This is a genomic window from Spiroplasma endosymbiont of Dilophus febrilis (assembly GCF_964030685.1).
Taxonomy (GTDB): Bacteria; Bacillota_I; Bacilli_A; order Mycoplasmatales; family Nriv7; genus Nriv7.
Genome location: NZ_OZ034912.1, coordinates 57,672 through 115,342, shown reverse-complemented (window position 1 = coordinate 115,342; position 57,671 = coordinate 57,672). Strand labels below are relative to the sequence as shown.

Sequence of the window (57,671 nt, the reverse complement as noted above, 5' to 3'; positions counted from 1 at the left end):
ATATTTTATTAATCTTTGAGATTATTCTTTTAATTGTTGGTTTTGCAATGATTGTTATTGGACTATTACAGCCAAAGAAAACGCAAGCAGGGTTAGGAGCATTAAGTGGTGGTAATCAAGAGCTTTTTGCACAAACTAAAGAGCGAGGACTTTCACGAACTTTATCATTTATGATGTTAGGTTGTGGATCTTGTTTATTTGTTCTTTCAATGATTATTAGAATTTTAGAAAATTCTTTATAATTTTTATTTAAACTATTAGTTCTTGAAAGTTCTAATAGTTTAATGACTGATGGAGAGTATATGAAGCAAAAAATTTTAAATATTTTAAAAAATGAAAAGCGAACCCTTTCAAAGTTAGAAATTAGTAATTATCTTGAAATTACTAATAAAGAACAATATGAATTAATGGTGTTGGAACTTAAGGAATTAGTAATTAATGATGTTTTAAAAGTTAATAGTAATAATGAATATTCCTTAAATTTACAAAATCAATTACTTACTGGTATTATTCAACTGCATTCTAAGGGTTTTGGTTTTATTAAAACTAAAGATAATCAAGAGTATTTTGTTAAATCACAAGACTTAAATGGTTGTTTAGATATGGATGAGGTTTTATTTGCTACTAAAAATATTAAGCAAAATGATGCCCGACATTTTGAGGCTCGAGTAATTGAAGTATTAAAAAGGCCTTTAACGACGGTTGTCGCTACTGTTTGTTTTAATGAAGTAAATAAAACAAAATTTTTAAAAATTAATAATATTAAATTGCAACATTTAGTCCTTGTAGTTACTAATTTAAATATGGCAATTATTGATACAATTGTTATTGCTAAAATAGTGTCTGTTAGTAAAAATCAATTGGTCTCATTAGAAATTCAGGATATTATTGGTAATATTAATACTCCGGGAATTGATGTCATCGCTGTTGTTCACGAGTTTTTTGTTAAGACAAAATTTGATGATGCGACATTAAATGAAGTAAAAAAAATCTCGCCATTGGTAATGGCTGTAGAATTAATTGGTCGGAGAGATTTACAAAATAATTTATTTATTACTATTGATGGTAGTGATGCTAAAGATTTAGATGATGCTATTAGTGTTGTTAAGTTGGATAATGGAAATTATAAATTATTTGTTGCGATTGCTGATGTGGCACATTATGTTGCTGAGAATAGTGCTTTAGATAAAGAAGCTTTTATTCGTGGGACTTCTGTTTATTTAGTTGATCGTGTTATTGCGATGTTACCACCACAATTATCAAATGGTATTTGTTCTTTAAATGAAAATGAGATGCGGTTAACGATAGTTTGTGAAATGGAAATTAATGCTGTTGGTGAAACTATTAGTAATGAAATATATTCAGCAGTTATTAAAACTAAGCGAAGAATGTCGTATGATGAAGTAAATTTAGCTTTTAGTAATCAAAATCCAGATTTTATTAAAACTCATCCTGAAATTTATCAAATGCTTTTAATTGCTCGTGATTTACATCATATTTTAAGAAAATATAAAGAGCAAGCGGGGGTTATTGATTTTAATTTAAATGAAGCTAAATTAATTATTAATCAAAATGGTAAAATTAGTGATATTACTTTGAGAAATCGGGCAACAGCAGAAATGTTAATTGAAGATTTTATGATTCGTGCTAATGAAACTGTTGCTAGCACTATTTATTGAATGAATTTGCCATTTATTTATCGCATTCATGATAAACCAAAAATTAAAAAATTAAGAGAAGTGTATAATGTATTAAAAATAATGGGTTATAACATTAAGGGTAAAGTTGAGAATGTTTATGCTAAAGATTTACAATTAACTTTGGAAAATATTAAAGATAAACCTTGATTTCAAGTTGTTGCTACTTTGTTTTTACGAAGTATGGAAAAAGCGCGTTATGATATTAATAATATTGGGCATTTTGGTTTAGCAAGTGACTGTTATACTCATTTTACATCACCAATTCGTCGCTATCCAGATTTAATTGTTCATCGGATGTTAAGAAAATATCTTTTTGAAAAACAAATTAATAATGTTATTGTTGATAAGTATACAGCGATTTTACAAAATCAAGCCGAACAGTCTAGTATTTCTGAGATGAAAGCATTAGAGTGTGAAAGAGCAGTAGAACAAATGAAAAAAGCTGAGTATATGGAAACACAAATTGGAAAAAGATTTTCGGGAATTGTTAGTTCAGTTACTAATTTTGGGATTTTTGTAGAATTAGAAAATACTATTGAAGGATTGGTTCGTGTTAGTGATATGCGAAATGATTATTATAACTATAATGAAAAAACAATGCGCTTAGTTGGTGAAAGAACAAGAAAAGAATATTATCTTGGACAAATTGTTAATATTGAGGTTAAGCACGCTAGTAAGTTAGAAAGAAAAATTGATTTTATCCTTAAAGATCCTAAAAATGGTAATGGTAGGGTTAAACAATGAAAATAATTGCTTCAAATCGTAAAGCACGATTTAATTATGAATTAATAGATAGTTATGAAGCTGGAATTGCATTGCAAGGTTCTGAGGTTAAATCTTTAAGGGAATCTAATGTATCATTACAAGAAAGTTATGTTTTGATTAGAAATCAAGAAGCACTAATTTTAAATTTACATATTAGTACTTATGCTTATGCATTAAGTGCTAAACTGGATCCTAATCGTTCAAGAAAGTTATTATTACACAAAAAAGAGATTTTAAAGTTGGAAGCGAAAATAAAATTGCAAAATTTACAATTAGTTCCTACTAAAATATATTTTAATAGTAAGGGTTTAGTTAAAATTGAAATTGCGTTAGCAAAAGCTAAGAAACTTTATGATAAAAGAGAGACTATTAAAAAACGCGATATGGAACGAAAAATTCAAAAGATTTCATAAATTTGATATAATATACTTATGGGGGTGCACTGGATTCGACAGAAATAACAAACAATTAACTGCAGTGGTGTGGTAAACCTTATCTACTTCGAGGTGTTATAACCGGAAATAAAAAAGAACATCAAGCTATTCCAACATATATGTTAAATCATAACTTTGTTGGGGCAACATTAGTTGCTTAATTCAACCTTTTAAAGGATATAAATAGCACATTATTTTAGCGTAAGTTTATCTAGGCTAGTTTAATGTTGATACTTGATAAACTAGATATTGTGATGTTAATAAGCAATGTTGAAATTCTATTAACTAGTTAGAGATATTACTTGTTTATTCATATTTTTCTTTAATGAACTTTTCTTGAATAAAATAAACTGTAGATGTTAATTGGGACTTATTTTTGGACGTGGGTTCAATTCCCACCATCTCCACCATAAATGTAAATATAAAATAAAAAGTAAACTTATTGTTTACTTTTTATTTTATTGTTAAATAACAAAAGACTTTTATGTTAGGACGCATAAAGTTTTGTTAGGTAGGTAAAGATTTGAATAAGTATTAAGACAATCAGCAATGATTGTCGGTCGCGTTTAGTTTTCTTAGGTATTTTTTAAAAAAGAAAAAATAGTCATTTACTATAAATTATTTCAATATGCAAATTAAGTATATATTTCTTATGTATGATTTTTGTTGTAAAAAATTATTTTAATGTTGTTTTTATAAGCATTTTACTTAGTTTTTATAACCTTTTATTAAGAATATGTTTGTTAATATTAAATATTTTGTTTTATTAATTATTTTTCAAGTAAAAAGGTAATAAATTTTTAGTTGCTTTTCTTTCAAAATTATTCAAATCTTTACCTACCTAACAAAACTTTATGCGCCCACTCTATATATAAAACTGATGATAAAACTGATAATAATTACTTAGCGTATAAATTCAAATAACACTAGCGGGGAACATATTTCCTATCGTAACGCTAATTGTTCATTTCAAGAAATTCAATTTCGACTGTGCAAATATTCTAAAGTTTGATGATAATATTTTAGTTTAGAAATATGAGGAATAAGATTTTGCAACTCATAATTAGTAACTTTTTTATTATTTACAGTTTTAATATTCTTTAATATGAAATAAAACCCTCAATGAACTAAAGGTGCTTTTTGTTCTTCGCGTCACAATGTTTGAGGATTAATTTCAAGAACAAATTGCTTTGGTAATTGTTTCTTAATTTGAAATGCTCCCGAAAGAACTAAAGAAAGCGGAATTTTCATAAAATCATTTCTTTGTGATAAATTTTCATTAAAAGCTTCAAAAATGATTTTCTGCTTTGAAGTATCTAAAATATTTCCAAATTCATTAGTAGGGTCCCATCAAATTTTACTATTATATGCTTTATTGTTAGCACATTTGTTCTGTTCTTTTCAATCTTGAATTCACAACTCATAACTTGCTTTGCTTTTTGACTCTTGATATAAAATTTCTCCTAAAGGATTAAAAACATTACTATGACATAAAATATCATCTCATCTTGTCTTATTAGTTGTTGGATAATTATTAATTCAAGAATCCTGCGTTAAAAATGATGCTGATTGATAAAGGTCACCAGATTTTTCCCATAATATTTTTTCAATAACTTCATTAACAATTGCTCCTTCAAAACCAGAAACCCTAGCACTATCATTAATCTCAATATTTTTAACAAATTCATCTAAAGTAATATCCTTATCCACCTTAATGACAATTTTATTTCCTTTTTCTAAATTAATTCAATGATTTTGTTCATAATTATCACCAACGGGTAGCAATTTATCTTGATAAAGATAAAATACGCAAAAATCATATTGTTGATTTTTAAATGGCATTTGTAAAGCATTACATCCATCTAAAAATAGCGGATTTAAAATTAACAAAAGCGAGAAAGTTTTAATTAAACAAAATTTTTTCATTATTTAGAATTTCCTTATTAAATATATTTATCAAATATAAAAGTAATTGTTGTAATATTAAACATTAACATAAATGTTGATTTGAAAAATAAAAATATTATTAAGATAACAATTAAAGTTAACACGATTAAAAATAAACTTATATCTCATCACCGAATTTTATATTGATAATATCTTGTTCTTTTAATAGTAGTTTTATACCCACGAGTATACATTGCTGTTCCTAAATTATCAGCACGGATAAAACTACTATTAAACATTGGAATAATAAAAGCTTTAATTATGGTTAACTTTTGTCATCAAGAACCGCTAATATCACTGCCTCGACAAGCTTGGGCTAATAAATTAGTTTTAGCCTCTCTCATTAGCAATGGTAAAGCATTAAGCGTAATAGTCAAGCCAATAGCGAGAGCATTAACTTTAATTTTACAATATTTTAACGGTTTTAAAAGGTCTTCTAAACTATTAAGTAATACTTCTAATTTAGTCGCTCTGATTAACAATAATGACCAATTCATAACTAAATAAAGTTTACTAACAATATATAGTGATTTAAAAATTGTCTGATAAGAAAAAGCAAAAATGTTTCAACGAAATATTAAACCTAATCGCATATCATTTACTGTTTCTAACATTTCACTATGAATTCGTTCTCTTCGTAATGTTGCTTGAATTCATTGTAATTGTTCTTCTTTATTTAATTCCGTTAAAAAGTCATATTCACTAATAATATTTAAGGACTTTATTGAAAAATAATTATTTTGATGACCTCACTTTAATAAGTTAAACTGCTCATTAGCATCATTAGCATCCGGTAAAGATATTTGAATAACAAAACTAGAAATGATTAATATTAATAAAAAAAGTAAAGCCATTTTTCATAATGGTTTAATTAAGAAAAATAATGGTAATTGCGAACTAATAAATAATATTAAAAATATTATCATTAATACTAGTAACCCACTAAACTTAATTTTAAATAACGAAATAATCATTAAAAGTAAAATAGCAATTAATTTAACTCGGGGATCTCAGTTATGAATTAAAGAATTTTTTGGATAATAATTAATGCTATTAATCATTAGTAATGACATTTCCCTTCCAAAAACTTTTCTTCGTTATTATAGTTATATGATAATTGATAAATTTCCTTATTTTTAAGTTTAGTATCCATAACTCCATAGGCACTTTTAATATCCTTAGTAAAAATAAAAGGGCAAGTATTCCCAGAATTAATTTTTTGTCATTTTCCATCTTTTAAAGCTCATAAGTCACTAACAAAACGACCATAATGTTTATTGGATTTAGAACTAACATCATTAAAATAAAACTGATTTGGTGTTGTCATTATATTTTTATCAAAAATAATATTTTGTAATGTCTTATAATTTTCACTACAATTATTGATTCGTGCCTTAAAAATATTATTTTTATCATAAATGGCAACAATCCCACACTGATGAGATGCTAAACTGTGATAAAAAGTAAAATAATCTTCACTAGTTAATAATCCTTGCTTAAACGCATAGTCATAACTATTATTTAACGATTTATCATTAGTTAAAATATTCTTAACATTTTGCGATCATTTTATAAATTGATGATTATTAAGCATTATTAACGATATGATTACAAAAATACTTACTGAAAATGTTACTGTTAAAAAAGCACTAATAACATTAATATTATCTTTAATGTTAACTGATAAATAGTTTTGCGACATTAAACGCATATTAACATTAAATAACTTATTTAAAGGATTAAACAGTCATAATGACACTAAGAAATTAGTAACAAATCCCATTAATGCCATAGGTAATGCTGATATTAAACCGACAACGGCATATGTTAAATCAAAAAATAACAAATCGCTAAGAAAATATCAGAACATAATTAAAAAACTTAATGTTCCAACAATAACACCAAAACTATAACGATTATTAATTTGTTTTTTCAAAATTTTAATAACTAAAATATCAAAAGGAAATATTAATCAATATACTAAATTTCAAGCACTAAAACCATATAATAACATTATTGACAAGTTAAAAATAGTAACAATAAAAATACTATCTCGTAAAGAAAAATAAAGGGTATACAAGCACAGCAAAAATGATACTAATTCTACACCCGCAATATTACCTAATAAAAATTTTATACAAATAACCATTGCTGTTAAAAATGATAATAAAACCAGTTTTTTAACACAATAACTATCTTCTTCAATGCTAACTACTGTTGATTTAAAAATATTTAATTTCATCATTGCCTCCTGACTATAAACAAAAACCACCACTAGGTGATGGTTTAAGATTAAAAAATAAATTTTAAAAGTAGTTAAATTAAAATCATTTTTTAATAACCCATCCCCAGGAGAATTAAATAATTTTTTCTAAGGTAGGTCTCCTGACTTAATTTCAACCACTAATTATGCCTTCTCAAAAATAACTTTTCAATGACTTATATAATTAATGTCAATATTACAGTTGCTGGGACAGTTTTAGAATCACACTAAATTCCCTTTTAATAATTACATTAAATGCAATTAACCTTATAAAAAATATTTTTATTTATTTATAAAGTAATCTTACAATAAAAATAACTAACTCACATTTATTTTTAAAATATTTTTTAAAAATAATCAGAATATAAAAAAATACTATAAAGAATTTCTTCATAGTATTAATTATCTTCATAATTAAGCAGCAACTGCTACAGCATCAGTAATAACATCAGTGGATGTTATTGTTGAATTAGAATTAAAAATAAAGTCATATACTTCTTCATAATGTTTAATCGGAATAATTTTTAATTCATTTAACACCTCGTTAGGAATATCATCTAAATCTTTCATATTTTTATCAGGTATTAAAATTGTACTAATCCCACTGCGATGAGCAGAAATTGATTTTTCTTTTAAACCACCAATCGGTAAAACATTCCCTCGTAAAGTTATTTCCCCAGTCATTCCAACATCACTAGATACAGGTCTTTTAGTTAAAGCAGAAATTATTGCTGTTGTTATTGTAATCCCTGCTGAAGGTCCATCTTTAGGTACTGCCCCTTCAGGAACATGAATATGAATATCATTATTACTAAAAAACTTGGAATCAATATTAAACTTCTTACTATTAGCTTTTAAATAATCCAAAGCAATATTTGCTGATTCCTTCATAACATCACCTAAAGTTCCTGTTAAAACTAACTGTCCTTTACCTGAAAAGAAATTTACTTCCATTGAAAGAATATCGCCACCAAAAGCAGTATATGCTAAACCAGTAGCAACACCAATTTGGGCTGTTCCTTCTTTTTCAGTATATTCAAACTTATGTTTACCTAGATATTGCTTAACCTTTTCAATATTCACTAATTCATCACTTAAATGTTTAGCTAAATAACGAACAATAAACTTTCTCGCAATTTGATGCAAATATCGCTCTAACTGTCGTACACCAGCTTCACGAGTATAATATTTAATAATTTCTTTAATTGCACCATCTTCAAATTTTAATAACTGCTCATTTAAACCATTACCTTGCAATACTTTAGCAATTAAATGATTTTTAGCAATTTCCATTTTTTCAATTTCTGTGTAAGATGATAATTGAATAATTTCCATTCGGTCTAATAATGGTTCGGGAATATCTTCCATATAGTTAGCCGTAGCAATAAACATTACTTTTGATAAATCATAATTTTCTTCTAAGTAATGATCAGAAAACTCAAAATTTTGTTCTGGGTCTAATACTTCCAACATCGCACTAGCAGGGTCACCACGATAATCATTAGCCATCTTATCAATTTCATCAAGCAAAAATAAAGGATTAATACTTTTAGCTCGTTTCATTGATTGGATTATTCTTCCTGGCATTGAACCAATATATGTTTTTCGATGACCACGAATTTCTGATTCATCACGAACACCACCTAATGATAACTTCACAAAACTTCTTCCTGTTGCTTCAGCAATTGACTTAGCAAGTGAAGTTTTTCCTACTCCGGGAGGACCTACTAAACAAATAATTTGCCCTTTTAATGATTTAGTCATTTGTTTAACAGCTAAATGTTCAATAATTCGTTCTTTAACTTTTTCCAAACCATAATGATATTTATCTAAAGTTTGTAAAGCAAATGGTAAATCCTCAATTTCTTCCTTTTCTTCATGTCAAGGAATCGCCATTACCCAATCAATGTATGTTCTAATAATATTAGCTTCACTTGATGCTTGTGGCATCATTTCATAACGATTAATTTCTTCCTTAACACGAACTTTAATATTCTCAGGAAATGGTTCTTTTTGAAGACGATCTAAATATTTCTTCATCTCATTACTATCGTCATCAATTTCACCTAATTCTTCTTTAATTGCTTCAAGTTTTTCTCGTAAATAAAATTTCTTTTGCTGTTCATCAATTCTAACTTTAATTCTTTCAGAAATATTTTGATCAATTTCACCAGTTTGCTTGCGACTATTAACATTATCAACTAAAAGATTCAAGCGTTGTTCAACATTCAACTCTTCTAAAATAGCTTGTTTTTTATCTAACGGTAAAAAAGGTAAAAACTGTGCTAATGTATCAATTACTTCTCCAGGACTACTATTAATATTTACCTTAATCTCTTGTAAGACATCTTCAGGAAGACCTTCTTGCATTTCCAATAATCCTGTTAAATTATTAGTAATTTTTTGAACTAATTCTTCAACACTACCTTCATGATTTGATTCTAAAACCTCAATATCACTTTCATAATAAGTACCATTATCTTTTAAATTCAGTAATTTAACCCGATTAAGTGACTTAAAATTAACCGTAAACGAACCTTCTTCTCAAACTTTTTTTATTTTTAAATTAGCAATAACTCCAACATCAAATATTTCATCAATTGTTGGTTCATCATCTAAAGGTTTTTTTTGTGATACTAAAATAACTTGATTATCAAAATTATCCTTAGCCACTTCAATAGTCTTTAATGATTTATTACGACCAATTTCTAAAACCTGCTCAAATCCGGGATAAATATAACTACCTCGTGTAACCAAAACCGGAATATTTTCCAAAGACTTTATTTGTTCTTTATCTATCATTATGATACCTCCATAAAACAGATTTACTTAATTATATAATAAAAATTTAGCACTTGCAATATTAAAGTGCTAAATCTATTTTATCCATTATTCTCATAAAGAAAATTTAATATCCTACGATGTTTTAAACCTTCTTCAACAATACTAGTATCCATAATTTTTTCTTTAGCTTCTTCTGGTGTCATCTTATAAAACTTAGCCAACTCAATAATTTCTTGTTCTACCTCATCATTACTAACTTGAATATTTTCTTGCTTCATAATTTCTTGTATAATTAAATAATTACTAATTTTTGCTTTAGCCTCGCCTCGGAACTCTTTTTTAATATCTAATTCAGTTAATTTAGTTAACTTTAAATATTGTTTTAAATCAATATTTTGTTCTTTTAACTTCTCCTCAAACTGACCTTGAAGATTTAATACTTCTTTATCAATAATTGATTGAGGAATATGAATCGTTGCTGTTTTAGAAATTTCTAATAATAAATTATTAATAAACTCATCTTTAATTTTTTCTTCATTTTGCTTAATCAAATTTTCTTTAATATAATCTTTTAATTGTGCTAAATCTTCAATACCATCAATATTAGCATCTTTTGCCAAATCATCATTAATTTCTGGAACAATCTTATTTTTAACTTCTTTAATCTTAACTTTAAAAGTTACTTCTTTTCCTGCTAAATCTGGTTGTAAATAATCTTTAGGAAACGATACAAGTAAATCCTTTTCTTCACCAGCCATCAATCCAATCATTTGTTCTTCAAAACCAGGAATAAACTTTTTTGAACCAATTTCTAAACTAAAATTTTCAGCTTTTCCACCAGCAAAAGGTTCGCCATCTTTAAACCCTTCAAAATCAAAAATAACAACATCACCGTTAGTAATCTTATCTTCTTTAATTTCTAAAATAACTGATTTTTCTTGTAACTGACTAAGTGCTTGATTAATATCCTCATCATTAACAATATTTGCCATTTTCTCAATTTTTATATTTGTATATTTTTCAACTTTAACTTCCGGTTTTAAATCAAATTCAAAAGAAATAATATATTTTGCCATTGACAAAGTATCAATATTTCAACTTGGCTGATTAAAAGGTTGCAATGGATCATTTCGTAATAAAGCAAATTGTCACGCTTTATCAGCTGCAATATTATGAGCTTTATTTAAAATTTCTGCTTCACTTAAATATTTTTCTACCATCGCTTCTGGTACTTTGCCTTTACGAAAACCTGGTATTTGTAAACGGGCTTTCAACTTCTTTGTTACCTTTTCAATAATATCTTGTCATTCTTCTGATTCAAATTCAATAATATACTTTCCTTTATTTTCTTCAATATTTTTTTTACTTGTAAATTTCATCAAATATCCTCCTATATTTCAACTATTTAATTATACCCTTGATTAATTACTAAATGCAATTAAACTTTAGCAAAAGGTCGCGTTTAGTTTTCTTAGGTATTTTTTAAAAAAGAAAAAATAGTCATTTACTATAAATTATTTCAATATGCAAATTAAGTATATATTTCTTATGTATGATTTTTGTTGTAAAAAATTATTTTAATGTTGTTTTTATAAGCATTTTACTTAGTTTTTATAACCTTTTATTAAGAATATGTTTGTTAATATTAAATATTTTGTTTTATTAATTATTTTTCAAGTAAAAAGGTAATAAATTTTTAGTTGCTTTTCTTTCAAAATTATTCAAATCTTTACCCACCTAACAAAACTTTATGCACCCATTTCTTTACTTTTGACAAAAAAATGCACCAAGATAATTACAATGCTATTAACAACACCAATAGCATTTATCAAATTGATTTTAATGTCCTTAAATCTTATGATAATAAACTCATTGCCTTGCCAACCAACAAAACCGCTAACAGTATTAATTATCTAAATACCGATATTGATATTCGCTATGGTATTAACATTTTTACCTTAACTTTTCCACTTTATCACAAAGGGAATATCTCTAACTACAATTTTAAAATTTATGACTTTAATGTATTAAATTCAACAGCCTTTATCCCTGATGGCTCAAATAACAGTGAATGAGACGATTTAATTCCACCAGCAAATTGCAAATATTCTGGACGATGAATACCAACCTTTAATGATATTGGTTGTGCCATTCAAAATGCTGGTATCAAAATGATAAACTGAATACTCACAGCTTCACAAATCATCACGATTTTGCGACCGTTAGCAATTATTGCAAAAGCAACAGTTAACTTTTCAACCGCCATTTTTCCAGTTTTTAAAACGGTACCAGCTTTTTACTATACCTTTCAATTTTTAATCGGTTTTGCCATTTTTCTAATGATATTAAGAATTTTTGTATAATTATATATATATATATATATATATTAGACTTGGTACATAACCTTTAATTTTATCTACTATTTTGATAATATTATTTCCTAGGTGAAGCACAAATGTTAGATAAATACAAAGATAAAAATGGGGCGCATAAAGTTTTGTTAGGTGGGTAAAGATTTGAATAATTTTGAAAGAAAAGCAACTAAAAATTTATTACCTTTTTACTTGAAAAATAATTAATAAAACAAAATATTTAATATTAACAAACATATTCTTAATAAAAGGTTATAAAAACTAAGTAAAATGCTTATAAAAACAACATTAAAATAATTTTTTACAACAAAAATCATACATAAGAAATATATACTTAATTTGCATATTGAAATAATTTATAGTAAATGACTATTTTTTCTTTTTTAAAAAATACCTAAGAAAACTAAACGCGACCTAAAGAAATAACTTCTTAGTAATAATTCTGAGTTTCCTATAATATTTACTAAGTATTTTTTGGGATAAAAGGTAATTAATGAACGATAAAAGAAACCGATTTGAATAAAGTAATCCTTCTTATAGTTTTCTACACCCTTAAAATCAATTTCGGTATGAGTTTTTTCGTCCATATCAAAAGTCGCATAAAATAAACTAGCAAAGAAATTGCCAAGAATTTCATAGATTTCGTTAAAAACATTTTTGTAATCGCTATTGTTAATACTAGGAATGTTGTTTTTAAAATATAGGTAAATATCATTTTTTAAATCGGGGTCATAGCGTAGAAAACTAAATCTAACATTGAGGTAATTTAAGGTACCAAAAAGATATTTAATTAGGTAATAATCGTTAGAATTCGTAGTGCCATATTTTCAGATTTCATTTTCACCGTGTAGCAATTGTAAATACTTATTTCCAGCAATTAGAGTTTTGTTAAATGCCTTAATTTTCAAAACATTCTCATTTACTACATTTTTATCACTAGAAGTTTTATGATAAAAATAGCTCTCGTTTTTAAAGCCATAATTTTTAATCGTAAATTCTTTGTAATAACCTTTTTCTAGGGTGTCAATGAAATTAAATACGGGCGTTCAATAGAGATACGAGTAATTAAATTTATCAAAATCACCACGGTGAATCATTAAGTAATCAAGATTATCAACAACATCGTTATAGTTATAGTTGCCATCAAATTTGGTGGTTTTTTCTGGTAAATCAATATCAGTCGAGAGTTTAATTTCTGATTGTGCGTTAAATTCTAATATTTTTCATTTGGCATATCTTTCATTTTTATCTCATTCTTGTACTTTCATTTTTATGTTTTTTAATTTTTTATTTTGATATGATAAAAAATCTTTATTTTCTCAATATCTTGGTTCACTGTTTTTTTCTCAATTTAAATCATATTCTAATGATTTTAATATTGGCAGTGTGATCTTGTCATTTTTGTCAACATAAAATTCTCAATCATTAAGTTTCATTCGTGGAGGCAAGTTTTTGGGAATAAATTCATTTTCTACATTAACTTTTATTTCTCATTTTTGATTTCACTTGCTGTTATCATCTTTTGATGATTTAAGTGTTAATTTTGATTTTTTTAAGTTTAATTCGTATGATTCATTATTTTGCCTTTTACTTCTAATTAGTGATTGTGCTGTTGATTTGTCATTATTAATGTTTTGTGGAATGGTAAAAATGTTATTGAAACTAATAATTAACACGGTAAATATTTTCATAAACATTTTTATCGCTCCTTTTTAAAATATTTTATTTTTCATTATTCTTTTAGCTTTAATCTTTTTTAATATAAAACGAATTAAGCAGTTTGCTATTTCTGTTATGGTTACTCATACTAATGAATAACCTATAATCATTAACTTACCAATTGCTCCAAAATTTTTAATAAATTGTTGCAAATTTTCAATATCTGTATGTAATAATAAAACTATATTTAAAGATATGAATATAATGTAATTAAGTATTATTCATCAATATTTTTTTAAAGAATTAATGAGTTTGTTTGATTTCATTTTTCAAGGCTCTTTTTGCTTTAATTTTCTGAACAATCAAGCGAATTAATTTTTCAAATTTAAGTGCAAAATATATTGCTCCGCCTCATCAAAAAACAAATATTCCTGCGAGCATAATACCACTATTGAACTTGCCAAAGAATTTAACCATTTCTTCACTCATAAAATTATTAAATTCGTCACTTGTTCCAGTTATTCATTTAGCATCGCTTACTGTTAATGCACAAATTAATAAGCTTATAAAGATAAAAATGATACTTAACACTATTTTTAACCACTGCTTTTTAAAAGAATTTTTAATTCTTAATTTTAATGGCATTTTTTCTTTCATTTTTAAACTCCTTTAATTTTCTACAAACAATTTGCTTAGGCAAAACATTATGACAAATATAAGCAGTTTCACTTGGTGGATTTTTGCAAACTATACCATTATAAGTAATAAATTTTATTCTTTTATCAAAAACTAATAACTCACACTGATCTATTTTTTCTCTAATTGGTTTTAATGCAATACTTACTAATGGTATTAACATCGCAAACGGTTTGCCCAAATTAAATAAATGTTCTATTACTTGCTTTCTTTTACTAAACGGAGGGTTAGAAATAATATAATCATATCTATCCACATCACTTTTAATGTAATTAAAGAAATCAATTCCATCATCAATATGACTATTCCAAACTTTATGCCCATTTCTTTCTAAAACACATACAAATTTACTATCAATTTTATCAAAAGGGCATAAAATAGTACTATTAGGTTTTAAAAATTCTAAAATTGGTTTAACAGCATATTCCTGTGTATATCATTCATCATTAACATTAATTTTATTTAATAAATTAGAATTTAACATAATTAACTATTAATTCCTTTCTTTGTCTTTCTAATTTGTCATTCTCTATTTTTTTAATTCTTGTTTTTTAGTTCATTTCTTCATTTTTTACCTACCTTTAATCACAATAAATAAAGCAACAAGTACACAAGTGACGCCAAGAATAGTAAAAATTGGGTGTTGCGAAAATGTTCGTGCCATTGGTTTAAACAGTTCTAAAATTGTTAAATTGCTGGTAATAAATTTTTGGAAATTAGCAAGACCTTCGCTAATATAGTTCGTTAAAGTTTCAAAATGACTACCAGCTAATAACCCAAGCACAGTTATTAAGATAAAAATAATAATTAGTTTAAACATTTTTAGTTACCTTGTTTTGTTTTTATTGGTTTTATTTGTTTTTTAGCTTTTCCTCACACACTTAAACGCCCCTTATTTTTAACAGCATATTGGCGTTGTTTTTCTAAATTAACTTGTTGACTACCAAATCCAAGAATAATTGCCATAAGAAATTCTACAGCCAGTGTTAAGAATAAAGGAAATATTAGTTGAATATTTGTTCCCGGCACTTCAAGACTTCAAATTAAATCAAAAACTTTATAAAGCATTTGGGCGAGAAAGTCGGCCATTTTTGCGAGATTTTCCATTTTTTATTATTCCTTTTCTTTCATTTTTCTTAAAAATTTGCTAAATTTATCCATTTTTAAGTATTCTAAGTCTTCTAAATCAATTGCTGTGTCATTATAGTATTTGTCTTCATAGTCAGGATTTACTTTTGAATTTAAGTAATCTCTTAAAAACGCTAGGTAAAAAGAATTGTAAGTGTTAAGTATTGGTAAAGGAATTTTTAATTTAAAAAAATAAATATCAAGTTCAGGAATATCACGATATTTAATACGGCGACCTTTTTTGCTATTTTTTGCATCAATTAAGGTGTTTCGTCAGCGTTCATATTCTTCAATGCTCGTAAAGGTACCATAGATGACTTTTAAGTAGGGGCGAAAAATATTAACTGGTTTTTTACGAATTCCCACAATCACATTATTGGCAATATCACGAACTTTAACTCAAATATGTTTATCTCTTTGACCGCTAGCAAGCACAATATGACCAAAATGGCGTGCCAGAGCGAAATATTCTTGAATACCGGTTTCTTCGTTTTTGGTATTATTTTTTTCTCAATCGGTTCCTTCTAAAAATAAATTGGTTTCATCTCATAGCAGTAATGTTTTGTCTGGCAATACCGGATAATCAAAGTCTAATAATCCCATATGTCCTAAACTTAATTTTTGGGTTTTTAGTAATGGAAATGTTGAGGCGATGTGATATTTTTTCTTTTTTAGTAATTTTGATGCGTACGCTAGAAAAGCGGTTTTTCCAGTTCCTAATGAACCAATCACAATATTTAATGGTGAGTTTTTTAAGAAATTAATAACTTTGTTAATTTGTGTTAAATTACTTATTTTAAAAAGAAAAATTAAAATACAACCTGCTAAAAATAAATAGCTTACAATGTTTTTAAAATAACCGTTGTAAATATATCAAATTGCTCCCCAATGTCATAAAATTAAAAATGAGGTGCGATTTAATTCAATAAAATGGTTATTTTTTTCTATTATTCATTTGCAAAATTTCATCTTGCACCTCACTTTATTTTTTTATTAGCGTACTGCTCCAAGTAGTTTTTCAAACATTTTAAAGCAAATAAAGAATATTGCCAAAATAAATGGAAAAATGAAGATTCAGTAGTCAGCAAAGAAGTTACCGACTTGTGGCATATTAACAGCAATAATTTCTCACATTTTAGTAAACGCTGTTATAATCGCATTTCACAATTTGGTCATCGCGTCACTAGCTGTTATTTTTGTTACTGCTGGTGTATCGGCCAAGAAAGTTCCAATCATATAATCACCCCCTTTCTTTTTAAAACATTCACATTTATATTTAAAGTTTTTCTTAAATTTGTTAAAACCGCGGTTAACCTTAACATGATTGTATTTTTTCCTAATTAATTTTGAATTTCTTTGTGAATGCATCACAATGTAACTCCGCGACATTACTTTTGTCTCTATCTAAATACTGATATGGTTTTCCAAAGTAGCATTAGAATAAATCACACCATAATCGCTGTTAATAATCAAAAAGCAATGTTTGCTATTAAAAGTCAAAGTGTTTCTTGGGTTAAATCAATTTCTTTACCACCACTAATATGAGCGGGAATAGTTGTAATTTGAATAAATAAATCTCAGAAAGTTTGTTTAATTTGTTCTCAATTAAATTCTTTTAAATTTACTGTCATTTTTTATCTCCCAAAAATCATTTTTATTGGTAAATACATAATTGAAATTAACGCGAAAAGAAAAGTAATGATAATAATTAATCCGGCAATAAAAGCAACTTGTGCAGGCATTTTTTCTATCGGAACAAACAGTTCTAAAAATTCCATAATAATTTTTCAAAACATTATTTTTTATTCTCATTATTTTCTTTTGAATTAGGAGCTTTAACTCATTCTTCAAAGCGGGCAATAAATACTTTTTCGTCTTTTGTAAAATTACCAGTATTATTTTTAATGGCATTTTTATATTTAATTCGCATTTTTATTTTGGCATAAATTTTATAAGCAAAATATGCCAATAGCATTATGCAAATGATAATAAATATTATTCCAATCGCAATATTCATTTTTAATCTCCTTTAAAATAGTTATAATTTATATCTTTTTTGTTGTTTTCTTTTTCGGCAATGAAGAAGCCTAATAATTCTTGTCCCTTAATTAATTTGGTTTCTTTTTCTTTTTGATTAATTGAGATTACTTGATATTTACTATCTTTTATTATTCCAATACAAATTGAATTTTCGTATTTTCCTTTATAAACAAATCGTTTTGGAAACCAAATGCCGATTTGTTCATTAAATCACGGTATTTTTGGTGCTTTAATAAGCATTGCGTTTTGCGTTTCTTTTAAGAGATATTTTTTAGTATTTAAGAAAATGTTTTCAATGTTTTTCATAATAAATTACCTTTCTTATAGATAAACTAAGTTATATTAACTAAGTTAACTAACTTAGTTTTTTAAACACTTATATATCGCAGATTTAAGTGTTTAACAAGCTTTGTTATTAAATTTTGTTTTTTTAATTAGATAAATATTTTAATAATTTTAAACTTAGCATACCCCTATTTAGAAATTTCTACACTTTAACATCCGCATCCTACCCTTGGAACTAATTTAATAGCGTGTATATTTTTAGGAAATCCACCCATTCATTTTTTTATTGCAAAACGAAACAAATTGCTATAGCTAATAGGGTGTTATCTATTAACTGGTAAACTTCTTTTGGTTATGGCGACCACCCACAATTTATCGTGCTTTAATACATACCAACATTATTAATTCACTTGTATTTAATTTTCAAAGAACAAATTTTTAACACCTTATAAAATAAAAAGACAATCATTACTGACTGCCTTAATACTTATTCAAATATTTTCCTACCTAAGAAAACTTTATGCGTCCTTAGCAAATATCTCAACAATAAAATCTTAAAAAATTTGTTCTTTCTCAATTTGTAATAAAAATCTTTGGGTAAGAACAACATCAGTCTTTAAATTTTGACAAATCTGTTCTAACTTACATTCATCATCACCTTGCATAATTTGTGCTTTATAAATAATAGCACTAACTACCGCAGAAAGATCCGCCATTAATGGCAAATTAGGATACTGACTATATCAATAATTTTCTCATAAGTATCAACAAACCTGTTCTAAACTAGGATTATCATTATAAACAAAATTACTTAAAATAGTTTTAACTTTTTTAGTACATTCATCAAGATGAAATTCAGAAATCAATATCGGATTAACAAAATACTGACCATGTGTTTTTTGAACAATAAACACCCCATCAATATCTTGTCTCTTTAAAGCTATTAACAAATGCGTTTTATTTTCATTTTTAAACAAAGAATTTTTTAAATAATCTCGTAATGTTGATAATATTTTCCTAGCATTTTGCTGTTCTAAAAAATTAAATGCTACTAAATGAATTTCCTCATCAAAAGGATTATTAATAATTTCTTTAATTGTCTCTAAATCTCATTGCTTAATATTTGGTTTTTCTTTTGTTAACTGTTGAATTTCATCATAAAATTTAATAATTTGTTGTTCATATTTTTTTGGTATATAAGGTAAATCTAATTCAATTTTTAACTTAACTTTTGCTTGCTCATAGTTTTCATTAGCAATTAACTGTTCAATTTCCTTAATAAAAAAACTATAATATTTATTATTCATTAAAATTATTCACCAACATTTTTATTTTAAATGGCGCCCATGAAGAGACTTGAACTCTTGACCCTGCGCTTAGAAGGCGCATGCTCTATCCAACTGAGCTACATGGGCATATTTTATACTACATAAAAAATAATAACATTATTAGGGTCGCGTTTAGTTTTCTTAGGTATTGCTTCGAAGAAGTAAAACAATCAGCTAATTATATTATTTAATTACTAAACTAACCCCGCCTTTCTTGTTATTGTCATTTTTATTCACGATTATTTTACCATATTATTGAATTTTTACACACTAAAAATTATTAATATTATTAAATTTTCACTAATATATATTAATTTTATATTTTTACTTACTTAAATCTATTATATTTATTTGTTACAGCATTACCTTTATAATTAATTCAACTATCATCATTTTTATTATTATATTTATTTCATAATGAATTTTTATATATTTCTTTTCTGATTTCTATTTCTGAATTAATATTTTCATTAATGTAATGTAATACATTTAAGTTGTTTAAATTTGCCATTCTTAAATGTAATAGATTATTTAAATTCTTATGATTATATATTTTTGCCCCATAGCCTAATTGTTGTTTTACTAAATGCGATACATCACTTTCAATGCTACAACCGATATTTCATTCTAAATTTTGATGATGAATACCTTGCTTATTATTACTGAAATAATTACTCGCCTTTCTTAAATTTGTTTTAATATCTTTATTTAATTCATTTTTAGCAAAATTACGAATGTTTTTGATTAATTCTTGATGATTTTCCATCCTTATATAATTTAATTCAACTATTTAGTGTTACTTTGCGATTTTCAAAAATAATATTAAATACGGTTTGTTTTAATTTTTTAATAGCGTGATAACCATCTAAAATATATCTAACATTACCAAAACTGTTGGCAATTTCTCTAATTCAAGAATCACCATCACCACAAACAATTACTCTGTCATAATTAATATTTACATAATTTTTTTGTACTTCTTTAATTAATAAATCACGATAATCCATCGTATTTATTCGTTTACCAACTTTTAACATTAGAAAATGACCTCGTTTGTTTTCTAATTCTCTACGAGCGTTTTTGTAATTTTTTTCTTTATGTCCGGTATGAAAAGTAACTAAACGAATTCTTTGGTCTTGTTTAACTTTATTATCTAATGTTGCTAAAAATGTCTCATCTAGTTGAATATATAAATCCTTATTTTTGACATCAATTCTAGTTTTAGTTTCTTTTTCTGCTAGTTGAAAATATTCGGCAATATCGTATTTATTTAAAATATTTGAAATACTAGCTTTTGAAATATAACAATGATTTAGAGCATCTAAAACATCACGATACCGTTTACCATCTCCCAAAAGACTTAAAACTTTAAATTGGACATCAAAATAAATGCGTTGTTTAGGCAATAAGCCAATTTCTTTATCTAACAAACATACATATTCAAATTTACCTGATTTTTGATTTCAATATTTATATCGGCGTCGTTTAAAAGTAACATCACCAAAAATTGTAATAATTGTTCTTGGTGCAAAATGAACTACTTTATAACCTTGTTTTAAGCGAAAATGATATAAATATAAGTATTCATCTAATTTTTCATATTCATTAGCTAGTTGTTCACATTTGTTGGTGTACATATTTTTATGGGTTGCGAATAAACCGAATCAATGCCTGTTTTCTACGGTTTTTACATTATTATTAATTTCTAACATAAAAAAATAGCCTTTCTTGGTAGAGTAATTTTAACAAAGTTAAATTTAGTTAACTTATTTTTCTTTTTTAAAGATAAATGTTTTTCTAGAATTAGTATTCAATATTCTGAAAAAATAATATAAATTCTTATTTAATGCTGTATAATTAAATTCCAAAGCAAAGAGACTGTAGATTAATTTTTGGAGAAAGGAAAGGGTGTTGTAAATTTTATTAATTAATAAAATTTACGAAAAGGATTTGATTAATATGAAAAAATTACTCGCTATGTTAACAACAATTACGAGCCTATCAAGCATGACACCAATAATCTTGGCGAATGCCCCAGCAAAAATACCAGAAAATAAAATAGTAAATAACGAAATTAATTATCAACAAACAAATAATTTAGAAAATTTAAGTAGAAATAAAAGAGCAAATCAAAAAAGGAATCTTAGAAATCTTGTTTCTTATACTAATTTAGGTGAAATTAAGGATTTAAATATAGAGACAATTAGAAGAGCTATACATTGCAATAATGGAAATATTCCTTTTTCTGTGATTGAGAGAATAAAAATTAAGATTGAATCAAGTTCTTATGCATCAATATGAATAAGAGATGAATGAGAAGATGATTATTTTGGATCAACATATGTATATTTTAGAGTTAATCCAAATTTACAAGAATGTTCATCATCTGAATCATCATATAATTCTAGTAATGATAGTGAAAAAGATGAATTGTAATTGAAAGGAAATAACGAAATGAAAAAACTTTTAAGTTTATTAAGTATTATGACAATTACAGGAACAGCAATGCCGATGGTCATTGCCGCAGCCCCTTATCAAAAAAAGAACATACAAAATTAAATAGAACAAAAAGAAGAGTTCATCCCAGTCGATTAGATATACAATATGATTGAGGTTCAACATGAAATAAAATGATAGCAACTTTTAGTCCTGCTGTATTTAATGATATAAGAAGACATTATGAATGTGCTAATACTTTTGATGAATTTAAAGCTCTTTTTGATGTGGAAATGTATACTGGCATTTGAAAAGATCATAGGGTTGAAAATAATAAAGATACTTATCTACCCGCTCTTGCTAAATGCATTTGAAATAATTGAGAAACAATAAAAACAACTTTTATTAATGGTTCTATTGCTAATGGTAAAGGTAATTATAGTATAATAATTACATGTTGAGCATCTAATGGTAATTTTATAGAAACAGCAGTAGCGAATTAAATATTTAAAAAAAAAAGAAAAACATTTATGGAAATAAATCAATAATTTATTTCCATTTTTAATTAAAAGAGAAGAATATTTCTTATATGTGTTATGTAGAAATAACCCGATTTTTAATTTTAATATATTTGTTAATTATCTAATTTAAATTAAGATTAAAAATATTTTTATTAAAGCAGTATTTAAATTTAAATACTGCTTTTCTATTTTGACAAAATAAAAAAATGAAAAAGTTGTTTAAGAGTATTGTCACTATAGAAAACTGCCTTTCTTGGTAATGATTTTAACGGTTTTTAAATTTAGTTATTAGGGAGATTTTCATTTTCAATTTCAAAATCATTTGTACATATTAAACTATAATCTGTTGTATTATCATCTTGTTTGTAGTCATTTAAATTTGTGCCTTGTGCTTTGATTGTTATTTTTTTATTGATTACTCATTCTTTCTTTCCTACTTTGGTTCCGTATGTAGTTATTAATTGTCTTATTTCATCTTGTTTATTTTTATTATTAGAGAATTCTGATTGTATAAATTTGAAAGTAAAATCGTTTAACTTTTTAAATTCTGGTAATTTTTCATTTAGATTGATATTATCTTCTTTCTTTATGTTAACTTCTATAAGTCTGGTTGTTGGCCAAGTTTCGCGATCGCCAAAATGAAACCTCACCTTTTGTAAGTTTTTGATTTCAAAATTATAAATTTTATTAACATCTTTATTACTATCTTTATTTTTTTGTTTTACTGGTTCATTTGTTTTTTTGGAACAGCCGATTATTGGTAGTGTTATTAATCCTAAAACAGCGGTTATATTTAAAAATTTCATAAAATTAACTCCTTTATTTTATTTTTTCAATATATATATATATATATTATACAAAAATTCTTAATATCATTAGAAAGATGGCAAAACCGATTAAAAATTGAAAGGTATAGTAAAAAGCTGGTACTGTTTTAAAAACCGGGAAAATTGCGGTTGAAAAGTTAACTGTTGCTTTTGCAATGATTGCTAATGGTCGTAAAATGGTAATGATTTGTGAGGCCGTTAGCATTCAATTAATCATTTTGATACCAGCATTTTGAATGGCACAGCCAATGTCATTAAAAGTAGGTATTCATCGTCCAGAATATTTACAATTTGCTGGCGGGATTATGTCATCTCATTCCGAGTTGGTTGAACCATCAGGTATAAACGCTGTGGAATTAAGGACATTAAAGTCATAAATTTTAAAATTATAATTAGAGGTATTTGTTTTATGGTACAAAGGAAAAGTTAAGGTAAAAATATTAATGCCATAGCGAATATCAATGTCCGTATTGAAGTAATTAATGCTGTTAGCAGTCTTACTGGTTGGCAAGGTAATCAGTTTATTGTCGTAAGATTTAAGAACATTAAATTCAATTTGATAGATACTATTATTATTTTTAATAGCATTAAAATTTTCTTGGTGCGTTTTTTTATCAAAAGTAAAAAAATAACTTCTTAGTAATAATTCTGAGTCTCCTATAATATTTATTAAGTATTTTTTGGGATAAAAAGTAATTAACGAGCGATAAAGGGCGCATAAAGTTTTGTTAGGTGGGTAAAGATTTGAATAATTTTGAAAGAAAAGCAACTAAAAATTTATTACCTTTTTACTTGAAAAATAATTAATAAAACAAAATATTTAATATTAACAAACATATTCTTAATAAAAGGTTATAAAAACTAAGTAAAATGCTTATAAAAACAACATTAAAATAATTTTTTACAACAAAAATCATACATAAGAAATATATACTTAATTTGCATATTGAAATAATTTATAGTAAATGACTATTTTTTCTTTTTTAAAAAATACCTAAGAAAACTAAACGCGACCAGCGATAAAAAAATCCAATTTGAATAAAATAGTTCTTGTTATAATTATCTACGCCTTTAAAATCAATTTCGGTATGAGTTTTTTCGTCCATATCAAAAGTCGCATAAAATAAACTGGAAAAGAAATTGCCAAGAATTTCATAGATTTCGTCAAAAACATTTTTGTACTCGCTGTTGTTAATACTAGGAATGTTGTTTTTAAAATAAAGGTAAATGTCATTTTTTAATTCAGGATCGTATCTCAAAAAACTAAATTTAACATTAAGATAATTTAAGGTACCAAAAAGATACTTAATTAAGTAATAATCGTTATCGTTTGCAGTGTCATATTTTCAGATTTCACTTTCACTGTGTAATAATTGTAAATAGTTATTACCCGCAATTAAGGTTTTATTAAAAGCTTTAATTTTCAAAATATTTGTATTAATTTCATCTTTACTACTAGAAGTTTTGTGATAAAAATAGCTTTCGTTTTTAAAACCGTGATTTTTAATGGTAAATTCTTTGTAATACTCTTTTTCTAAAGTATTAATGAAATTAAATACTGGTGTTCAATAAAGATAAGAGTAATTAAATTTATCAAAATCACCGCGGTGAATCATTAAATAATCAAGGTTATCAATAACATCGCTGTATTTGTGATTACCGTCAAAGTTAATAGTTGTTTCTGGTAAATCAATATCGGTGCTATCTTTTTTAATTTCAATTTCAAAATCATTTGTACATATTAAACTATAATCTGTTGTATTATCATCTTGTTTGTAGTCATTTAAATTTGTGCCTTGTGCTTTGATTGTTATTTTTTTATTGATTACTCATTCTTTCTTTCCTACTTTGGTTCCGTATGTAGTTATTAATTGTCTTATTTCATCTTGTTTATTTTTATTATTAGAGAATTCTGATTGTATAAATTTGAAAGTAAAATCGTTTAAGTTTTTAAATTCTGGTAATTTTTCATTTAGATTGATATTATCTTCTTTCTTTATGTTAACTTCTATAAGTCTAGTTGTTGGCCAAGTTTCGCGATCGCCAAAATGAAACCTCACCTTTTGTAAGTTTTTGATTTCAAAATTATAAATTTTATTATTTTGTCTTTTAGTTCTAATTAGTGATTGTGTTGTTATTTCATCATTGTTAATGTTTTGGGGAATGGTAAAAATGTTATTCAAACTAATAGTTAGCACGGTAAATATTTTCATAAACATTTTTATCACTCCTTTTTAAAATATTTTATTTTTCATTGTTCTTTTTTCTTTAATTTTTTTAATAAGTCACTCAATACCACAGTTTATAATTACCACTATTGTAATGCATATATCTAAATATCCTAGTATCTCATAAGTGAAATTAATAATTAAAATTTTTCATATAATAACTTCAAATCATTAATTTCCAATTTTAAAAATGAAATGAAAAAGATAATAATCATAAAAATGTAAAGTAAAATTCTCCATCAATATTTTTTTAAAGAATTAATGAGTTTGTTTGATTTCATTTTTCAAGGCTCTTTTTCTTTTAATTTTTTGAATAATCAAGCGGATGAATTTTTCAAATTTAATTGCAAAATATATTGCTCCGCCTCATCAAAAAACAAATATTCCCGCTAGCATAATACCACTATTGAACTTGCCAAAGAAATTAACCATTTCTTTATTCATAAAGTCATTAAATTCGTCACTTGTTCCGGTTATTCATTTAGCATCACTTACTGTTAATGCACAAATTAATAAGCTTATAAAGATGAAAACGATACTTAATACGATTTTTAACCACTGCTTTTTAAAAGAATTTTTAATTTTTAATTTTAATGGCATTTTTTCTTTTGAATTATCTTTTTTAAATAATTTTCCTAAAAGTTTTTTCATTTTAATTCTCCTTTCATATTTTTTATCGTCCTTTAATCACAATAAATAAAGCAATCAGCACACAAGTTACACCAAGAATGGTAAAAATTGGGTGTTGCGAAAATGTTCGTGCCATTGGTTTAAACAAATCTAAAATTGTTAAATTGCTAGTAATAAACTTTTGGAAATTGGCAAGCCCTTCGCTAATATAGTTCGTTAAAGTTTCAAAATGACTACCAGCTAATAATCCAAGAACAGTTATTAAGATAAAAATAATAATTAGTTTAAACATTGTTAGTTACCTTGTTTTGTTTTTATTGGTTTTATTTGTTTTTTAGCTTTTCCTCATGCACTTAACCGCCCTTTATTTTTAACGGCATATTGGCGTTGTTTTTCTAAATTAACTTGTTGACTACCAAATCCAAGAATAATTGCCATAAGAAATTCTACAGCCAGCGTTAAGAATAGAGGAAATATTAGTTGAATATTCGTTCCTGGTACTTCCAAACTTCAAATTAAATCAAAAACTTTATAAAGCATTTGGGCGAGAAAGTCGGCCATTTTTGCAAGATTTTCCATTTTTTATTGTTCCTTTTCTTTCATTTTTCTTAAAAATTTACTAAATTTATTCATTTTTAAGTATTCTAAGTCTTCTAAATCAATTGCCGTATCAGTATAGTATTTATCTTCATAATCAGGATTTACTTTTGCATTTAAGTAATCTCTTAAAAATGCTAGGTAAAAAGAATTGTAAGTGTTTAATATTGGTAGCGGGATTTTTAGTTTAAAAAAATAAATATCAAGTTCAGGAATATCACGATATTTAATGCGACGACCCTTTTTGCTATTTTTAGCATCAATTAAGGTGTTTCGTCAGCGTTCATATTCTTCAATGCTTGTAAAGGTGCCATAGATGACTTTTAAGTAGGGGCGAAAAATATTAACGGGTTTTTTGCGAATTCCCACAATCACATTATTGGCAATATCACGAACTTTAACTCAAATATGTTTATCTCTTTGACCGCTAGCCAGCACAATATGACCGAAATGGCGTGCCAGAGCGAAATATTCTTGAATACCAGTTTCTTCGTTTTTGGTATTATTTTTTTCTCAATCAGTTCCTTCTAAAAATAAGTTAGTTTCATCTCATAAAAGTAAGGTTTTGTCTGGCAATACCGGATAATCAAAATCTAATAATCCCATATGTCCTAAACTTAATTTTTGGGTTTCTAGTAATGAAAAGGTTGAGGCGATATGATATTTCTTCTTTTTTAGTAATTTTGATGCGTATACTAGAAAAGCAGTTTTTCCAGTTCCTAATGAACCAATCACAATATTTAATGGTGAATTTTTTAAGAAATTAATAACTTTGTTAATTTGTGTTAAATTACCGATTTTAAAAAGAAAAATTAAAATACAACCTGCTAAAAATAAATAGCTTACAATGTTTTTAAAATAACCGTTGTAAATATATCAAATTGCTCCGCAATGCCATAAAATTAAAAATGAGGTGCGATTCAATTCAATTATTCATTTGCAAAATTTCATCTTGCACCTCACTTTATTTTTTTGTTAGCGTACCGCTCCAAGTAATTTTTCAAACATTTTAAAGCAAATAAAGAATATTGCCAAAATAAATGGAAAAATGAATATTCAGTAGTCAGCAAAGAAGTTACCGACTTGTGGCATATTAACAGCAATAATTTCTCACATTTTAGTAAAAGCCGTTATAATTGCATTTCATAATTTAGTCATCGCGTCACTAGCTGTTATTTTTTCTACTGTTGCAGGTGCATCAGCCAAGAAAGTTCCAAACATATAATCACCCCCTTTCTTTTTAAAACATTCATCATTTATATTCAAAGTTTTTCTTAAATTTGTTAAAGCCACGATTAACCTTAACACGATTATATTTTTTCCTAATTAATTTTGAATTTCTTTGGGAATGCATCACAATGTAACTTCTTGACATTAATTTTTTCCCTATCTAAATACTGATATGGTTTTTCAAAGTAGCATTAGAATAAATCACACCATAATCGCTGTTAATAATCAAAAAGCAATGTTTGCTATTAAAAGTCAAAGTGTTTCTTGAGTTAAATCAATTTCTTTACCACCACTAATATGAGCCGGAATCGTTGTAATTTGAATAAATAAATCTCAGAAAGTTTGTTTGATTTGTTCTCAATTAAATTCTTTTAAATTTACCGTCATTTTTTATCTCCCAAAAATCATTTTTATTGGTAAATACATAATTGAAATTAATGCGAAAAGAAAAGTAATGATAATAATTAATCCGGCAATAAATGCAACTTGTGCAGGCATTTTTTCTATCGGAATAAACAGTTCTAAGAATTCCATGATAATTTTTCAAAACATTATTTTTTATTCGCGTTATTTTCTTTTGAATTAGGAGCTTTAACTCATTCCTCAAAGCGAGCAATAAATACTTTTTCGTCTTTCGTGAAATTACCAGTATTATTTTTAATGGCATTTTTATATTTAATTCGCATTTTTATTTTGGCATAAATTTTATAAGCAAAATATGCCAATAGCATGATGCTGATAATAATAAATATTAATTCAATTGCGATATTCATTTTTAAACTCCTTTAAAATAGTTATAATTTATATCTTTTTTGTTGTTTTCTTTTTCCGCAATGAAGAAGCTTAATAAATTCTTGTCCCTTAATTAATTTGGTTTCATTTTCTTTTTGATTAATTGAAATTATTTGATATTTACTATCTTTTATTATTCCGACACAAATCGAATTTTCATATTTTCCTTTATAAACAAATCGCTTTGGAAACCAAATACCGATTTGTTTATTAAATCACGGAATTTCTGGTGCTTTAATAAGCATTGCGTTTTGTGTTTCTTTTAAAAGATATTTCTTAGTATTTAAGAAAATGTTTTCAATGTTTTTCATAATAAATTACCTTTCTTATAGATAAACTAAGTTATATTAACTAAGTTAATTAACTTAGTTTTTTAAACACTTATATATCGCAGATTTAAGTGTTTAACAGGCTTTGTTAGTGAATTTTGTTTTTTTAATTAGATAAAAAAATATTTTAATAATTTTAAACTTAGCATACCCCTATATAGAAATTTCTACACTTTAACATCCGCATCCTACCCTTGGAACTAATTTAATAGCGTGTATATTTTTAGGAAATCCACCCATTCATTTTTTTATTGCAAAACGAAACAAATTGCTATAGCTAATAGGATGTTATCTATTAACTGGTAAACTTCTTTTGGTTATGGCGACCACCCACAATTTATTAATACATACCAACATTATTAACTCACTTGTATTTAATTTTCAAAGAACGAATTTTTAACATCTTATAAAATAAAAAGACAATCATTGCTGACTGCCTTAATACTTATTCAAATATTTATCTACCTAACAAAACTTTATGCGTCCCATTATTAGCTTTAAACTGCAATTATTTTAAATAAAATTAATAGTCAATAAATCCTTTAAATATAAAAAAATGTTAATAAATAATTTTACAAAAATGTTGATAGAAATTATTTTTTAAATTCTATCAACATTGCTTCTTCATTTGTAAAAAGAATTAAAAATTTATTCCCTTTTACTATTTTAAAATTCCTTCAATTTCTTTAATTTTATTAATTGCTTCTTGAAAATTTTTAACCTTAAAAATTTTCTTTTTACTAATATCATTGTATTGTAAACTACCTGATATCATCTCATTAATACCATATCCAGGAATTTCCTCAACATCAATATTTGATTGATACAACCTAAAATCACTATAAACACATATTAAATATTTTTCTTCCTGCAAACACTGTTCAAAGGCAAAACCATATTCCATATATGTTCCACTATCACGGCCATCAATATCAAATATTACATATTTTGACTTTTTAATCTCTTCATAATCTTTTTTAAATATCTCGTTATTTTTTGGCGTAGCATTTTCACTATTAAAACTAAACTCAATCGGATTTAAAATTTCAAAATTATCACCTAATTGCTTTCTTAAATTTATTCCTTCTGCTTTTCTCTGATTTTGTTCTGCTTCACTAAATAATGGTCCCGCGTTATAAACAAATATTTTTTTCATTATTATTGTTCCTTTCCAAATACTTATCTTTTAATATCACTACGAAAGTAGTATCACTTTCGTAGTGATATTATATTTAAAATATTGCTGGCAAAGTTGCCAATTTATGAACAAAAATCCAAAATTATTATTTAATTTCTAATCCCAAGAAGTAAACTTTTGTAAATATTCTCTAATTGCTTGTTTCATATAAGATGTCCCATGTTGTTCAAAATATTTCTTCTTAAAAGCACTATCTCAGCCACCATACATCGCGTTACCACCAATAAGTGAATAAGATTTATACCAACAAATATTTTCCTTAATAATTTCCTGAATCTGTTTTTTTTCTAAAAGCAAGGTATCAACTGATTGACCACAATTAGCATAATATTTTATTATCTTATCATTTTCCTTACTAAAACGAATTGCCATCGCTGGTTCACCAAAAAGTTTTTGAATATTATTATCTTCCATATAGTTTTCACGATAAGTAATTCCTTTATTATTAGTAAAATTAGAATTAAAGTCATTAATATCATCACCTATTACCATCATTATTCTTACATTAACTTTTTTTCCTAAAATAGATACTTTATTATTATTAATATATTCATAACGGTCTTCTTTTTCTTTAAGAACCTTATCTGCTTTTAATTTCTTACCATCCATTCATCACAAAGCATCATTTAATAATTCTTCAGGAAAACCTTCATTGATTAAATTCTTTTTTGTATCTTCTAAATGCTTATTTTGTAAACGATTAGAAGTAAAAAAAATCATTCCACCATTATGATAAATATGCTTCACAAAATTTAAAACCCCAGCAAAAATTTTTGCTTGTTGGGTTTTAACTCATTTATCTCAATTTAAATGATTAAACTTCCTCTTATCCAAAAGCGATGCAGCTAAAACAGGTGAATTATCAAGAAATGTTTCATCTAAATCAACAGCTACAGCCGGAATAAACTCATCATTACTAGTTTCATTAATGATTAAATTATTTTTCTCTCATTTAACAAGATTTAAACTTAATTTACCTTTATTAATTTTATCTGCAAATTGATTTTGTTTTGCAATAATTTGATTATATAAATGAATGTTTAATTTATATTGAGTTAACAACTGTGCCTTTCTTTCTGGAGAAATCGCTCATAAAACTGAATATAATGCCCCATATTCATTAGTCGTAGCAATTATTTTATTATCAGTTATTTTATTATTTTTACAAGATATTAAAAAATTAAAACTTATTAATAAAACTATTACTAACATCAAAAAACTACGCAACTGTTTCATATTTATCTCCCCTATTCATTTTCAAAAGTGAAATTTTTAAAGTAAAAAGCAAAAATACTTATACATTTTTATATAAGCATTTTACTATTATTTAAATATTTTTCAAAGTTATTAAAGGAATTAATTCCTAATCCCAAGAAGTAAACTTTTGTAAATATTCTCTAATTGCTTGTTTCATATAAGAGGTCTTATGTTGCTCAAAATGTTTCTTCTTAAAAGCACTATCTCAGCCACCATACATCGCGTTACCACCAATTAAACCATAAGTACTATATCAACAAGTTAATTCTTCTTGAATATTATCAGTTATTTTATTATTTTTACAAGATATTAAAAAATTAAAACTTATTAATAAAACTATTACTAACATCAAAAAACTACGCAACTGTTTCATATTTATCTCCCCTATTCATTTTCAAAAGTGAAATTTTTAAAGTAAAAAGCAAAAATACTTATACATTTTTATATAAGCATTTTACTATTATTTAAATATTTTTCAAAGTTATTAAAGGAATTAATTCCTAATCCCAAGAAGTAAACTTTTGTAAATATTCTCTAATTGCTTGTTTCATATAAGAGGTCTTATGTTGCTCAAAATGTTTCTTCTTAAAAGCACTATCTCAGCCACCATACATCGCGTTACCACCAATTAAACCATAAGTACTATATCAACAAGTTAATTCTTCTTGAATATTATCAAGGTATTTTTCATTTTTTAATAACCTATCTGGTTGTTGCCCACAATTAGCATAATATTTTGTAATTTCGTTATTTTTTCTAGTAAAACGAACGGCTGGTGCTACTTGCCCAAAAAGTTGTTGGACATAATTATCCTCTAAATAATAGTTACGATAAATATTATCCTTAGCATTAGTAAAATTAGAATTAAAATCATTAATATCATCACCTAATACCATCATAATGCGAATATTAACAGCAATTCCTTCTTTAATATGCAATTTATTACTGTTTAAGTAATGATAACGATCTTCTTTTTCTTTAATAATATTTTGTTTACTATCTTTGACACCTGACATTCATCAATGAAAATCTTGTAATAATTCTTTTGGATAATTTTCTTTAATTAAATTATTTCTTGTTGTTTCTTTATGAGTATCTTGCAAACGATTAGAAACAAACATTACTAATCCCCCATTTTTATAAACATGTTGAACAAAATCTAAAACCCCTGGGAAAATTGTTGCTTGTTGCGAATTAACCCACTTATCTCATTCAAGAGGATGAAATGGTTTGTTATTTAACAGATTGTATGCTGATGATGGCGTATTATCAATAAATGTTTCATCTAAATCAACAGCTACAACAGGAATAAACTCATTTTCTTGGGTTTGATTAATTGTTAGTTTATTATGTTCTCATTTCACAAGATTATTATTCAATTTACCCTTAGTTAATGCCTTATCAACTTGCTTTTGTTTTGCGATAACTTGACTACATAAGTCTTTTTTTAAGCGATATTGTGTTAATAATTGTGCTTTTCTTTCAGCAGAAATTGCTCATAATACCGACTGTAATGCTCCATATTCATTAAAAATAGTAGTCAAATTGTCTTTACTAGTATGATTACAAGATACTAAAAAGTTAGCACTTATTGTTAATGGGGCAATTGTTAATAACATATTTTTTAATACTTTTTTCATATTTAATACTCCTATATCTAGTTTATAAATTTAATCATTGCATTTTATTTTCAATAAATAATATCCTCCTTCTATTTTATTAAAAATAAAAATGCTTATATAAAAATATAAGCATTTTAGCATCAAATTAGTAATAAATTTTTCGATTTAACGAATAAATTTTCTAAATTAATTATCTTTTAAATAAGCAATTAATTCCTTTGTTGTTGTTTTATTTTTAATAATAGCATTTAATTCAGCAAATGAAACTGCTTTCATTTTTGTTATTGTTTCAAACTGTTGATATAACTTTTTAATAGTTAACTCACCTAATCCTTTAACTTTTTTTAACGAATTAACAAATAAAGAATTAGTTCGTTGTTGACGATGAAATGAAACTGTATAATTATGGACCTCTTCTTGAACTTTAGTTAATCAATGAAATAAAGCACTCTTTTTAGCAATATCCAACCGATAACCTTTATTATCTAATAAACAATCAGTTTTGTGATGACTATTCTTAACAAGACCGACAACTGGTAAACTAATATTTAAATTTTCTAATTGCAACTGCACACTATCAATTTGTAATTTACCACCATCAACAATAATTAACTCTGGCATTGGTTCTTTATTCATTAATTTTTTTCAATAACGACGATAAACTAAATTTTGTAAATAATGATAATCTCCTTGTTGTTCAATTTGAATTTTATAACGACGAAACAGTTTTTTAATTGCTTGACCATTTTGATAAACAATAACCCCACCAATAACATTATCATGTCCTAAATTGGCAATATCCATAATTTCGATATATTGTGGTGTCGCAATTTTTAAAAGCTTTCCTAATTGTTCAACAATCTCATAATAACGATACTTAATTTGATAGGAATCAACAAGTTGTTGCTTTAATAATTCTTGAGCATTCTTAGTAGCTAAAGAAATAATTTCTTGCATTTTTTTAGTAAGCTTAGTAATAATTTTAATATTTAATGCTTCTGCCAAATCATCTAAAACAATATTTGCAACATATAATTCTTGGGGAACAGTATTGTTAGTATATAACTGTTGCAAATAATTTCTCATTGCATCAGTTAAATCATCATTAAATAAAGTAAAAATTTGTTCATCTTTGGAAAGCAATTGTCCATTACGATAAAATAATGCTGTTATTGACAATTTATGATCTTTAATAGCATAACCAATAAAATCACGATTACGAAAATCAGGAAATTGAACAAACTGATGAGAAATAAATAATTGTAACTTATCTAAAACATTTTTTAATCTTTGTGCTTCTTCATATTGTAAATTAATCGCTGCTTGTTGCATTCGCTCAGCAATCTTATTTTTAATATCTTGATTTTTTCCTTGAAAAAAATCATTAATTTTCTTTTTCATCAAGGCATAATATTCCTCAGGAACCTTTTTAAAACAAGCACCTGAACATAATTGCAGATGATAATATAAGCACGGCGTTCCTAAACTTTCTTTACATCTTCGCAAAGGAAATAATTGTTGCAATATCTTTAAAACTTCTCTAGCTCCCGTACCATCAGGAAAAGGACCATAATACTTACCATTATCTTTTTGAACTTTACGAACAAAACGATATTCAGGATTATTTTCATCAGTAATTTTAATATAAGGATAGGTTTTATCATCATTTAATAAAATATTATATCGGGGACGCTTATCTTTAATTAAATTATGTTCTAACAATAATGCTTCTTTTTCATTAATTGTTAAAATATAATCCACATCAGCAATTTCACGAACTAATTTAGTAGTTTTAAAATTATGTACTTTATTAAAATAATTATTTACCCGCTGTTGAATATTTTTTGCTTTACCAACATAAATTAATTGTCGCGCTTCATTATAAAACTGATAACATCCCGAACTTTGTGGTAAATTTTTAATTTTTTCTTGTAAAACAAGGGGTTTAACTCACATCATTATCAAAATTCCTACTCTTTATTCATAATCAAAACTTCACGAGGTTTGGACCCATTTTGCGGTCCAACAATACCATTAGCTTCTAAACTATCAATTAATCTTGCTGCCCGATTATAACCAACACCAAATCTTCGTTGAATTAATGAAGCTGATGCCTTTTTATTGGCAATAACAAAATCACAAATCTCATCATACAATTCATCATCTTCACCTGTAATAATATGACTAGTATTCATCCTTTGTGTAGATTCATGGAATTGTTCATTAAACTGCGGTTTTTGTTGCTGAGAAATAAATTTAATTAACGCACTAATGTCTTCGTCATTAATATATACCCCTTGAGCTCTAGTTTGTGTTATTTGACCATAAGGAGCAAATAACATATCACCACTACCAATTAACTTTTCAGCTCCCATACTATCTAAAATTGTTCTAGAATCAATTGAAGAACTAACAGCAAAAGCAATTCTTGATGGAATATTATTTTTTATAACGCCAGTAATAATATCTGTTGATGGTCTTTGGGTTGCAATAATTAAATGAATTCCTGAAGCTCGTGCCATTTGCGTTATTCGCATAATGCTTTCTTCAACTTCTTTTCCGGCAACAACCATTAAATCAGCAAGCTCGTCAATAATTATCACAATATATGGTAACATTTCTTCAATTGCCACCTTTTGATTATAACTAGCAATATTTCGCACGCCAATATTAGAAAAAATAATATATCTTCGTTCCATTTCACTAATAATTTGTTTTAAAGCACGATTGGCTTTTCTTAAATCAGTAATTACTGGTACTAATAAATGTGGCAAATTATTATATACTGATAATTCAACGCGTTTTGGATCAATTAACAAAAATTTTACTTCATGCGGTTTAACCCGAAGAATTAAAGAAGCAATAATACTATTAATACAAATTGATTTTCCACTACCAGTAGCACCCGCAATTAATAAATGTGGCATCTTATCTAATTCCGCAAATAAAATTTTTCCCATTACATTTTTACCAATGGCCATTAATAATTTACTATCTTTCTTATTAAGGGGAACATTTTCCATCACTTCACGAATCGTAACTAATGCTGGTGAAATATTTGGAATTTCAATTCCCACTGCTGACTTACCATGAATAGGTGCTTCTAAACGAATATCTTTTGACGCTAAAGCTAACTTAATATCATTTTCTAACGAAGTAATTTTACTTACCTTAACGCCCCTTCCTAGTTCAATTTCAAACTTAGTTACTGCTGGTCCAATATTAATATTAGTAACTCGCGCTTCAATATTAAAATGTTTAAAAAGACGATGAATTTTTTCAACATTATTTTTTGCGGTTTTAATATTTAAATCACGATTAACACTAATTATTGGTTTTGTTAAAAGACTAACTGGTGGCAATTGATAATTAGGATTAATTATTGAAGGAAAATAATTACTTGGTATTATTGAAGAAGAAACTTTATTATCCAAAGGATTAATCTCTTCAATAAATTCTGGAGACAAATTGTCACTAATAACAACTGCTTGTTTTGCTTGATTATCGGATTGATCAATAACTGAAAATACCTCATCTAATGCTGATGAGCTAGTTGGATAAGATTTTATCCGTTCTTTTTGAATTGGTGGTTGTTCTTTATTAAAAGGTGTTAAATAACTATTAGCAGCAAAATCTTTACGCACCACATCTAATTCCATTAATGATGTTTGATCATAACCAAAATCATCACGAGAAAATGCTTGTTGATGATACTCTTGTTCTTTAATTACCTTCTCATTAAGATTAATTTTTGGTGTTAACTTCGAATCTCAATTATCAATATGGTGATAATTTTTATTACTATAAATATCATCAAATAATAAATCTTCATTCATTAATGAATGATGTAAATTAACGGATGGTAATTTAATTGTAATATCAGAATTTTTTGTTGTATGTAAAACTTGCCGATCATTACCATTAATATTTTTAACATTAACAGTTTCAAAATATTGCTGATATTTCTTCTCAGCATTTTTCTTATTTTTAACATTCTTTTTAGCCATAAAACTAACAATATGTAAACTATTATGTTCCTTATTAACTTTTCATTGATAAAGATATCAAGGATTTCCTGTTAAAATTCAAAGAATAATTGTCGTTAAAAAAACTAAACTACATATTAAAGAAACAATTGTTGTTAAATAACCAAATACTGCTGAAAACAACATTCCAATAAATCCACCACCAGCAAAAGGAATAAAATATGAGCCATTAATATGAAAAAATTTCTTAATATCTAATCGTTGCATAAAAAGAGAATTTTGTAATCAATTATCCGTATAAGAACTAATAACTTGTGAAAACCAATTTTGTTCTGCATTAATAGAAGAACGATGATAACTAATCAATAATACAATATCATTCACAAATCAACAAATAGCTAAAACAAGTAATATTATCATTACTTGAACTCGTTTCTTAATTTTAATTTGAATACCACCAAAAATTGCAAAACTCACTACTAAAATAACAAAATAGATAATATATTTAAATCATCCAAAAAGAAAATTGAAAAGAACATCATCTAAAAATTGACCAATAACCGTTAAACGAGCAAGAGCCAAAATACTAGCAAAAATAATGAACAAAGCTCATATTTTTCCACCAATTTTATCACTACGCCGAATTTTCTTCTTTAACTGAATAATTTTGGATTTCGCTTGTTGTTCTTGTTCATATTTTGTAGTATTGCGAGGATTATTTTCAAACTCGACAAAATCACTACTTATTTTATCGCTATTCATCCTTTTATCTCCTCATATTTTTTAAGTAATAGTTAATTTATCTCATTAATTATTGCTAAAACCATTGGATTTTTACCCGTTTCTTGACGACATAACTCTTGCAACTCACTACGGATTTGATTTTTAACTGTTGTACCATCAAACTCTGATTTTTTTTGATGTTCTTCAACAATAGTACGAACTTTCGCTTGCATTTTATTAGTTAATTCCTCATCATCTTGAATAAAAACAACCCCACGCATTTGCACATCAACTAAAGAAACAATCTCTTTACTACGACGATTTAATGTAATGCCACTAATTAAAACTCCATCACGAGCTAATTGCTTTCTTTCATTTAAAACAACAGCACCAATATCGCCAACCCCAAGACCATCAACATAAATATTATTATATTTTAAAGAAGATGGTGATGGTCCTAATTTACCATTAATAAACTCTAAAATTTGACCATTATCCTTAATTAAAATATTATTAATTAGAATTCCTGCTTCTTGAGCACTATTTTGCGCACTAACAAAATTTTTATGTAATCCTTTAATTGGCATAAAAAATTTTGGTTTCATAATTCCAATCATCATCTTAATATCTTCATATGAAGCATTCATATCTCACACTTTTTTATCGGATAACGCCATAAAACGAGCATCAGTTCTTGCTAATTCATCCAATATTCTCGCATGTTTTAATTCATAACCAGGAATCGGTAGCGTTGCTAAAATCACAGTATCTGACTTTTCTATTTCTAAATGCTCATCATCGTCACTAATAATTTTATATAATCTTGTATAAAGTCGCTCACCACTACCTGTAACAAAAATTACTGAATTGTCATTAATAGCATCACTAGTTAAATTTCTAAACTTAATTTTATTAAATTGCAAATAAGTTCCTGACTTAAATTCTTCTAAAATTGATTTTAATGTGCCCCCCATAACGATGGCCTCACGATTAGTTTCACTAACCAACTCCAAAATTTCACTTATTTTATATAAATCCTGTTCATGACAAGCAATAATAATTTTAGACTTTGCTGCTTTAAAAGTTGATTCCACTAACTTCTTACATTTATGATTAGGAGCCGTATAATCATTACGACTAGCATAACCAGAACCACTCATCAATAATAAAATTTTATTATTAGCAATTTTTGCTAAGTGTGCCATATCTGTAGCAAAATTAGTTCGTTCTTCACTATCAAAAATATAATCACTCGTATAAACAATAGTTCCATCAACAGTCTTTAAAGCAAAACCAAAACTTCCCGGAATACAAGTTGTCGTATTAAAAACTTCAATTTCATTATCACCAAAAGATAACATATCCTTTTCTTTAATTTCAATTAATTCATTTTCACTATGTCATACCTTAAACTTGTAGAGTTTTTGTTTAATTAAAAAGATTGTTAATTTACTACCATAAATAGGAATTTTAATATCCTTTAAAAGATATGTTATTGCTCCAAAACATTCGTCTGATGGTTTAGAAATAAATAATCCTTTAATCCGATTAACATTTTCTTTTAAATAAGAAAAATCGGGAATAACAGTATCAATTCCTAATGCTTCTCGTTCAGGGATTTTACTACCAGCATCAAAAATAAATATATCACGGTTAACTTCCACCACATACATATTTTTTCCGCGTTCATCAAGTCCCCCTAATGCAAAAACTTTTATTGTTGCCATAACTATTTTTTCTCCTCTAATTTAATATAATTTTATTTTAAAATATTGCTTTTATTATTATAACACATTGATTATCCAGCTAAGCAGAGAATAATTTCTTATCTTATTTGTTTCCTCAATAATTAAAATTCATTCTGATTTTTATCTTTTAATTATACTATAACTATTCGCAAATGCAAAAATTTGATAAATGCTGTTTATTATTAAATTAACTTAATCACAATTGACTTAATCTTATTAGTAAAATATAATTGTTCTTATATATTTAAGAAACCGAGGTACTAACATAATGAAACTCACTAATATCAACCAAAAATGAAAATTATCACCATACTTTGACAGTAAGTTTATGAAACAAGCACTTATCATTATGATTCCTCTAATCGGCCAATCATTACTAATTGCATTAATGAATGTTATTGATGTCTTTATGATTGGTTCTTTTTTAAGTCAAGAAGTTCTTAATGGCGTTGGTGCTGCTAATACCATTCTGTTACTGGCAATGTTCGGTTTTTTTGCTACGAATATGGCCGGAAGCATTTATGCTTCTCAATATATTGGTAATAATAATCTCAAAAAAATGCAAGAGGTAAATAACATTAGAATTATGATTAATGTCACAATGTCAATAATATTTACCATCTTTATCTTCACATTAAGAAATGATTTAATTAAACTAATTATTGCTTCTGAAAGCAGTAAAACAATGTTAAATTTTAATTCCCAAATCGCAATTGATAATGGCAGTTTATATTTAGCAACTGTTATTTGAATTTATCCGCTTCTAAGCGTTATAACAACCTTATACCAAAATATGAACGAATGTAATAAAACATATTTACCGTTTCTTTTTACAATTTTTCCGGTATTGACTAATGGCATTCTCAACTTCATCTTTTTATTTTATTTAAAAATGGGAGTTATGGGAGTTGCTATTCCTACTGTAATAGCAAGAATTTTAGAAATAACTATTGTTATTACATTTCTTTTAATTACTAAACCCGTGTTTCGCCCAATGAAAAAATTTTGATATGTTACTAAAGATTTATTATTAAAAATTCTTAAATCGCTTTTGCCAATATTTTTAGCTAACATTCTTTTTGTATTATCATTAACAGCACAAACAGTTATTTATTCATATTATGGTGGAGCCGATATCCTATCAGCAACCGTTGTTGTAATGAATATTATGAATATTTTTTATGCCGTATTTAATAGTTATAGTGCCATTATACCAATCTTTATTGGTAAACAATTAGGTGTTGGTAAACTGTCACAAGCAGTTGCCAATCTTAAAAAAATTATTGGTTTGCTATTTCTAATTGCGATTACTTTCACAATAATAATTTTCAGTCTTTCATTTTTTATTTTTGATATTCTATTTACTAACAAAATTAGTAATGAAGCCATTAGCACGGCAAGATTTTATTTAGGATTACAATCCCTAGCCTATTTCTTCTTATCTTTTTCAATTATCTTTTTTAGTGTTTTACGCACCGGCGGATTTGTAAAGTTAGCTACTGCCTTAGATATTCTTTGTACTTGAATTATTATTGTTATGACACCATTAATTGTTAGTATTATTGTAACTAAATATTTTCCTAACTTTGATTACAAATATATTTTTATTATTTCTACTATTGGTGAAATTATTCAATTTGCTCTTGTTACCATCTGTGTTATTAAAATAAAATGAGCACGAAAATTAATTTAAAAAATAAAATGAACTCTTATTAGTTTAAAATAGGAGTTCATTTTATTTTTCTATTCAATTTTAATTCTAGTTTCATTAATTAATTCTAAATTAACACGATTTTTTTCATCAATACTAATTACTTTTACTGTTACTTCTTGTTTTAATTTTAATAACGGCGTATTTTTGGGTATTTTTGAATTATGTAATAATCCATCAATATTCTCTTTTAAATTAATGAAGTAACCAAACTTTTCAATCCGAACAACAGTTCCCATAATAATTTCTCCAATGATAACTGGTTCAATAATATCTTTAATTAATTTTTCTGCCATTAATATTGATGCTTCATCTTTGTGATAAATAGTCACTTTCCCTTGGTCATTAATATCAATTTTAACATTGCCAGAAGTCTCAACAATATTAGTAATTACTTTACCACCAGCACCAATAACATCACGAATGCGATTAATCGGAATTTGTAATTGCTTAATTTTAGGAGCATTTTTATTTACTTTATTACGCGAAATATTAATTGTTTGCTTCATATTATCTAAAATATGCTTTCTCCCAATTTTAGCTTGTAATAATGCTTCTTTAAAAATTTCCATTGTAATGCCATCAATTTTAATGTCCATTTGTAAAGCACAAATTCCTTGGTTTGTTCCCGAAACTTTAAAATCCATATCGCCAAAGTGATCTTCACTACCTTGAATATCACTTAAAATAACATAATCATTACCTTCTTTAATTAATCCCATTGCAATCCCGGCAACACTAGATTTCAATGGTACTCCACTAGCCATCAAAGCTAATGAAGAAGCACAAATTGCTGCTTGGGAGGTTGAACCATTAGATGCCAATACTTCCGTCACAACTCTAATCGTATAAGGAAAATCATCAATACTAGGCAATACTTGTAACAATGCTTTTTCTGCTAATGCTCCATGACCAATTTCTCTTCTATTGGGCGGCGGTCCAAATCTTCCAGTTTCACCAACTGAAAATGATGGAAAATTATAATGAAGCATAAAGAGTTTACTTTCCTCTTCTGTTAAACCATCAATAATTTGATGTTCGCCTAGAGCTCCTAAAGTTACAATTGATAATACTTGCGTTTCGCCACGAGTAAATAAAGCACTACCGTGAACAATTGGGAGAACATCAATTATTGATGTTAACGGTCGAATTTCATTGCTCACACGACCATCTAAACGAATTTTCTTATTAATAATAAAATCACGAACAAGTTTCTTTAATAAAGTTTGATAAATAGCTCTAATCTGTTTAATAATCATTTTTTTTTCTAATTCATTAACATATTGTTGATTATCATAAACAGCAAATAAAGCATTATAAACATCTTTTAAAGCTTTTTTTTGTTCTTGCTTCGTTTTAATATTTAAAGCACTAATAATTTGTGGTTCATACTGACTAGTAATAGTTGATACTAACTTATTATCAAATTCTAATTCAATAATAGGTAATTTTTCTTGACCAATAATATTAATAATTTCTTCTTGAAAGGCAACTAACTTTTTAATTTCTATATGTGCCATCGCAATTGCTATTAACATTTCTTCTTCACTAATTTCTTGACCACTAGCTTCAACCATATTAATTGATGCTTTTGTTCCCGCAACAATTAATTCTAACGATGATTGTTCCAATTGTTGACTTGTAGGATTACAAATTAATTCCCCATTTATTTTTCCAATAATAACTCCTGCTACGGGACCATTAAAAGGAATTTTTGAAATACATAATGCTAATGAAGAACCTAATAATGCTGCCATTCTGACATCAGCATTAGAATCAACCGCTCATACATTATTAATTACTTGAATCTCATGATTAAAATTATTAGGAAATAAAGGTCGCAAAGGACGATCAATTAACCTTGATGCTAATGTTGCATATTCACTAGGTTTGCCTTCACGCTTAAAAAACCCTCCAGGAATTTTTCCAACAGAATATAATTTCTCTTGAAATACAACTGTTAAGGGAAAAAAATCTAATGTTGATGGCTCTTCATTAAAACTAACAATACTTAATACCGTACTTTCCTCATAGCGTACTAAAATTGAACTTGTTGCTAGTGATGCTAAACTACCATATTCAATAACAATTTTCTTCCCATTAAAATTATTTGTAAATCTTTGTTCTTTATTCATTTGCTGTTACCCTTCTCATCTTCCCACATCTTATTTTATCATATTGTTTTAGCAACAAAAAATATGATCGCTATTTGGGCGCATAAAGTTTTGTTAGGTAGGTAAAGATTTGAATAATTTTGAAAGAAAAGCAACTAAAAATTTATTACCTTTTTACTTGAAAAATAATTAATAAAACAAAATATTTAATATTAACAAACATATTCTTAATAAAAGGTTATAAAAACTAAGTAAAATGCTTATAAAAACAACATTAAAATAATTTTTTACAACAAAAATCATACATAAGAAATATATACTTAATTTGCATATTGAAATAATTTATAGTAAATGACTATTTTTTCTTTTTTAAAAAATACCTAAGAAAACTAAACGCGACCGACAATTGCTGATTGTCTTAATACTTATTCAAATCTTTACCTACCTAACAAAACTTTATGCGTCCCGCTATTTTAAACGACCATTAATAATCTCTGATAATGCCTTAGTATAGTTACCAAAAATAATACTAATAGCATTAGTTTGTTTAATTATTCCTTGCTGTTTTAACTTCCGAATCTTTTCAATATTAACTTGTTTAATATCTTTAATGATAATTTTAATCTTTGTATTTGTTGCTTGTGCCTCAATAATATTACTAATTGTTCCTAAATAATCAATAAAAACATCTACTTTAAAAGGAATTAATTTTTGCCATTGTTTTTCTGTTGAATTTTTATTTTTTAAAAATATCATATTTATTAAGCAAGCAATTATAAAAACTAATAATATTAATCCTAAATCTAACAACAGTATCTGTCATAATTCCATCGCTTCTCTTCCTTTTGTTTAATTATGAATAAATGTTTTTTGAATTTGATTAATCATTATTAAATCATTAACATCAGTTACTAAAATTTTAATTTTATTAGCAATTAAATTAATAATTAAATTATCACTATTAAAGTCATGTTTTTGACTATCAATTACTAAAAAAGCATCTTTCATATTACCTTTAATAGTAACTGTGTGGGTATTATCTAAAATTAATGGTGCCTTTAAAGAATTATGTTTATTATGAAAAACCGGAGCAATTTCTAAGAATTCCATTAAATTTTTTTCACTTAAAATAACTGCGCCATTAATACTTTTAGTATAGCCGGTTGAACCAGTTTTAGTAGTTAAAACAAATCCTGAACTTTGACAATTTTGTAATAATTGATTATTAATATAAACTGTAAAAAATATTGTTTTTGCAATACTCATTAATTTAATCTCATTAAGACTATAAAAATTTTTATTATTAATAGTTATTTTTAAAGCATCAAGAGATTTTGTTTTCAAAATATTATTTTTTAAATTAGTAATTAACTTATCAATTTCATTAACTTGATAAAGAGCATTAAAACCAATATTTCCCGTATTAATAGTTATAAAATGAATATTATCAATATTTTCATTAAAACGATTAACCGCTGATAAAAAAGTGCCATCACCACCAATAGCAAATACGATTTCTGGATTTTGTTCATCAAATATCATCTTTAATGCTAATAATTTACTAGATAAGTTTTTAGCCACAGCAATTGATTCATCGGCCTTATTAGTAACAATTGTAAATTTCTTTTGTTGCATTAATTACACCTCATAATATAATTCTATCAATAAGGTAATAATATCATAAATTAAGAATCCATATAAATATTCTTTTTTATTATTATTTATAGTAAAATTGATACATTACCAATGAGATTTATTTATTTTAGGAGGAATTACTATTGAAACCACGCTTATTATCAGGTATTACTAATACTGGAAAAATTACTATTGGTAATTATATTGGTGTTATTCAAAATTTTATTAAATTACAAGAAGAATATGATGTTTTTATCTTTGTTGCCAATTTGCATGCTATTGTCTCAATAAAAAATCATGACCACGATGTTCTTAAAAATAATATTCGTGATTTAGTTGCCTTATATGTTGCTTGTGGTTTAGATCCCAATAAGATTACAATTTTTGCTCAATCTGACATTTTAGAGCATTGCCAATTAGGTCATATTCTGCTATGTCATACATCAATGGGAGAACTAAATCGCATGACACAATTTAAAGATAAAACACAATCATTTAAACAACATAATAATACTGAAACGATACCAACAGGATTATTTACTTATCCAGCATTAATGGCAGCTGATATTTTACTATATGATGCTGCTATTGTTCCTGTGGGAATTGATCAAAAGCAACATCTAGAATTAACAAGAAATATTGCGATCAGAATGAATAATAAATATGGTAATATCTTTACAATTCCAGAACCATATATTGCTCCTAATGGTAAAAAAATAATGAACCTACAAAATCCCTTAAAAAAAATGTCAAAATCACATGAAAATCCTAAAACTTATATTTCTCTTTTAGATAATTTAAATGATGTTACCACAAAAATTAAAAGTGCCATTACTGATAGTGAAAATAAAATTTTTTATGATGAAATTAATAAACCAGGAATTAGTAATCTTTTAAATATTTACTGTGCTTTTACAAATACTACAATTGAAGAAGCAACTAATGAGTTTTCTGACCAAAATTATGGTGCTTTTAAAGAAAAAATCGCTAAAGTTGTTTGCCATCAACTTGAAATTATTCAAAGAAAATATAACGAAATTATTGCTAATGATGAATGAAAACATTGATTACTGCAAGGAAAAGAAAAAGCAACAAAAATTGCTCACGAAAAATTGCAATTAATCCAAGATAAAATTGGGATTAATTACTAAAAATAAAGGAGAAAAACAATGATTAAACTTAATCATATTGATAAAAAAAGATTAATCCTTATTGACCTTGATGGAACTACATTAATGAATGACGGAAAAACAATGCATCCATTAACTATTCAAGGATTACAAAAAACTATTGCCCAAGGTCATATTGTTTGTATTGTTACGGGAAGACCCCACCGTGGAAGTATTTCGTTTTATAATGACCTAGGATTAAAAACATTACTTTGCAATTTTAATGGTGGTCACATTCATGATCCATTATTAAGAGAATTTAAACGCTTAGTATTTCCAATTTCTTATGATACTGTAAAAGCAGTTTTAAAAGAAAACGATGTCAAAACTTCTTTATATAATGGTCTTGTAGAATACTACAACAAAGCAGTATGCTTAAAGCAAACGGACAATTTTGAACGCTACTTTCATTTAACAGACATTCCAACGGACAATTTTATTATTGGCAATCTTTTAGAAAACTGAAATGGTTCTGCTAATAATATTGTTTTACAATTAAAAAGTCCCCTACATTTAGATAAAGTTATTCGTAGTTTAGAAAAATATACTAATACTTTAAAAATTAATATTTGAACGCATGATAATGACAAAGAACATCCTGTTCTAGACCTATCAAATAAATTTATTAATAAAGGAATGGCTGCTGAAATTCTTTCACAATATTACAATATAGATATTAGAGATGTTATTGCCTTTGGTGATGAATTTAATGATTTAGAGATGATTACCAAAGTTGGTTATGGTATTGTAATGAAAAATGGTATCGAAACTTTAAAAGTATTTTCTAAAGATATTACTGAACATACTAATGATGAAGGTGGTGTTGGCATATATTTAGAAAAACTATTAAACTTATAACAGATAAAAAGATGCTTGTAATAAATTTACAAGCATCTTTTTATCTACCAATATTATTATGAATAATAAAATTTTTCGGTTAATTTACTATTGTTTGAATTATTACCAATTTTAAGATGCCAAACATTCATTAATTATTTTTTGTTTACTATTAATTCATTACATAAATTAATAAACTCATCAATCGTAACTGTTACTTGTTCTTCTTTACCATATTGACGATAAGTAATCTTTTTAGTAGCAATTTCTTTTTGACCGATAACAATTTGGAAAGGTATTTTTTTAGTTTGCGCAATACGAATTTTATAACCTAACCGTTCACTACTAGCATCAACAAATGACCGTAAATTATGGGTTTTAAATAGTTTTTCTAATTCATAACAATATGCTTGATGCTCTTCTTTAATAGGAATTAAAGTAATTTGTTTAGGACTTAATCATAGTGGTAAAACTCCACCTGTTTGTTCTAATAAGACAGCTATAAAGCGTTCATAAGTGCCAATTAAACCACGATGAATAATAACAGGGCGAACTTCTTGTCCATTCTCATCTTGATAAGATAAATCAAATTTTTCTGGTAGTAAAAAGTCCAACTGAATCGTTGAAACCGTAATATCGTGTCCTAACACCGTTTTAATTTGAATATCTAATTTCGGACCATAAAAAGCTGCTTCGCCAATCATTACAATATATTTAATTTTTAATTCATCTAAGGCTTCTTTTAAAACTTTTTCAGCTTTAATTCACATTTCATCATTATCATAATAATTTTTTTTATCTTGAAAATCTCTTAATGATAATGAATAGTAATCAACTTCAATATTTAATGCTAACAATATTTCACTAATTAATTTAAATGTTGTTTGAAATTCAGTTTTTATTTGATCAAAACGACAAAAAATATGAGCATCAGTCAATTCCATTGCTCGAACGCGCTCTAAACCAGTTAAAGCGCCACTAGCTTCATAACGATATAATAATTCGTGCTCAGCAAATCGTAATGGCAAATCACGATAAGAGCGTAATTTATAACAATAAATTAAACAATGATGTGGACACGACATCGGACGAAGCACAAGTTGCTCATTATTCAATGGCATAACCGGAAACATATTCTGTTGATAATGATCTCAATGACCACTAGTACGATATAATTCTATTGCTCCCATTACTGGTGTTGCGACTTCTAAATAGTCATAAAAGAACTCTTGTGAACGCAAATACTCTTGTAATTGTTTTTTAAGAATCATTCCATTAGGCAATCAAATTGGTAATCCTTGACCTGCTAATGAATCAAACATAAAAATTTCTAAATCTTTGCCAATTTTTCGATGATCTCGTTCTTTTCTTAAAGCAATTAATGCTAACAAGGTTGCTAATTTTTCTTGTGAAAAATGACAAACACCATAAATTCTTTGAATTTGCTTATTGTTAGCATCATTATTTCAATAAACTCCAGCAAGTGATGAAAGCATAAAATTTTCAACAATTTTAGTATTATCTAAAGCAATAAAATTATTAATGAAAGAACTGTTATCAACAGTATATATACCAACAATATCTTTAAGTGTTAAAAGTTTTTCTAAAAAATAAGGATTATTTTCATATAATCGTTGTAAATCGTGCGGTGATTTTAACTCATATTTAATTTCTAAGTCTTTTTTAAGAAATTCTTGCATTTGCTTAGTAATAATCTCTAAATCTTGTTCTTTAATGCGGGTTTGAAAATCAAAATCAACAAAAAAACCTTCATCACCAACATTAATATTGGCAATTAATAAACCCTTTCAATTAGTTTGTAATGTTTTTGCTAAAACAATAGCTGCTGAATAATTAAGTACTTTTAATGCCTCATCTAAATCTTTTGTAATTATCTCTAATATAATATCATTTTCTAAAACATAAGTTTTAATATCTTTTCATTCATTATTAACTTTAACAGCAATAATATTTTCTTGTCAATTAGCATCAATACTTGTTAAAACATCACTAAGCATTATTCCTAATGGATACGATTTATTTTCATTATTAATTTTTACAGTAACAATTTGTTCCATTGCCGACATATCCTTTCTAGCGAAAAAGACGTTCAATTTGCTAATGAACGTCTTTAACTCTGTTAATGCAATTATTTTATTTGTAATTTTCTCATTTCATTACCATTAACAATTAAAACTTGTTCATTAGTTTTAGCACCATATTTTCTAGCAATATTATTTAATAAATTATCATCATTAATTACTTTATTAATATCCATAACTAATTCTGGATAAACACCATACCAAATCCCAAAACTATTTCTAATTCTTTCATCAGTAACTAATGGGATTAATGTACTGCGAACACGAGCATTAGATAAAGTTTTAGTTAATAATTGATGATCACTATCATCTAAAACAATTACTTGATGAATTCGTTTTTGCTTTTGAATTTTTTCACCAAGAACCTCTTTACCAACTTGATAAACAAAATCTTTAAAAGGTGAAGTTGATCATTTAATAAATCTTTCTAAATAACCTTCATATCAAAAATGAATTTCTGCTTTTCTAACGACTCTCGTCATTGCTTCAATTGATTTTTCAGGATACTCACCATTAGCTGTTTCGCCAGATAACATTGTTGTATCCACACCTAAATCAACTGCTCAATAAATATCTGATACTTCAGCTCTTGTTGGCAAAGGATTAGATAACATTGATTCTAACATTTGCGTAGCGACAATTACTGGCACCATTGCTTTATTACATTTACGAATAACATGTTTTTGAATTAAAGGCACCTCAGCATAAGGCACATCAACACCTAAATCACCACGAGCAATCATAATACCATCACTATTAGCAATAATTTCATCAATATTATCAACAGCATATCGTGATTCAATTTTGGCAATAATTTTAATATCAGCACCACCATTTTCATCTAACAATTGACGCATCTCTTGTAAATCTTTAGCATCATGAACAAAAGAAGCAGCTACATAATCTACTTTTTGCTCACATCCAAAAATAAGATCGGCACGATCTTTGTCAGAAATAAAAGGTAATGACAGTTTAATTCCCGAAACAATAATCGCACGATGATTTTTGACAAGATGAGTATTAACAGCGCGACAAATAATTGACTTATCATCATCTTTATTATTAATTCCTAAAACAATTAACTGTAACTTACCATCATCTACTAATAATCTTTGTTCAACTTGAATATCATTAACAAGATTTTCATAATTAATTGAAAATTCCGTTTCCGTACCTTCAATTTCTTTATTCGTATAAACAATAACCCTACTATCTTTTCTTATTAACGCCTCACCATCTTTAAAAGAGTGAGTTCTAATTTCTGGACCTTTAGTGTCTAATATTAGTGATAGTGGTCTTTGTACTTGTTGAATAATAGATTTAGCAAACTCAACACGCTTACCATGTTCTTCAAAATCACCGTGAGAAAAGTTTAAACGATATACATTTGCTCCCTTTTGTGCTAAACGAAGCATCAAATCTCTGGTTTCACTAGCCGGACCAATTGTCGTAATGGTTTTTACTCTTTTATTTATAAAAAGCATTTATTTTAATCCTCGTTTCTATTTTTGTAAATAACAGTTTAATTTTAACATAAAAACACATTTTAAATTAATTTGTTAATTGTAAAGAAAGTAAATTCAATTATTTCTTTTATTAATTATATCAAATATTCTTAATAAACAATAAAATTTAAAAAACAAGTCTTATTATTCAATATCAATAAATAACCATTCATTTTTTCTAATTTAAAAATGTCTGCATTGTAATTTCTAACCCTTCCTTTAATAAATCGTGATTTAAAACAACATAAATTCTATCATCAATTATCTTGTAAGATGAAATTCAAAATGAGTCCATTGAAAACTTATATGTTTTATTATCAATAATCATTAATTCCTTTTGTAAAATTTGCGAAATAATTTGAAAAATCTGAAACTTTTGATTACTACTATCTAATAATTCCTGATTTATATATGCTCCTTCCAATTTACTTCTAATATTACTAAAAAATTTAGTAATTAATGAAAATGATTGATTATTAATTTTTGAATTAAATAAATGCAATTTAAATGATAAATCAGTATTTTTTACTTTAATAATTCCATAACGAGTAACATCAAATATTCCTCATTCTAAGTAATTTAAATTATGAGTAATATCTTCTACTTTTAAATTTAACAATATATCATCATATTCATGATTTCAATCATCAAAATTAATTTTTAAATCACCAAAAATATCCTCATTCTCACTTAGAAACCTAGGAGCAGAATTTTTAGATACTGTTGATTGCTTCATTTTACTCAAAAAGTCACTAAAAATTCTTCGTAAAAAATCAAGTAATTTATTACTTTCAACAGTAGTAATATCAGCAACACCTTCAAGTAATTCCGTTGCATTACCAAAAGATAATAATGGTACTGTTTCACTAATAGTAGATATTATTCCTCATAACTTAGAAGTTTTTCATAAATAATATGCTAATAATGCCATTCCTGCTAATGACAATCCCCCCGCAAGTCATTTTCAATATGTTGTTGTTCAACTCAATCTTTGACCTTCATCACCAATTCTTTCAAGACTTTCCTCATCAATTTTGACTCCTTCTGGATCTTCCCTTGGAGTACGGATTGATTCAATAATATTAATTTTTACTTTAATTGGTTCTTGGTCTTTAAAATAATTAAAAATGGCATAAGCCTCATTTTCACTAACAGTTTGTAACTTAACAAATTGTAATCGCGCCTTAGTAATTGGTACAAGAGTAGAAGTAGTAGATTCTGAAATAATTGCAACATTATTTCCTAATCAATGAAAAATTTGTAATCGCCAACTAGCAATTTTTATGCGATTAATATTAGCTAAAGATTCTTTTGTTTCAATAATAAATTTATCATCTAATTTTTCCTTCATTCCTTTAATAACTTGGTGTTTTATTATATTTTTAAAAAATTTATATTCAATAATTACATCCATAACATCAAATTTCCTAAAAAAACCTTGAATCACTGGTTCTAATTTAAAACCACGAAAAGCATAATCTTCAATACTAAGATGACTTACTAAATATTCTTGATTAATTTTTTCAATAATTTCTATTAATTCATTAACGATCGCTTTTCTCATTATGGTTCAATTTTTATAATCAGAAATATCATCTTTAAAAATAGCTGGCAACATTTTTGCATACTCCATTTTTACTTCATTAAAGAAAATATTATTATCTTGTTGTTGACAAGGTATATTATTGAAAATTTTATTATCTTGTTGAACGCACAGTGAAATTTGATTTATGGAAACTTGAATAAAATTTATTGTCGTTACTATTGAAACTAATGATAATAATTTCAAGAAATTAATCTCCTCTACTAAAATTTAATTTTATTGAGTACAAATTGAAAAAACCGTTGGTAAATAACATTCAAAATGCAAACTTTTAGTATAGCGTTGATAATGTTCAGTAGAAATAATTTTAATATTATTATTAATATTACGATAACTAATAACATTAGATTCAAAAAATGCTTCCAAAGCGACAACAGACAATAAATCATAAAATTTTTGAGCTTCAATAATATTTTTTGCTATTAATAAATTTAAACCTCCTGTAAACTGTTCTGGATTAGATATTGTTTCTAAAGTAATTCAGCTAGTAAAACCCTCCATCTTAGCATTAATAATATTGTTAATAAAAAAACTATTAATTAAATTAATAAGATGTTCCGAGCAATTTTCACTACAAAAGTTATTTAAAAAACCTAACATTAATGAAAAATTTTCATCATTATCTTCTGAAACTTCAAAAGTATTAATATCAATAACTTTCATCAATTTTAAAAATTCAGTAACTAAAAGGACTTTATTTTCTTCTAAATTTAAACTATGTTTATAAACTCAATTATTAAAAAGTAATGACAAATATTTAACATCCTTAAAAAAGTAATAGAATAATAAAGCTTTAAATGAAGGTATATTAATTGTAACTTTTCCTGTATGTGTTATATCTAGTTCTTCATAAGTTAAATTAGATTTAATATCTAAAATATTTTGTTCTTTAACATTTGGTAATATTCAAGTGAAATTATCTTCATTAATCATAGTTGCTAATATTGGTGATATTTTATTAATTAATTGGTAAATATTATCATTGTCTCTAAGGTTTACAATTGATTGTGAATAGTTAATGTTATGAAAAACAATTCATCGATAAGTAAAGAAATTAAAAACTAACATTAAAAATAACATTGATTTTACTATTTTCATTCAAATACACACCTTTCAAAAATTTAAAGATTAATATGAATGGGAATAAGAAAAAAATACTGCATTTCTTCAAATAATAAATCTTTTTGAATTTCCCCTTTATCTTTTAATCGTAATTCCAAAAGAACAGCATTAGGTAATTTTTGTTCATTAGTAATAAAAAATTCTTCTAACCCAGAAGCATACTTATTAAACAAAGCATTATTTTCTTGCGGGTCAATATAAACTGGTCTACTAGTTATCGCCTCAAAATCAGCACCATATAAAATAATATCATTTTCATATAATACAACCCTTTCATATTGAGTAACAATTTTTTTTCAGTGATATGAAATATATCCTAAATACAGTCAATTAAACTTTTCTAATGTGATATCTGATTCATATAATTGTCTCATTCTACTAGCTTGTAAAAATTGTTTGATGCGAGGTTTCTGTCGATTATTATTTTCATCAAGCATTGCCCATTTATAAATTTGTCTTCAAATAATTGTTGATTGTTTAATTGGATAAATTTTAATTTTAATGGGAAGAATAAAAATATCTAATTCTTCATAACTTATAGCAATTCATAAAATATGATCTAATCCTCTTTTCTCATATGAAAAAATATTTTCAATATAAAGATTTTTTAAATTAAATAATTCTGAATATAAAAACTCATTACCACTAATGGTTATTGATAAATCTTTAATCATATTTTCAATATCATTAGCTAATCAATTTCCTTGAATACCACTAAAGTTAACAACATCTAACTTAGTAATATCAGCTTGAACATTATTCATAATTGCTTCTTGTAAAATTAAACTTTTATTTTCCATCGTTGGATTAATAAATTGAATATTAAAATTTATTAAATATTCATTTAAATAAAAAATTTGTAACGGGTATGGATCACCCCAAGGTGAAATTTTTTTATTTTCATCTAATGTTTTAATATCAATTAATTCTAATTCTCAAGAAACTTTAAAACCATCATTTAGTTTTAAATAACTCTCATTTCTCATTAATCAAAATATAAGGATTATTTTCTAATAAGTTAATAACCTCATCTTTAAGTAAACTTTTAATATAATTTCAATAATAAATAGAATTTTCATTAATTAAGGAATCAAAATTAGAAATTTTAAATTTTACTTTTTGCATTTTTGCTATTATATAATCCAAAATTTGATAATTAGTTTCATCAACAGTAGCTAACGATGAACGATAATTAAAACTATTTCAATTATTAAATGAATTTCAGCATAACGATAAAATTATTAATGGTATTAATATTAACCGATATCGTCTCACAATAATTTTCCACCTAACATTTAAATATATTTAACAAATTCTTTAGTCATAAACTCATGAGTTCATTGCCACATAATGTTTCGCTCACTAGGATCACCAGCAATTCACATTGCAATTGCCTCAGCAAAAAATTCTGCACTAATAAAAGTAGAACCTTCTAAAACACTCTTATAAGCTTCATAGCGTGCATAATTGCTCGGTAATATCAACAGTGGCAGTAAAATTTCATTAATTTCATAATCGTTAAGACTACGATTTGATACAGGTACATCTTTAATTTTTTTATAAATATAATTCATAAAAATATCTGATAATTTATTATCACTAGGTTTAAGAACAATATTAAAACGATCATCATCTAAACTTAAATCATCATCATTTTGTAAGTTTATTAAATCATCAATATATTTTGGAGTTAAATTATTATGATTTTTTTTTGGATTGGAATTAGTAGCTTCAAAACTTATAGTATCACAATTAATTTGAAAAGATTTTTTAAGTTGCAAATTAAACTGCTCAATAGGATCAAAAAGATTCAAAATTGTTCTTTGTTGTTTTGGCAAACTAATATAATAATCTAAAGTATGAGCGAATTCATGAATAATAACTTGACCATAGGATGTAGCTGCATTTCAAGATATTCTAAGACTGGTTTCATCTAATTCCCATCAATTATTTGCTAATGAAATACACATAAATCCGGCAAGAAAAAAGCCAGTTAATCCTCTTGTTCCATATTCAATGTCTTTTGTATTAAGAGAATCAACAAACACTGAAAAAACTAAACGAGCAATATCTTGAATCGGTATTTTTTGTAAAAAAATATTATAAAAATTAATAATATTTTCTTGAACTGTAGTTTTCATTTTACCTTCTGGTATATTTTTAACCATCTCTTCATAATTAACAGTAATAAAATCCTTAAGATAAAAAAACTTTGCTTGGTCTTTAAAATATTCTTTCTTTGAAAAAAAATTACTTAATTCATTAAAATCTTGAACATACTTATTAGTACTTATTAAAGTATTAAATTCTAAAATGCTTTGCAGAGACGGATTTTGAAATAATAATTTTTCTTCTAATTCTAGCAAATATTCTCGATGTTGTTCAGAACGAATAAAATACATTCGTAAACGATTTCAACTATGATTTCTTAAACTTTCTGTTAACTTTAGATAAGCCTGATTACGATTTTTTAAACCATTTTCAGTGTTAACATAACTTATAATTTGGTTACTAATAATTAAACAATTATTTCAAGTTAAAATTAAAAATACAGCTAAACTTTTTACCATTAACTTATTCATTAATTAAACCTCCTATTTAAAAAATTGTTATTAACAATTAATAAGTTTTATTGTGGATAGGCAAAAACAAAATCAAATCTAAGCCTTTCAATTATATGAGTTTCGCCACTATCAAATTTATATTCCTTAATTTTAAAAACAAAACTTACATTAAAATTTTCTTGTGCTTTTAACCAATTATCATTTTCAAGCCAATTTGGATTAAAATTATTTTCTAATTCAAATGACAAGGGATAAATATTTAAATAATTAAAAGTTTCATTTCAGAAAGTAGATAATGCTCCATAAATAAAACCTAAATTACTATGAAAAACCTGTAGTCGACGAATAAAATTAGCTTGTATTAATTCGGCTTTTGATAATTTTAATTTCATAGTTCAATATTCATTTCTTGAATCATTAGAAAGCAACAATTTTTCTTCTATTTCTAATAAAAATGTCATATAACTATAAATTTTCATTTTATAATTTTTAAATTTCAGCATTTTAATTTTAATTTTTAAGTTTATTCGCCAATAATTAAATTCAGCTATCATATCAACATTACTATCGCGTTTATAACTATTCAGCATAAAAAATATTCGAGTCATAAATATTTTTTTATTATTAAAAATAATTACCATTGGAACAGATTTTTTAAAACTCTCTTGAACAAATGGAATTCTAGAAAATAATTGTGAACGACTAATATCAGTTATGTTATTAATATACATCTCACGCAAAGTTAAATATTTATTTTTAAAATGTTTACCTAACCACTCTTGAAATTTTTCAATTGTTGAATCAACTATTTGAAATGATATCGTAACATAAATATCTTCCAATCCCTTTTTTTGAATATATTTTAAAAATAATTCCATTTTTTTATTATTATCATTTTGTTTAAAACCATTCAAAATAATGCTTTGTAAATTATTTATTCTTTTATTTTGATTAACAAATAATAATGTTTCTACTTCTAACAATCAATTTTTAAATCAACTTTTAATGTTTTCCGGTTCATCAAGATTAATTTCCGAAGTAAAAATAATAAAATTATCATTTTTCAAAATATCAAAAAACTCATTAATGTCAATAAGAATATCTTTTTCCATTTTGAGTTTTTGAGTATTACCAATGATATTAGAATCATTATTACTAACATTATTAAGATTATTATTTACTAAATTAATTAAAGTAAAAAAAATTAATATCAAAACCATTACATTTTTTTTTAACATTGAAAACCTCACTATTTATCTATAAATTATCAAAATATTAATTTTCTATAATAAAATTATTAAAGGTTCTTGGCCTCAAATTAATTGTTCAAATTTATAAGTTAAAAAACTATTAATTTTACTATTATCATATTGGTTATAAAAAGAAGCCCGTGTTAATTCTACCATTTCTTCCGAATCAGCATCTTGTTCCAACGGCATTACCTTTCTAATAAAAGATTCTTTTCTTAAATTGTTATTATCCAAAAATGCAATTTTAATTTCAAAATGAAATTCAAAGTAATATTTATGAGGTTGGACAAATGAAATTTCACTTTTTATTTCTTTCAAATTATTACTATCTTTAAATAAATAATTACAAATTAAATCTTCAAACGAAGATTTTTCATTTCTATTATTAAAAAAAATTAAAAAATTGCTCGTAAATTTGACATCAAAAATAGTTTTCCCCAAGACTACTTTATTATTGATTTTCTTTAATAATTTCTTAAAGTCATTAGTAAAATCATTAATAATAACACTATTTTTGAAATCCGGTAATTTACT

At 25.9% G+C, this 57,671-nt stretch carries 60 protein-coding genes, 1 tRNA gene, 1 other RNA gene and 1 riboswitch (2 of these 63 cut by a window edge); of the genes, 10 read left to right on the top strand and 52 right to left on the bottom strand.

Features of this window, described 5'->3' with window-relative positions; translation table 4 throughout:
- From secG to ssrA, 4 genes are all read left to right on the top strand, one after another.
- Positions 1-242: the 3' portion of a preprotein translocase subunit SecG gene (secG, locus tag AAHF53_RS00545; protein ID WP_338966779.1), read on the top strand. Its footprint begins 13 nt before the window's first position; 242 of the gene's 255 nt are visible here — the last part of the coding sequence; its start codon lies beyond the left edge, outside the window; it ends in the stop codon at positions 240-242.
- Positions 243-302: 60 nt separating this feature from the next.
- On the top strand, positions 303-2,450 hold the full coding sequence (rnr, locus tag AAHF53_RS00540) for a ribonuclease R (RefSeq protein ID WP_342189852.1): 2,148 nt from the start codon (positions 303-305) through the stop codon (positions 2,448-2,450).
- Positions 2,441-2,878 carry an SsrA-binding protein SmpB gene (smpB, locus tag AAHF53_RS00535; RefSeq protein ID WP_342189851.1) on the top strand — a complete coding sequence of 146 codons (438 nt, stop codon included), beginning with the start codon at positions 2,441-2,443 and terminating at the stop codon, positions 2,876-2,878. The genes rnr and smpB overlap by 10 nt, the downstream gene beginning before the upstream one ends.
- 20 nt (positions 2,879-2,898) lie before the next feature.
- Positions 2,899-3,309, top strand: a transfer-messenger RNA (tmRNA) gene (ssrA, locus tag AAHF53_RS00530).
- A 535-nt stretch (positions 3,310-3,844) separates the two neighbouring features.
- Here ssrA and AAHF53_RS00525 read toward each other — a convergent pair.
- The 5 genes from AAHF53_RS00525 to tig all read right to left on the bottom strand — a co-directional run bounded on the left by AAHF53_RS00525 (position 3,845) and on the right by tig (position 11,272).
- The gene (locus AAHF53_RS00525) at positions 3,845-4,825 is read right to left on the bottom strand and encodes a hypothetical protein (RefSeq protein ID WP_342189850.1); all 981 of its coding nucleotides are present in this window, start codon (positions 4,823-4,825) and stop codon (positions 3,845-3,847) included.
- Positions 4,826-4,842: 17 nt separating this feature from the next.
- Positions 4,843-5,907: an energy-coupling factor transporter transmembrane component T gene (locus tag AAHF53_RS00520; protein ID WP_342189849.1), complete on the bottom strand. Its 1,065-nt coding sequence runs from the start codon at positions 5,905-5,907 to the stop codon at positions 4,843-4,845.
- Complete coding sequence (locus AAHF53_RS00515; RefSeq protein ID WP_342189848.1) at positions 5,907-7,088, bottom strand: hypothetical protein; 1,182 nt, start codon at positions 7,086-7,088, stop codon at positions 5,907-5,909. The genes AAHF53_RS00520 and AAHF53_RS00515 overlap by 1 nt, the downstream gene beginning before the upstream one ends.
- A gap of 116 nt (positions 7,089-7,204) precedes the next feature.
- Positions 7,205-7,394: riboswitch (cobalamin riboswitch) on the bottom strand.
- 129 nt (positions 7,395-7,523) lie between these two features.
- Positions 7,524-9,911 (bottom strand): endopeptidase La, encoded by a 2,388-nt coding sequence (gene lon / locus AAHF53_RS00510; protein ID WP_338967273.1) that lies wholly within the window; start codon positions 9,909-9,911, stop codon positions 7,524-7,526.
- Positions 9,912-9,991: 80 nt separating this feature from the next.
- Positions 9,992-11,272, bottom strand: coding sequence for a trigger factor (gene tig / locus AAHF53_RS00505; RefSeq protein ID WP_342189847.1), 1,281 nt, complete (start codon positions 11,270-11,272; stop codon positions 9,992-9,994).
- Positions 11,273-11,593: 321 nt separating this feature from the next.
- Here tig and AAHF53_RS00500 point away from each other — a divergent pair, with 321 nt between their 5' ends.
- On the top strand, positions 11,594-12,256 hold the full coding sequence (locus AAHF53_RS00500) for a hypothetical protein (protein ID WP_342189846.1): 663 nt from the start codon (positions 11,594-11,596) through the stop codon (positions 12,254-12,256).
- 392 nt (positions 12,257-12,648) lie between these two features.
- Here AAHF53_RS00500 and AAHF53_RS00495 read toward each other — a convergent pair whose 3' ends face one another.
- The 15 genes from AAHF53_RS00495 to AAHF53_RS00425 all read right to left on the bottom strand — a co-directional run bounded on the left by AAHF53_RS00495 (position 12,649) and on the right by AAHF53_RS00425 (position 21,113).
- Positions 12,649-13,962: a hypothetical protein gene (locus AAHF53_RS00495; protein ID WP_342189845.1), complete on the bottom strand. Its 1,314-nt coding sequence runs from the start codon at positions 13,960-13,962 to the stop codon at positions 12,649-12,651.
- A gap of 265 nt (positions 13,963-14,227) precedes the next feature.
- Complete coding sequence (locus tag AAHF53_RS00490) at positions 14,228-14,581, bottom strand: hypothetical protein (protein ID WP_338967669.1); 354 nt, start codon at positions 14,579-14,581, stop codon at positions 14,228-14,230.
- A complete protein-coding gene (locus AAHF53_RS00485) occupies positions 14,547-15,104 on the bottom strand; it encodes a hypothetical protein (RefSeq protein ID WP_338967670.1) in 558 nt (185 codons plus the stop codon). Before AAHF53_RS00485 ends, AAHF53_RS00490 begins: the two co-directional genes overlap by 35 nt.
- Positions 15,105-15,191: 87 nt before the next feature.
- The gene (locus tag AAHF53_RS00480; protein WP_338968622.1) at positions 15,192-15,440 is read right to left on the bottom strand and encodes a hypothetical protein; all 249 of its coding nucleotides are present in this window, start codon (positions 15,438-15,440) and stop codon (positions 15,192-15,194) included.
- Between the two features lie 2 nt (positions 15,441-15,442).
- The gene (locus AAHF53_RS00475; RefSeq protein WP_338967674.1) at positions 15,443-15,727 is read right to left on the bottom strand and encodes a hypothetical protein; all 285 of its coding nucleotides are present in this window, start codon (positions 15,725-15,727) and stop codon (positions 15,443-15,445) included.
- A gap of 6 nt (positions 15,728-15,733) precedes the next feature.
- On the bottom strand, positions 15,734-16,717 hold the full coding sequence (locus AAHF53_RS00470; protein ID WP_338967675.1) for a hypothetical protein: 984 nt from the start codon (positions 16,715-16,717) through the stop codon (positions 15,734-15,736).
- Between the two features lie 24 nt (positions 16,718-16,741).
- The gene (locus AAHF53_RS00465) at positions 16,742-16,984 is read right to left on the bottom strand and encodes a hypothetical protein (RefSeq protein WP_338967677.1); all 243 of its coding nucleotides are present in this window, start codon (positions 16,982-16,984) and stop codon (positions 16,742-16,744) included.
- Between the two features lie 164 nt (positions 16,985-17,148).
- Complete coding sequence (locus AAHF53_RS00460; RefSeq protein ID WP_338967679.1) at positions 17,149-17,379, bottom strand: hypothetical protein; 231 nt, start codon at positions 17,377-17,379, stop codon at positions 17,149-17,151.
- A 3-nt stretch (positions 17,380-17,382) separates the two neighbouring features.
- Positions 17,383-17,544 (bottom strand): hypothetical protein, encoded by a 162-nt coding sequence (locus AAHF53_RS00455; protein ID WP_339023857.1) that lies wholly within the window; start codon positions 17,542-17,544, stop codon positions 17,383-17,385.
- Entirely contained in the window at positions 17,544-17,765 is a 222-nt protein-coding gene (locus tag AAHF53_RS00450; protein ID WP_342189410.1) for a hypothetical protein, read from the bottom strand. Before AAHF53_RS00450 ends, AAHF53_RS00455 begins: the two co-directional genes overlap by 1 nt.
- A 2-nt stretch (positions 17,766-17,767) precedes the next feature.
- Positions 17,768-18,094: a hypothetical protein gene (locus tag AAHF53_RS00445; RefSeq protein ID WP_338967683.1), complete on the bottom strand. Its 327-nt coding sequence runs from the start codon at positions 18,092-18,094 to the stop codon at positions 17,768-17,770.
- Between the two features lie 533 nt (positions 18,095-18,627).
- Positions 18,628-19,380, bottom strand: coding sequence for a DUF3196 family protein (locus AAHF53_RS00440; protein WP_342189844.1), 753 nt, complete (start codon positions 19,378-19,380; stop codon positions 18,628-18,630).
- A 31-nt stretch (positions 19,381-19,411) separates the two neighbouring features.
- Positions 19,412-19,488: transfer RNA gene (locus AAHF53_RS00435), tRNA-Arg, on the bottom strand.
- Positions 19,489-19,729: 241 nt separating this feature from the next.
- Positions 19,730-20,167: a hypothetical protein gene (locus AAHF53_RS00430; protein WP_342189843.1), complete on the bottom strand. Its 438-nt coding sequence runs from the start codon at positions 20,165-20,167 to the stop codon at positions 19,730-19,732.
- On the bottom strand, positions 20,130-21,113 hold the full coding sequence (locus tag AAHF53_RS00425; protein ID WP_342189842.1) for an Mbov_0401 family ICE element transposase-like protein: 984 nt from the start codon (positions 21,111-21,113) through the stop codon (positions 20,130-20,132). The genes AAHF53_RS00430 and AAHF53_RS00425 overlap by 38 nt, the downstream gene beginning before the upstream one ends.
- Positions 21,114-21,360: 247 nt before the next feature.
- Between AAHF53_RS00425 and AAHF53_RS00420 the strand changes: the two genes are divergently transcribed.
- Entirely contained in the window at positions 21,361-21,837 is a 477-nt protein-coding gene (locus tag AAHF53_RS00420; RefSeq protein ID WP_342189810.1) for a hypothetical protein, read from the top strand.
- A gap of 194 nt (positions 21,838-22,031) precedes the next feature.
- Positions 22,032-22,340 carry a hypothetical protein gene (locus AAHF53_RS00415; protein ID WP_342189841.1) on the top strand — a complete coding sequence of 103 codons (309 nt, stop codon included), beginning with the start codon at positions 22,032-22,034 and terminating at the stop codon, positions 22,338-22,340.
- Positions 22,341-22,639: 299 nt separating this feature from the next.
- On the opposite strand, the gene AAHF53_RS00410 is transcribed toward AAHF53_RS00415, so the two are convergent.
- The 20 genes from AAHF53_RS00410 to AAHF53_RS00315 form a co-directional block, all read right to left on the bottom strand.
- On the bottom strand, positions 22,640-23,164 hold the full coding sequence (locus AAHF53_RS00410; RefSeq protein ID WP_342189840.1) for a hypothetical protein: 525 nt from the start codon (positions 23,162-23,164) through the stop codon (positions 22,640-22,642).
- A 46-nt stretch (positions 23,165-23,210) separates the two neighbouring features.
- Positions 23,211-23,954: a hypothetical protein gene (locus AAHF53_RS00405; RefSeq protein WP_342189839.1), complete on the bottom strand. Its 744-nt coding sequence runs from the start codon at positions 23,952-23,954 to the stop codon at positions 23,211-23,213.
- Between the two features lie 214 nt (positions 23,955-24,168).
- Entirely contained in the window at positions 24,169-25,404 is a 1,236-nt protein-coding gene (locus AAHF53_RS00400) for a hypothetical protein (RefSeq protein ID WP_342189838.1), read from the bottom strand.
- A 267-nt stretch (positions 25,405-25,671) separates the two neighbouring features.
- Positions 25,672-26,064 carry a hypothetical protein gene (locus tag AAHF53_RS00395; RefSeq protein ID WP_342189773.1) on the bottom strand — a complete coding sequence of 131 codons (393 nt, stop codon included), beginning with the start codon at positions 26,062-26,064 and terminating at the stop codon, positions 25,672-25,674.
- A gap of 22 nt (positions 26,065-26,086) precedes the next feature.
- Positions 26,087-26,335, bottom strand: a complete 249-nt coding sequence (locus AAHF53_RS00390; protein ID WP_338967900.1) for a hypothetical protein — start codon at positions 26,333-26,335, stop codon at positions 26,087-26,089.
- A gap of 2 nt (positions 26,336-26,337) precedes the next feature.
- Positions 26,338-26,622, bottom strand: coding sequence for a hypothetical protein (locus tag AAHF53_RS00385; protein ID WP_338968736.1), 285 nt, complete (start codon positions 26,620-26,622; stop codon positions 26,338-26,340).
- A 3-nt stretch (positions 26,623-26,625) separates the two neighbouring features.
- On the bottom strand, positions 26,626-27,591 hold the full coding sequence (locus AAHF53_RS00380) for a hypothetical protein (RefSeq protein WP_342189837.1): 966 nt from the start codon (positions 27,589-27,591) through the stop codon (positions 26,626-26,628).
- Positions 27,592-27,615: 24 nt separating this feature from the next.
- On the bottom strand, positions 27,616-27,861 hold the full coding sequence (locus AAHF53_RS00375) for a hypothetical protein (RefSeq protein WP_342189776.1): 246 nt from the start codon (positions 27,859-27,861) through the stop codon (positions 27,616-27,618).
- 19 nt (positions 27,862-27,880) lie between these two features.
- Positions 27,881-28,015: a hypothetical protein gene (locus tag AAHF53_RS00370; RefSeq protein WP_338968593.1), complete on the bottom strand. Its 135-nt coding sequence runs from the start codon at positions 28,013-28,015 to the stop codon at positions 27,881-27,883.
- Between the two features lie 11 nt (positions 28,016-28,026).
- On the bottom strand, positions 28,027-28,257 hold the full coding sequence (locus tag AAHF53_RS00365; protein ID WP_338967679.1) for a hypothetical protein: 231 nt from the start codon (positions 28,255-28,257) through the stop codon (positions 28,027-28,029).
- Positions 28,258-28,260: 3 nt separating this feature from the next.
- The gene (locus tag AAHF53_RS00360; protein WP_342189778.1) at positions 28,261-28,404 is read right to left on the bottom strand and encodes a hypothetical protein; all 144 of its coding nucleotides are present in this window, start codon (positions 28,402-28,404) and stop codon (positions 28,261-28,263) included.
- 17 nt (positions 28,405-28,421) lie between these two features.
- Positions 28,422-28,643, bottom strand: a complete 222-nt coding sequence (locus tag AAHF53_RS00355; RefSeq protein ID WP_342189836.1) for a hypothetical protein — start codon at positions 28,641-28,643, stop codon at positions 28,422-28,424.
- A 21-nt stretch (positions 28,644-28,664) separates the two neighbouring features.
- On the bottom strand, positions 28,665-28,973 hold the full coding sequence (locus AAHF53_RS00350; RefSeq protein ID WP_342189835.1) for a hypothetical protein: 309 nt from the start codon (positions 28,971-28,973) through the stop codon (positions 28,665-28,667).
- A 679-nt stretch (positions 28,974-29,652) separates the two neighbouring features.
- Positions 29,653-30,147 carry a nucleoside 2-deoxyribosyltransferase gene (locus AAHF53_RS00345; protein WP_338967282.1) on the bottom strand — a complete coding sequence of 165 codons (495 nt, stop codon included), beginning with the start codon at positions 30,145-30,147 and terminating at the stop codon, positions 29,653-29,655.
- Between the two features lie 138 nt (positions 30,148-30,285).
- Positions 30,286-31,425 carry an HAD family acid phosphatase gene (locus AAHF53_RS00340; RefSeq protein WP_342189834.1) on the bottom strand — a complete coding sequence of 380 codons (1,140 nt, stop codon included), beginning with the start codon at positions 31,423-31,425 and terminating at the stop codon, positions 30,286-30,288.
- A 127-nt stretch (positions 31,426-31,552) separates the two neighbouring features.
- Positions 31,553-31,819: a hypothetical protein gene (locus AAHF53_RS00335; protein WP_342189833.1), complete on the bottom strand. Its 267-nt coding sequence runs from the start codon at positions 31,817-31,819 to the stop codon at positions 31,553-31,555.
- A 127-nt stretch (positions 31,820-31,946) separates the two neighbouring features.
- A complete protein-coding gene (locus AAHF53_RS00330) occupies positions 31,947-33,086 on the bottom strand; it encodes an HAD family acid phosphatase (protein ID WP_342189832.1) in 1,140 nt (379 codons plus the stop codon).
- A 168-nt stretch (positions 33,087-33,254) separates the two neighbouring features.
- Complete coding sequence (uvrC, locus tag AAHF53_RS00325) at positions 33,255-35,027, bottom strand: excinuclease ABC subunit UvrC (RefSeq protein ID WP_338967287.1); 1,773 nt, start codon at positions 35,025-35,027, stop codon at positions 33,255-33,257.
- A gap of 11 nt (positions 35,028-35,038) precedes the next feature.
- Positions 35,039-37,816, bottom strand: a complete 2,778-nt coding sequence (locus AAHF53_RS00320; protein ID WP_342189831.1) for a DNA translocase FtsK — start codon at positions 37,814-37,816, stop codon at positions 35,039-35,041.
- Between the two features lie 32 nt (positions 37,817-37,848).
- Entirely contained in the window at positions 37,849-39,504 is a 1,656-nt protein-coding gene (locus AAHF53_RS00315) for a ribonuclease J (RefSeq protein WP_342189830.1), read from the bottom strand.
- A gap of 289 nt (positions 39,505-39,793) precedes the next feature.
- Here AAHF53_RS00315 and AAHF53_RS00310 point away from each other — a divergent pair, with 289 nt between their 5' ends.
- Complete coding sequence (locus tag AAHF53_RS00310; protein ID WP_342189829.1) at positions 39,794-41,218, top strand: MATE family efflux transporter; 1,425 nt, start codon at positions 39,794-39,796, stop codon at positions 41,216-41,218.
- A 50-nt stretch (positions 41,219-41,268) separates the two neighbouring features.
- On the opposite strand, the gene AAHF53_RS00305 is transcribed toward AAHF53_RS00310, so the two are convergent.
- The 3 genes from AAHF53_RS00305 to AAHF53_RS00295 form a co-directional block, all read right to left on the bottom strand.
- The gene (locus tag AAHF53_RS00305; RefSeq protein WP_342189828.1) at positions 41,269-43,371 is read right to left on the bottom strand and encodes a polyribonucleotide nucleotidyltransferase; all 2,103 of its coding nucleotides are present in this window, start codon (positions 43,369-43,371) and stop codon (positions 41,269-41,271) included.
- Between the two features lie 447 nt (positions 43,372-43,818).
- Positions 43,819-44,181, bottom strand: coding sequence for a DUF4330 family protein (locus AAHF53_RS00300; protein ID WP_342189827.1), 363 nt, complete (start codon positions 44,179-44,181; stop codon positions 43,819-43,821).
- A gap of 18 nt (positions 44,182-44,199) precedes the next feature.
- Positions 44,200-44,985, bottom strand: a complete 786-nt coding sequence (locus AAHF53_RS00295) for an NAD(+)/NADH kinase (protein ID WP_342189826.1) — start codon at positions 44,983-44,985, stop codon at positions 44,200-44,202.
- 137 nt (positions 44,986-45,122) lie between these two features.
- Here AAHF53_RS00295 and trpS point away from each other — a divergent pair, with 137 nt between their 5' ends.
- Both trpS and AAHF53_RS00285 read left to right on the top strand, forming a co-directional pair.
- Positions 45,123-46,136, top strand: a complete 1,014-nt coding sequence (gene trpS / locus AAHF53_RS00290) for a tryptophan--tRNA ligase (RefSeq protein ID WP_375315747.1) — start codon at positions 45,123-45,125, stop codon at positions 46,134-46,136.
- Between the two features lie 18 nt (positions 46,137-46,154).
- Positions 46,155-47,012 carry an HAD-IIB family hydrolase gene (locus AAHF53_RS00285; protein WP_342189824.1) on the top strand — a complete coding sequence of 286 codons (858 nt, stop codon included), beginning with the start codon at positions 46,155-46,157 and terminating at the stop codon, positions 47,010-47,012.
- Between the two features lie 134 nt (positions 47,013-47,146).
- On the opposite strand, the gene thrS is transcribed toward AAHF53_RS00285, so the two are convergent.
- The 9 genes from thrS to AAHF53_RS00240 all read right to left on the bottom strand — a co-directional run.
- Complete coding sequence (thrS, locus tag AAHF53_RS00280; RefSeq protein WP_338967310.1) at positions 47,147-49,078, bottom strand: threonine--tRNA ligase; 1,932 nt, start codon at positions 49,076-49,078, stop codon at positions 47,147-47,149.
- A gap of 62 nt (positions 49,079-49,140) precedes the next feature.
- The gene (gene pyk / locus AAHF53_RS00275; RefSeq protein ID WP_342189823.1) at positions 49,141-50,577 is read right to left on the bottom strand and encodes a pyruvate kinase; all 1,437 of its coding nucleotides are present in this window, start codon (positions 50,575-50,577) and stop codon (positions 49,141-49,143) included.
- A 199-nt stretch (positions 50,578-50,776) separates the two neighbouring features.
- On the bottom strand, positions 50,777-52,387 hold the full coding sequence (locus tag AAHF53_RS00270; protein ID WP_342189822.1) for a hypothetical protein: 1,611 nt from the start codon (positions 52,385-52,387) through the stop codon (positions 50,777-50,779).
- Between the two features lie 30 nt (positions 52,388-52,417).
- Entirely contained in the window at positions 52,418-53,299 is an 882-nt protein-coding gene (locus tag AAHF53_RS00265) for a hypothetical protein (RefSeq protein ID WP_342189821.1), read from the bottom strand.
- Positions 53,300-53,322: 23 nt separating this feature from the next.
- Positions 53,323-54,309: a hypothetical protein gene (locus AAHF53_RS00260; protein ID WP_342189820.1), complete on the bottom strand. Its 987-nt coding sequence runs from the start codon at positions 54,307-54,309 to the stop codon at positions 53,323-53,325.
- Positions 54,269-54,598 (bottom strand): hypothetical protein, encoded by a 330-nt coding sequence (locus AAHF53_RS00255; protein WP_342189819.1) that lies wholly within the window; start codon positions 54,596-54,598, stop codon positions 54,269-54,271. The genes AAHF53_RS00260 and AAHF53_RS00255 overlap by 41 nt, the downstream gene beginning before the upstream one ends.
- A gap of 20 nt (positions 54,599-54,618) precedes the next feature.
- Positions 54,619-55,905: a hypothetical protein gene (locus AAHF53_RS00250; RefSeq protein WP_342189818.1), complete on the bottom strand. Its 1,287-nt coding sequence runs from the start codon at positions 55,903-55,905 to the stop codon at positions 54,619-54,621.
- A 47-nt stretch (positions 55,906-55,952) separates the two neighbouring features.
- Positions 55,953-57,125, bottom strand: a complete 1,173-nt coding sequence (locus tag AAHF53_RS00245; protein ID WP_342189817.1) for a hypothetical protein — start codon at positions 57,123-57,125, stop codon at positions 55,953-55,955.
- A gap of 45 nt (positions 57,126-57,170) precedes the next feature.
- Positions 57,171-57,671 carry the 3' portion of a hypothetical protein gene (locus tag AAHF53_RS00240; protein ID WP_342189816.1) on the bottom strand. 477 nt of this gene lie beyond the right edge of the window, so the window shows 501 of its 978 coding nt (coding positions 478-978); the start codon falls outside the window, past its right edge — the gene reads right to left on this strand; its stop codon occupies positions 57,171-57,173.